Raw genomic sequence first — 57,671 nt, 5'->3', positions numbered from 1 at the left:
AGCCCAACAATTTCGATATCTTCCCGCTCTTTGGCATAGTCGACCCACGTATTCGCCATTCCTCCGCAGCCGGCAACGACTACAAGATGTTTAATTGCCATTTCATTCACTCCTTATCTATTGTTTTAAACTGGATTAGGGACAAAATCTCCGCCGCGGCACTGTTTCAAGTAGTTTAATGCGTGCACCTGACCTGTCATTTCCAACTCATCCTTATAAACAGGATCATGCCAGCCTTCAATATCTATCGTACCTTTGTAGCCGTTCTGTCTCAAAATAGTAATGATATCCTTCCAGTTGCTATCGCCGAAACCAGGTGTCCGATGCCATACAAACTGCTCCTTGCTATGTACGCCATGTTCCTTCACAATATCCCATGCAATCGTTGCATCTTTGCCGTGTACGTGGAACACCTTGCGCGCCCATTTGCGCAGCTGTGGAATGGGATCAATCAAGCTGACCATTTGGTGGCAAGGCTCCCATTCCAATCCGATATTATCTTCCGGCACCGCATTAAACATAAGCTCCCACGCCGTAGGGTTATGTGCAATATTCCAATCACCAGTTGCCCATGTACCGCCCATATCACAGTTTTCAAATGCAATTCGTACACCTTTATCTGCTGCTCTCCGAGTAAGCTCGCCGAACACTTCCTTAAATTTAGGAATCGACTCGTCAATCGGTTGATTCGTTATACGCCCAGTGAAGCCAGATACCACATCAGCTCCGAATAAATGAGCATGATCGATTAGCCTCTCCCAGCTAGCAAGCGTGTCCGCATTATTGCCTTCACCGGTCAACGGGTTTCCGAATACGCTTACAGCCGGAATGATAAAATCATGCTCATCTGCGAGCGCTCTTACCCGTTTAGCCATTTCTGCGAGATCCGTGCTGCCCGTCGTTTGCCAAAATGTTAAATTAAACGATTCAAATCCGTGCTTTACGATTTGCGGAATTATGTGGTCAGCATTGCCTCCGCCTACAAGTGTTCCAATTCTTAATTTATTATTGTCCATTGTATATCACTCCAATATTGGCTTATAGTATTGTTAACAACTCCATTATAGCTAGGCATTTCACATATTTCTCTATACAATCTTGTGCATTACTAGTCTAATCTTGTGTTGGAGGTACAGTATATGACCTATCCGAAGGAACTATGGGAAAACACTCGTCTTGAGCATAAATCTTATCCCATTCAGCTATTTCAGAATCGCTGTCATAACGTAGTCCCTCATGATAATATCCTCTATTTGCACTGGCATGAGCATTTCGAGATCATCGTCATGAGAGAGGGGAGAGCTCTCTTTCATATCGACAGCCGCCCATATATCGTCAATGTAGGAGATGTCATAATCATACCTGCAGGCGGACTCCATGTCGGCTATGCTCTCAGCTACGAGAATATTCATTATGATTGTGTTGTCTTAAACGCATCCTTCTTCAATGATTGGGTACACGACCCTGTGCACGCACAGTTTGTCGCCCCTTACTTGGAAGGACGTCTTCGATTTCCTGTTATGCCGTCTGAGCAGGATGAAGCTTGCCTTCACTATTACTCCTTGCTGGATGAAGTAATCGCCGAGCTTGCGACCAAGCCTCCTGCCTATCAGCTCATCGTTAAGTCGAAGCTGCATGCTCTATTTACGCTGCTCTCTCGCACCTTCATTGAGCGGCAGCTAGCTGGTAAGCCAGCAGAGCCGTATTTCGGCAATCGCGATCGCTTTAAGCTGCTCATTCAGCGGATTGAATCTGATTTCCGCGAAAAAATAACGATAGAGCAAGCTGCGAAACTTGTAAGCTTGAACCCCTATCATTTTTGCAAGCTGTTCAAAAAGTTGACAGGGCGCACCTTCGTCGAATACGTGAATGTCAGCCGCATGAATGAAGCCGAGCGACTGCTTCGTGCAAACCATGATACGATCACTGAAATTGCAGCGAAGGTCGGATGCGAGAATCCGAACTATTTTACGAAGCTGTACAAGCAGTACAAGGGAATGACTCCATCACAGGCACGAAAATGATAACTAATTAGCAAAAAGGGTCTGTCCTATAAGTAGATCATCTACTTTGGGGATAGACCCTTTTCGCTATTCCGCTGTAATTATAATTAACGTTCGACTTGATTAGCACTCCAAATCGGCTTCCGTTCTCCGAGCAGCGGGAACTCGCCTACTCGCAGCCTTGCGCTGCCATAAGGCACCAGCTCAAGCTCTGTCACCGGCTGGTCCTCCGTATCCGATTGATAAGGCGGTGTACCTGCATTATTGCCCTCCATCCGCCATTCTGCAACTAGCTTACCGCTTGCTTTCAAGCGAATCGGTGCGACAGCTGCATCGAACGGTTGATACGGTATCGCATGTTCACTCACCGAAACTTCAAAGCTCGTATCAGCGAGCAGTCCATACTTCCATGCTGAACCCGGGTAAATTTCCCAATCGTGGAACATCTCGCGCTTTCGGAGCAGCTGCCAATTTTCTACAAGCGGCAGCGCATAAACGAGCGGTCCTCTTTCTACGCTTACTGCATACAAATTGCGAGAAATAGTACGAACCTCCATTGGGAGATTAAGCCGCAGCTTATCACCGTTTCGCCATTCACGTTCAATTCGCGCATAACCGTTAATAGGCTTCAATTCTATTATTTCTCCGTTAATTAGCAAGCTTGGATTTACTGTCCACTCCGGCATACGTAGTGAAATTGCAAAACTAGCAGCGCGATCAAGCGTAAGTTCAATCGATACTTCATCTCGGAACGGATATTCACCGCTCACGCGCACCTCCACTGCTGCACCGTCCGCAACGGATGTTCTGATATGGCAAGGAGCATAAGAGACAGCTGCCAAACCGCCGCAAGCATCAGTCATCCATAGATGAGAAGCAAACTTTGGCCATCCTTGGTGCATATTTGCCGTACAGCAGCCAAAATTCGGCTGTAATCCGAACAGGTTGGCATCGGGACCATTGCTCCAATTTCTAGGCGCGACATTACAAATAATTTGATTCACCTGCTGGTCGTATTGATGCGAAGTCCAGTCCTTGGAGATGGTAGCTGGAAGCGCGTTAAATGCCACCTTCTCCAAAATGTCACCGAAACGCCCCTCACCAAAAATACGAGTAAGCTGCTCCATCGAATACATATATTCAACGACCGCGCAAAGCTCAACGCCTTGGCTTGGATGTGTACCCGACAACCATTCATCGCCGGAAAACATACCGTGCGCTTGTCCATGATGAGTCATTAAACTGTCGATGCCGCGATGAACCGCATCATGATGAATCTTCTCACCGTATAGCTCATATAAAATCCCGGGCATCTTAATGCCCATTGCCACATTCACGACATGCGTACGCCAATCCCATTGTTCTACCTTTCGCCAAAATGGGAAGTCATGAAATATATCCGTCCACTCCAATGTTTGAGCCGCAACGATGTCAGCCAGCTTCAACAGCGATTCATCTGCTGTCTTCTTATATAACCACAATATACTTAGCAGCATTTCGGAACCGCGTGACTTCGCCCAGCCGCGCAAAGGCTGTTCCTCAATCGTCGAGCTTACATAACTGAAAAACTTGCTTAGAAATGGAACAATTCGCTCGTCGCCTGTCGCTTCCTCATATTGCATCATAACCTTTAGCATGATCATGAAATGCCACCAGTCCTGCTTCTTATCCAGGTCATTATTGACCGTCGTAATACGTGCAGGGCCAAAAAATCCGTTCTCCTGTTGACTTGCGAGCGACCATTCCACCCACTTATTTGCCTTCGCAATGAGACTCTCATCACCTAGTAAATAAGCAAGCGGTAATAGTCCATCCAAATAATAAGGACCACGCTCCCAGCTCTCGCCATCTCCGCCGATCCAACCATTTTTCGGTCCTACATCCACCCAATGCTCCTCCAAATGTCCCGAAAGCCCATCTGCTTGTATCCGAAGCTGATTATATAGCCAACCTTCAGCCTTAATGCTGCCAAGCGGCAGCGCTCCAAATGCTTCATGTAATTGTCCCATGCTTCCTCTCACTCCTCATACCGTTGTGACTGCATTCCGAATATACCATGCAGGACAGGCCCGTTTGGATAGCTGATCCCAACTACTTTTTATCCAATCACAACATATAGTTTCCACAAAATATTTACTCGAACTACAATCATCGCGTATGATTATTCCATAGTGATAACGGAAGGAATGAACTCTGAATGTTCCAATTCATTTGTCCCCCTATGCCCCATTTTATTCATGGCGGTGAAGACACTTATCCCGTACTCGGCAGGCATGCTGATCGATCTAATATTGGAGTATTCGATCTTATATTTGTTACACGAGGTTGCTTGTACATGGAGGAAGAAGGACAGGCCATCAACATTTCAGCAGGACATTACGCTATTTTCCGTCCAGATTGCTCACATCGAACAACCAAGCCTTGCAGCGAGGAGACGCATTTTTATTGGCTGCACTTTCAAACGGTTGGTAAGTGGAGCATATCGAATGAAAGGCTTCCGTTTGCAATTACACAAGAGGGTTCTCCTTTTGTTCAAATCGAATATTTCCCTTTTCAAATTCCACAGCAGAAGGGGCTGCTTGTTCCCCATCTCATTGAAGAAAAAATACGAGTGCTGCTTCAGCTGCAGGAGCAGACCTCCGCTCATTCACGCTTTGAACAGCAGCAGCTCTTTCAAGTATTGCTCCAGCTGCTGCTAGAGCAAAATCATTCAGCGGCAGATAGCCCCTACTTGCAAATCGCAGAAGCGACTGCTCTGTTTTTGCGGCGAAATTATCAAGACCCGCTTAGCTACAAGAAGATGGCAGAAGAGCTTCATTTTCACCCAAATTATATTGCCATCTGTATGAAAAAGACTTTCGGGTGCACGCCGCTTGAATACATCACTCGCCACCGAATTGATCAAGCAAAGCGGCTTCTCATTCATACGAACGAGCCCATCGGCAAAATAGCCCAAGAAACAGGCTTCGGCTCCTTTCCTTATTTTGTCCGCTGCTTCACAAAGCACACGAGCACGAAGCCGAAAGCATTTCGCATGCAGTATCGTTCCAGGTAATCTAGTAAAAAACATGTTGCAACTTCCATAATTTTCTTTATACTTAATTGAAATTCACTAATGGAGGTGTTTGCAATGTCTGTATTACACACAGAAAGATTGTTTCTCAGACAGCTGGAACTAGGAGATGCCCAGGTATTGGAGTTATTGATTAACGATCATGACATTGCCAGCACCACCTTAAATATTCCATACCCTTACCCAGAAGGCGGAGCTGAAGCTTTTATTATTCGAAAGGCTGAGGAAGCTGCGCGAGGGGATTGTTACTCATTTGCCATTATCAACAAAGAAAACAATCTGTTTATGGGATGCATTGGCATAATGATTAACCATAATCATAAAAGAGCAGAGCTTGGTTATTGGTTAGGTAAACGTTACTGGAATCAGGGGTTTGTTACGGAAGGCGTCAAGCGAATTGTGCAATTCGGATTCGAAGAGCTCGCGCTTAATAAAATTCATGCAGCTGCAATGACAAAAAATCCTGCATCTTCGAATGTTATGAAAAAAGCAGGTATGCAGTACGAAGGCACGTTCCGACAGCATTTTCTAAAGTGGGATGTGTATGAGGATATCACTTATTACAGCTTTTTACGCGAGGATTATTTCAAATGATAGACTAGCAGTATGACTACAGAGAAAAAGAGGCCGCCTGCGGATTTTAACCGTGAAGGCGGCCTCAATATTATATGACAAACTATCCTTAAATAACGCCCTTTTTCAAAATCAGATTCGCGTAAAGCGCGCTTTCCCCAGTAGCAATTACCGCATAAGCCTTCTTCGCCCGCTCATAAAAGGTGAAACGCTCAACCTGCTCGAATGGATCTAAAAGACCAGTACGCTGCTCAATGATCTTGCCATACTGCTCCCAAATCGGGGTTTCCACGGTATCACCAGGCATAACCTGCATGAGCGCTGCCGGCTTGGCAACATATTGATCGAGCGGGAATAGCTGCAAAATCGCATCAAGCAGCGCGGGTACATCATGTCCATCTGCACGAATGAGACGCTGAGCGTGGCTAGCCGCGGGGAAGTTACCGTCCGCTAATACGATTTCGTCGCTATGCCCCATCTCACTGAGCACCTTTAGAAGCTCGGGAGAAATCAGTTTCGGTATACCAATTAGCATGCTTGCCTCTTCCTTTCATTATGAAAGCATTAACGAAAGCTACAGCTATATTACAGTCGTTAGAAGCTCATACGCCTTAAATGCTTTATTCCACTCCTCCGAATGCTCAGGTGCAAACGGTTCAATTGGAAACGATGCTGCTACAAGCTGGCGCGCTTCCTGAAGATTAGCACATTCGCCTAGCGAGACGAGCTGCATCAGCATGTTGCCAATCGCACTCGCTTCTACGGGTCCCGTCCAAACTGGGCGTCCGATCGCATTCGCTGTGAATTGGCACAACAGCCTATTCTGAATGCCTCCGCCAACCATATACAAGCCAGCGAAATTCTGCTCAGACAGAGTTTCCATTTGAGCAAGTGCTTGACGATACCTAAGCGCCAAGCTCTCCAGAATACAGCGTGTAATCTCGCCCATGGACTGCGGAACCGGTTGCGACGTTTGATGGCAATAGGCTTGAATACGTGCAATCATGCCAGTCGGCGCATAGAAAGCAGCATCATCGGGATGAATAAAACTGCGGAAAGGTTCCGCCTCTTCGGCTTGCGCGATGATTTCGGGAAACGATAACTCGTTGCCCTGCTCCTCCCATTCTCGCTTGCATTCTTGCAATATCCAAAGTCCCATTATATTTTTGAGCAGTTGATAGGTTCCGCCTACTCCGCCTTCGTTGGAGAAATCAAGCGCCTGCGCCTCTGGCGAAACAATTGGATTTGCAAGCTCCGTGCCGAGCAGCGACCAAGTACCGCACACGAGATAAGCAAAGCTTGAATTGCCGTTAGCAGGAATTGCCGCAACTGCGGATTCGGTATCATGTGTTCCTACTGCAACTGCAGTCATCGGCGGGACATCAAGCTCCGCGCATACTTCTGGTGTTAATGGACCAATCTGCGTACCCGGATGAATGGGATTAAGAAATAGCTTACTCGGAATACCAAGCTGTTCCATTAACTCCTTGTTCCACTGCTGTTCCTTTGGTCGATAAAGCTGCGTCGTCGTCGCCATCGTGAACTCGCACACCTTCTCGCCTGTCAGGAAATAAGTAAGCAAATCCGGTGTCAGCAGCAGCGTGCTTGCAACCGCAAGCTTCGGCGATGCCGCTTTCTTCATGGCGTAAAGCTGGTTGATCGTATTAAAGGGCATAAACTGTAAGCCGCCTTGCTCATATAAACGATCTTTGCCAATCCGTTCATTTAGCTCTTCTACTATTCCATCTGTTTGTGAATCACGGTAATGATAGGGATTGCCGAGCAGCTCGCCATTCTCATCGAGCAGGCCAAAGTCTACCCCCCATGTATCAATGCCGAACGTTTGTGGAGCGTAGCCTTCTTGGAAGGCTTTGCGAATGGCAACCTTCAGCTCCTGAAGCAGGCGTAAAATATCCCAGTGCAGATGTCCGCCAACGGCTATCGGCTGATTCGGAAAACGATGAATTTCTGTCACCCTCAGCTTCTTTTCTCCACCTGCCTCATCTGGCAGCAGTTCGCCGATCAACGCTCTGCCGCTGCTTGCGCCCAAATCAAACGCCAGCACAGTCGCGAGCTTCGTCATGCTTAGAGCCTCCTCTATTAAAAAGCTAACGTCTGCCTAAGTCGACAGTAATTACTTCATCTTTTGCAGCAATTCGATGCGGTACGCTTCGCTCTCCAGCGATGCGATTTCTTCAAATTCTTCTTTCGTGAGCACCTTGGGCTCGCGAATCGCTTTGGCAATCAAATAAATTTTTGTACTTTCCTCCACAACCTCGGTCCGGTAGTAAGCCTCTCGCAGATTGCGTCCAGATGTAACGAGACCATGGTTTCCTAGCAGTACTGAGCTGGCTTCATTCACCTTTGAAACATAGGCATCGGCAAGCTTATCCGTCGTCGGAAGCACATAAGGTACATATACCGTTTTGCCAACGAGAGCAGCTTGATCGGGGAACATGATCGGAAGCTCCTGCTCAACTAAGGTAAAGGCTATGCAATAAGGCGGATGCGTATGGACGATTGCTCCAATATCCGGGTTAGCACGGTAAGCATATAAATGCATCAACACCTCAGATGAAGGACGAAGCCCGATATCCGTAATTTCCCCGGACTCAATATCTACCTCAACCCATTGATGAGGCTCCACCTCATCAAGAGCGAAGCCGCTTGGAGAAAGATACATTTTACCTTCGAATCTTGCGCTAATGTTTCCGCCTGGTCCAACAACCAACTTGTTCGTTACTGTTTTGCGAGCGTATTTGCATAGCTCGTTGCGAATGTCCGTGCTGCTCATTGTAAAACCTCCGTTTTATTTATAAATAGGCCCGAAATTTTGACAAGCTTGATAGTCTGCGCTCTCTGGATTCGCCGTACCGAACAATCCCCATGCTCTTGGACGGAATACGCGCTCACTTGAAACGTTGTGCATATTAACTGGAATCCGCAGCATCGAAGCGAGTGTAATTAGATCTGCTCCAATATGTCCGTAGCTAATGGAGCCGTGGTTCGCACCCCAATTATCCATAACCTCGTATACTGAACGGAAAGCACCCTCGCCCGTCAATGTCGGAGCAAACCAAGTCGTTGGCCATGTCGAATCAGTACGTTTGTCGAGCGTATCATGTACATCCTCTGGCAGCTCAACCGAATAACCTTCTGCAATTTGAAGTACAGGACCAATTCCCTTTACCAAATTAATACGAGACATCGTCATCGGCATGCCCCCGCGTGTTAAGAAATCAGATGAATATCCGCCTCCGCGGAAATATTCGACAGAAGCCGGACGCCAAGAAGTCGCATCCAGACATTTCTGAGCCTCTTCTTCCGAAATATCCCAGAACGGCTTCATAACAGGCTGGCCATCCTTCGTCTGTTCACCTGTTCCATCCAGCGTAGCTGGACCTGAGTTAATTAAATGAAGCAGTCCGTTTTCTGCTGCACCTGTGAGCTTATGTCCCGTCACACGCTCTACTGATTCTGGGCTCCAGTACGTTCTTACATCGGCAAAAATTTGAGCTGTATTCGTAAGCAAATATCCGAAGAGCATGACCGCACCGTTCAAGCTGTCATTTTCTGTTGCTACGATATATGGCGCACGAATGCCATTCCAATCAAATGATGAGTTTAGCATCGATTCCATGAAATCGCCGTTTGGAAAATGATCCGTCCACTGCCGCTGCCCTTGAAAACCAGCTACAATTGCATTATGACCGCATGCTTCCTCACCGAAGCCAAGCTCAGCAAGCTTAGGATTTCCAACCATAAGGTCGCGAGCGATTTGTGTCATTTGAACGACTGTTTCCCAATCCTCATCCTTGCGCTCTCTTGATGTCTGAATAGCAGCTGGATTATTATCCGGTCCTTCTATACAGTTTTCCTTCACCCATGAAAGCGCTCTCTCGAATTCCGCGGTATCATAAATCTTCTCTTCCATACGACGCACAAATTCGGTCATGTCTATATATTCTGTACGCATGCCAAGATACTCTTGGAAGAAAGCATCATTTACGATTGAACCAGCGATACCCATCGAAACAGAGCCCATCGACAAGTAAGATTTTCCACGCATATAAGCAACTGCAAGCCCTGCTTTAGCAAATCCAATCAGCTTGTCTTTCACATCGAACGGAATTGAGGTGTCGCCTGAATCCTGAACGTGCTCGCCATAAATACCGAACGCTGGAAGCCCTTTTTGTGCATAACCGGATAGGACAGCCGCCAAATATACAGCGCCTGGACGTTCCGTACCGTTGAAGCCCCATACCGCCTTAGGAATGGATGCATCCATATCCATTGTCTCTGTACCGTAACACCAGCATGGCGTTACTGTTATCGATACCCCTACGCCGGACTTGGCAAATTTATCAGCGCAAGCAGCTGATTCAGCTACTCCTCCAATACAGCTGTCTGCGATTACACACTCTACAGGCTCGCCATTTGGATAACGCAAATGCTCCGATAACAGCTTGGCTGTAGCGATAGCCATGTTCATCGTTTGCTCTTCTAAAGATTCACGAACCCCTTTGCGTCTGCCGTCAATCGTAGGTCGAATTCCGATTTTTGGAAATCCAGTTTGAAAACGAAAACTTGTATCCATACTAATAAAACCTCCCATGAGATATAATAATGTTACCGATAACATTAAAATAACAAGATTAAGGCTTGATGTCAACGACTACTTTTTTGTATGATAGATTCTAGGATTTATCAATAAGGGGACTTTGATATGGTAACGATATATGATGTAGCGGCTAAAGCAAGTGTGTCCGCTATGACCGTCTCCAGAGTTATCAATAACACTGGTAAAATAAGTGAAAAAACAAGAGCGAAAGTAACACGTGTGATGGAAGAGCTGGGTTATGTGCCGAACCAAACGGCAAGAAGTCTTGTTCTCCAGCATACCAAGCTGCTATTTCTGCTTATAACTGATATTATGAACCCTTTCTATACGACGCTTGCTCGCGGCGCAGAGGATGCTGCGAAGCGCTCAGGGTATCGACTGCTGTTCGGAAACAGCGATGAAAACCTGGAAAAGGAAGCTGATTATGTTACGACCATCCTGACGACTCGTGTAGATGGCGTTCTAGTCGCACCTGCTGGCGATCCCTCACTTCCCCATTTGAATTCGTTGCGAAAGCATAACGTTCCCTTTGTACTACTGGATCGGGAGGTTCCGGGAATTGAATGCGATATCGTGCTTGGTGACAGTAGAGACGGTGCTAGAAAATTGGTTGAGCATCTTGCTGGGCAAGGACATCGCAACATTGCATTCGTAAATGGATCTCCATCCATATCTAGTGCCCGTTTGCGGCTGCTCGGCTATCAGGATGGCATGAAACTTAATGATCTTCCATATAACGAACGTTATGTATTCGAGACAAGCTTTGGTCCCTTAAGTGACTTGACGGAGATGGGACAATGGCTGGATAAGCTCTCCCCCCGGCCTACCGCAATTGTAGCGGGCAATAACGTGCTTGCCGTAGAAATTTTACGGCTGTTTCGCGAACGGGGAATAACCGTTCCAGAGGATATGTCTATCGTTTGCTTTGATGATCTGGGACCTTACTCCGAGGTAGAACCATTTCTAACCGTTGCAGCGCAGCAAGCCTACCAATTGGGCTACATGGGTATGCAAATGCTCGTAGAGCGTATTCAAGAACGAGAAACCATACTCCCTTGGAAAAAAATCGTTTTGCCAGCAGAGCTGGTCATCCGTAGATCGGTGAAGGATAACACTCGGCACTAGACGTTCCCGCTTCTTGTACTTATAGAAAAGGGGCTGTCCCAAAGGGGTAAACTTTTTAAGTTAATTACGATTGAGTCGCCTTGAACTATCATGAAAACGGCCCTGCAGGTCTAAGCCCGCATGGCCGTGTTTGGATTTTTATCGATCGCTAATTTCTTCAGCAGATTGTGGGCAAGGGAAAGTCACCCGACCTACAAGCTTACTTTTTGTAAGTATCGAAGCAGAAATCTGCGAAATCCTCGATTGTTCTTCACGTGACCAAGCACACTTTCCTGATCGTAATCCCAGTTGTTCATCTTACGTATGTCGGCTTTACACGCTTTCGATTTCTCTTTGTGGTGTAATACATTTGACCAGCGCTCTGCGTTCTTCCTCTTCCAGATAAGCGTAGTTTTCTTCGCTACCGTATCCTGCATCTGCGATGATCGTTCCGGGAAGTTGCCCTACTGTTGCTTTGACATTTTCCAGATGGGGTTTCAGGCATCGGGGTCGGTCTTACTTAAACTATTGTGAATGCCCAAAATTTCTTGTTACGTTTCATATTTCTGAAGGCGAGGAAACAGATCCTTTCGCACCTCGCGCACGGTTTGCAGGTCGAATGATTCTGGAGAAGCGCCAGCGGTCGCCTTTGTTCGCGGATTCCTTCCTCGGACAATTCAATCCAGGAATCCGCGAACAACAGCGATCGGATGAACATTCGACTGCGTAGTGAATTTGGGAGCCAAATTTGCTCTGAATAGAAAGGGGCTATCCCATCGTCATCTTTGATGACTTTTGGGACAACCCCATTTTCCTGAAAACGACCAATTCTACACAAATAGATCTAGAAACTAAATCTATTATGCAACATTCCGCCAATGTGCCTCTAAAGCGCCGGATTATCAGTAATAGGTCTAGAAACTAGACCTATTTCCCTGAAAACGCTCAATTCTATACAAATAGATCTAGAAACTAGATCTATTACGCTGCCCATTCCGCCAATGCGCCTCTAAAGCGCCGGATTATCGGAAATAGGTCTAGAAACTAGACCTATTTCCCAGAAAACGACCAATTCAACACAAATAGATCTAGAAACTAGATCTATCATGCTGCAAATTCCGCCAATGCGCCTCTAAAGCGCCGGATTATCAGTTACCATTACTTTTAGGGAAATCCTCTTTCTATTTTGCTTATAACAGAGAAGGCTATAGCTTTAAGTTACTCTAGATCCTTCAAATCGAGTAGCTAGTCCGCTTTGGATTTCAACATTTTTATCAAAGACTGTCGCAAACACCTGCACTCTATCAAGAGCTTGTAATTGTACGATACCACCAGCATCAATCATGCCGCTTGTATTTGTAAAATCTTCTTGGTCTAAAATTCTTGGTACACCATTTACTCTTATTTCTAAATCAAGCGTAAATGTTGTCACAGTTACCGTTTGAAAGAAGACACTCGCAAAGAGAGCGTATACACCTCTCTGTTTAGGGCGAAATGTCGAGTTTGCAGGATTATATTCATTGTTGAGATCTAATTCCTGCACTTGATAAAGAACTTGGGCAGTCGTACCATCAAGAAGATTTTGATCAATACCTGAAACCGCTCGGAATGCGGAATTACGTTTTCTTACCGGTCTGCAGATTGGCTTCTTACTGATCCGTTTCCTGCAAATTGATTTCTTTGTGACAGTTTTTTTGCATACTACCTCTTTGCAGACAAACTTCCTACCATCTGGCTTTACACTCTTTATTCTTGTAATTGTCATGCGTTACCTCCTTTTTTTTCACTTTTTTTTGCTATAAACAACTCTACTAGTTCTAGCAATACGTTATTATATGGATCGATTAGATTGATAGAGACGGTACATGCCTACAGAAGATTAAACAGGCTATGCATGTTATCCGCCTGTCACTTACGGCAAATAAGCTGCTTGCAAGCCTATCAGGTTCCAGCCTTTCTTTTGCTCAGATGCTTCTCTAGCAATTGTTTGTTTTCTAATATATTCTGATCAACTGGAGCATACGAAAGAGCGATCTCATTATGCTCATAGGCTTGTTCTAAGTGACCAAGCTTGCCGTAACATGCCACTAGCTGCAAATGGGGAAACCATGTCCAAGCCATATCATTGATGCCGAGCAACCGATTTTTCGGTTTCTCCAGCTTGAGTGCCAGTTGATACCAGTTAACCGCTTTCTGAAATTCGTTGTTCTCTTGAAAATAATAAGCGATTCGACATACGTAATCGGCACGCGGGATATCGTAGTTGAACGTCTTTAATAAGGCCTGCAGCTCTTGCTCTTTATTGCCAAGCTCGTGATTACAGTGCGCCATTCGATCACAAGATAACAATTTATCTTCAAAATAGATTGATGGTTTATCAATTATGGTTTGATAAATCTCGATTGCTCTTTCGTAATAACCGTTTGCAGATAGTTCCATTGCAAATTGTAATAATTGTCGATCCGAGAGAGCTCCCCCCTCAGCAAGCATCCCCTCATAAATTCGTAAATTTCGCTCCGAATCTGAATGAACTCGGCCGTGACTCACTGCAATATTAGAGAGGATTACATTGCCTTTAACCTCTAAATGCTCATGTACGGGCTCATACCATAGAAATTGACAGGAACGTTTTACTAATCTATTTCTTTTAATAACATTTGTTGGCTGTCCAATGGGATCGAACGCAACATAATAATCCATACAAACGGAGTAAACACTTGAATCTAAGTTTTGTTTGAGTGCTTTAAACTCTTCAACGTCCTTTTGCTGCAGCCAGTCGTCCGCGTCTAGCCATAAAATATAGTCTTGGGTCGCCTGACTGAAAGAATAGTTTCTCGCCGCAGAGAAATCATCGATCCAATCAAAATGAAAAATATGACTCGTATAGTTAGCTGCAATTTCCTTCGTTCTATCCGTTGATCCCGTATCTACGATAATGATTTCATCTACAAGATCATTAACAGAATCCAAGCATCTTCCTAGCACTTGCTCCTCGTTTCTTACAATCATGCATAAACTGATCGTAATCATTGCCTCACACCTCCATAACATGCTCACTAGACATTATATGGAGCCAAAACTTGCAGTGTTTGGACAAAAAAAAAGCTATTCGGCATGAAGTCCAATAGCTTTTTTTAAGAGAATCGATGTTGTTACAATGACTAATTAAACTAATAGTCCCCCCACAAAAACCACCAAACATTCAATCAAAAATAAAAGAATAGAACCCAGAATTGCAATGGTTGATCGTGTGGCTGATTTCCAATCTTTAACCCCTGCTAGACCCACAACACTTAATAAAAAAACAAGAACAGACGCAATCAAGATAATGTAATGCCGATTAACCGGATTTGCTGGCAGAGATAGCGGAATAAAAAACATTGCCCAGCAAAACAGCATAAAAAGGAACGACCATAAGTTTAGCTTTGCAATAAATTTCATATACCCTCCTTCATTTTCAGGGTTGAACTGGTAATTATTGATTACCTTGAATCGGATGACTAGGCAGGTTTACTTTAATTTCCTTTTTAACTTGATTTTCATTCCAAGTTACACTCACAGATGTTTGATTAATGAATGATCGAAGATCTTCCTCTTTAGCAAATGTGAACGTAAAGAAATATTCATAAGTGTTATCTTTATTTAGAACACCATTAGTAACGCCACCATAACCAGTTGAATTCTCATGTAAAAATGGCGTAGGCCCCATAAGTTTTATCTCAATTGATTCTGCGGACTGCTTACCTTTATTTATTGTCTCAACAAAAATTCGAATCATAATTGGCGTTTCCAATAGTTTATCCGGTTTATCAATATCGTTTATCACTTTTTTATCTCTTACAAAATCATAATTAACTGATGTGAATAGATTCACACCTTCATTTATATTGTCTTTAAAATTACGAATAAGATCATTGTCGGAAACGCTGCTGCATCCAGCTAAAAACCATAAAACAATGACAATTAATAATCCCTTCTTCATATGTGTCCACCTTTATCTTTTTTTGAAAACATTTTGAATTCTTGAAAACATTAAATTTACACTTTAACCCAATTATACCTCATTTAGGCTTGATCTTGCTCTCTATTTTATCGTGACAGCCTTAAGAAGCGAATTACACAAGTTGAAAAGACAAAAGGCAACCGAATATATAAATTCGGCTGCCTTTTCCTTCGCACTTATTTAGTTATCGTTTTTTTCGATTTTATATACATGTAACTTGGCCCTGCCGCCGATACCGGAGGCAAGATTATGTTTTCCATATATATTTTCAAGCGTATTAGCCACTTGCAGCTCGATTTTATTCATGCCCGGCACGAGCAAATCTGTAACATCCCATTTATAAGGAGGCCAAAGCCTTACTCCCGCATCTTTACCGTTGAGCCTTAGCCGCGCTGTCTCTTTGATGTCCTCGACATCCAATTCGACTGAAATCTCACTCCCGTCGCTCTCCCCAGCTCTCTTTACCTGGGTCCAGTCAAATGTTTGACTATATAGAGCTTTTCCGGATAGATAAGGGTATCCTGATTCTGTCCAGTAACCCGATAAACAAGATTCTGGAATCGTCAGCGATTCGGTCTCCGTTAATCCGAACTCTCCTATAAGGAAAGCAGGGTAGGCGAAGCCCGGCATGGGCTCGAGCAATGAGAAAGTTAGAATCTCAATCTCATTATCCCCTTCTCGAAGGAAAGATGAAATATCCACCCAATGATAAAACCGATCCTGCCACTCCGCTGGTTCCAGCGCCGGTAAACGCACACCATTCACGAAAATTTCCAAGCTTCGTCGACGTGATAAGAATCCTATATGCGATTGGATTGTTTGCTGTAAATCATCAAGCACTAAATGCAAGCCGTCTTTCCAGCGGTCCTTCGGATCAGAATCGGAGCTTCTCGTCGTCAACGCTTCTACTAGAGATCTTTCTACACGAATGTTCTTCCTGAACGTGTTTACCTGCCCCGGCATTTTTGCAACCATTCTGGCTTGACGATCATTCAACGTGACCTCCCAGCGATCCAGTATGAGCACGTTAGGATCTTCCAACTGGAAATTCCATTCCGGAGACAATTCTGTAGTATCCCATATCTCCGAGCTAGCCGGGAGGGCTGTATCACTCGGTGAATAGGCTCCCGCTGCACGAACTACAATTCGCATTTGCCCAGGCGCGATCTGGAAATGTTGTATTTCTTGCCCCGATAGCAGACGGATTTCACCCGTTTCTAGATTCCATTCCTCTAATCGTTCCCCCGGTGCAGCATCATATTGAAGCTCTACAGGGTATTCGGACCAGTTAAATATCCAGGTATACAATTGATTGGAGAGCCGTCTTCCCGACATCACGACATGCTCGCTGCTCTCCTGTGGGACAATCCAACGTTCACAGAGATCGAGCCCTACACCGATATTCCGTATTTGTTTGCACAAACCCGCTGCATCGTCGCTCTGAACCTGATCAGCCGTCATGAATAACGTTTTACCGCTGCCACATCCCTGCCAGTCGCCAACAGCATTTCGGTTTGGAAACAACTTATCCATATACACAGCCAGCTTGGGGTCATGTGCGATCAAGGTGCTGTGAACCGGAATTTCTTCGATCACGATCAACGCCCCGCCTGACATAACAAACTCCAGCAATCGCTCAGCTGTTTTGAGCCCCATTACCTTCATCGATGGCAAAATAACAGTAGAGAACCCATCCTCGCATTTTGGGAAAAATAATTCCCCTAGAGCGGGTACAGCTTCCGCAAGCTGACACTCGTCCACATAATCAAAATTGAGCCGATTGCGAATGATTCGATCCGAGAGGAAGGAAAACATTTCATCTACTGGCAGTTGCGTGTAATCTTTTCCATCGCGGAACATCTCTTGATACACGCTATGTATAGGCGACACAAGCAGAATATCCGATACCTGATTACCTAGGCTTCCCAGCATGCTCAAACGGGCGCTATAGTCGGAGAATTCTCTGTAATGCTCCCAATGCGGTGCATGGTAAAACTCTGTTTGCGGGAAATCGGTTTTGCGATAACCTTCAAACGAATAGTAAAAAGCATGAGGCATAAACAGATTCACGCCAAGGAACGCCATGAAATTCGTATCCGTACGACGGTCACGCATCGAATAACTATGGTCGCTCGCCCCGAAGGCTTCGCAAATCACTCTCGGCTTCCCTTCCAAGCGAGCGACTGACGATGCACATTTCACCGATAAGATTCGATATGGATTCTCCTTTGTCCCTATACCTTTGGTCAAATAGTCCACGCCAGGATAATGAAACTGCTGCAAAACCATAGTCTGGTTACCTTGCGAACGCGCCTGCCCCCAAAGCGGTTCTTCCAGTGTATGGCCGATGTAAGCCATTCCTCTAGTCCCGCACCACTCACTCAACGTACTGTGGTATGCGCTGACATACCATTTGGTCAATGCACTGTAATAATCTTCACGTACTTTATGACTAACATCCTCAAGCTCGTATAAAAGCGCGCCGAGCAAAGGCGTTAATGAATAACCCATTTCCGCTTCAAAACGTGTCAGTAAGTTTCTTGTCCACCCCAAAACATAACCCGACAAATTGCCTTTTAACGTCTGTACATTCGTACGTATCGCTGATGTCCCGAAGAATCCGTCGTGAATCATCAGTCCTGGCTCATCCGTGAATATCCCATGTATCGTTTTGCCGAATTCCTCCTGTAACTCGAGAAAAGGCTCGTATCCCGCCTGAACAAAAGCTTGCACCGCTTCTGGATTCATCGTATCCAGATAGTACCCTGCTCCAAAAGTTACCTTTTCGGCAATTTCACATTCCCAACAAGCAATCACAATGTACTCGCCCTTGCCGGGAGGTGTCCAATATTGTCCCAAAAGCTCTGTCACATCAGTTGGATTCTTATCAAGAACTACGGCCTCGCCCTCTTGACTTAGCACCCTATAGGCTAAGATGGAAATGAGTTCATTGTTTTCTTCCTGCTGAAAGTTTACTAGTACAGCCTCTTCTCCACCTACGTGCCGGCTTTCCTCCATGCGCAAGTAGCGCATTCGATATTCAGGATGCTGTCTTGTCAGTTTCCCGCCGAACGTGCCGCTTGGCCAGTTATCCTCATCGTAAAGCCATACCACCATATCCCTTTTCTTACACTCATCCACGCAAAATGCCAACATGTCCAAATATTCACGTGACATGTATTCGACCGTTTTGCCATGCCGTGAATGAAGAACAACGCCTCCAACGCCTTTCTCCTTCATTTCATCCAGCTGCCACACCAGTTCTTCATGCTTGTAATCATGATTTAGAAACCAAAAGGGCTGTGGACGATATGTCGCAGAAGGATCCACAAATTGATTTTTTAATCCGGCAAAGTCCATTGTTATTCTCCTTTTCTTCTATCCATATATAGTGATCGTTAATTGATTACATTTTTATCGAACCGCTCGCAATACCTTCTACGAAGTTACGCATCAACACAGAGAACAAGATTAAGAGCGGAATGGACGCTAAAACATAAGCCGCCATCATTCCTCCGTAATCGCTCAAGCCGTAATTGCTTGCGGAAGCTTCAAAGGATACGAGAGCTACGGTCAACGTCTGATGAACGCGATCGAGTAAGAGTGAAGGCAGCAAGTAATCGTTCCACAGGTTGACGATATTAATAATGCCTACAGTCGTGCAAATAGGAACGGATAACGGAAGTACAATAGTAGTATAGACTCTTATGTTACCCGCGCCGTCTATTCGTGCGGCCTCGAACAACTCACCTGGCAGCTGGTCGAAAAATGTTTTTAACACGAAGATGGTAAAAGCCTGACCACCCGCGATATAGGGCAAAATAAGCGCCCAGTAGCTGTCGGAGATCCCCAGCTTTTTAATCTGTAGATAAAGCGGAATCAACGTTAGAAAACCAGGTATCAGAAGCAAACTGAAAATCAATAAGAACAAGGCGTTTTTAAACGGAAATTTAAGCTTTGCAAAGGAATATGCGCTCATAGAAGAAAAAATAATAATAAACAGCACACTGACGACAATAATTATTACTGAATTCAGAATTGACGTGTTTATTTTATCCCAAGCAACTGCATAGTTGTTCCATTCAAAGTGTTTTGGAATATTTAAGGTGCTCGTTGCAAAATCGATAGGTGTTTTGACTGAATTTTCGAGAATGAAATAGATAGGCAGCATAGAGAAGAAGAGCAAGATAATTAAGACCCATTGTCCAACGGATGGCAGCCGGATACTTTTCAAATGTGAGTCCTCCTTTGGTTAGGATTCAGATTTAATCAATCGCATGTTGAGAATCGTAAACAACAAAATTACTACAAACATGACAAGGGCAACGGACATACCATAACCAAATTCACCGTTTACCGTAGAGACGTTATACATATGAAGAATCGGAACATAGGTAGAGTACCCCGGCCCCCCATTGGTCATAATGAGCGGTGGAATAATATTTTGCAAGCTTCCTATTAAGGATAAGATAATAATCAGCCTGAACTGAGGCAGTGATAGTGGAATATCCAGCTTAAATACCCGCTTCCATCCCGTGGCCCCCTCGAGCTTCGCTGCTTCAATGACTTCCTGCGATATTCCTTGCAGTCCCGAATAAAATATAAGCATATTAAAAGCGCTGATCCAAGGAAACCCCATGAAAATAATAGAATATAGGGCAATCTGGGGATCACCCAGCCATAGTTGCTGTAATGAACCTAATCCAACCATATCCAATATCTGGTTTATCGCGCCATCCCCTTGGTACAGGAAACGCCAGAGTAACACCGTGACAATACCAGGAATTATAATAGGTATTACGAATAAGGTTCGATAGATATATTGGATGCGAACTTTTTTGATGTGGAAAATAAGCTCCGCTACAACAAAAGGCGGTATAATAGCTAAAACGATCGATAACAGAGCCCATATTAAAGCATTAACGGTTGATTGACTTAGCACCTCATCGGTGAGCATCCGTTTAAAGTTATCGAGCCCGATAAATTGCGGAGCATTGAATCCGTCCCAGTTCGTAAAAGCACCGCTTAGAGCTTGATAAACCGGATAATACATGAACCAGATCAAGAATACGAAGGTCGGTAAAATAAAGCCATATCCGGTTAGCGCAAGCTTGTGTTTATCTTTTATTTTCATTAAGCAGCTATCCTTCCTTAAAGAAAAGACAAAAGGGAGCGATTTCAAGCAAGCTCCCTTTTACTTATCCAAAATTAATATTGACTGTAATCCGCGTTGTTTTTCGTTTCATATTCTTTGATTGCAGCATCCAGTTCCTTTTGTACCGAACCTTTAGCTTTGTCAAAATCAATATTGCCGCTTAAATATAAGCCGAATATTCTTTGCAGGTTTTTGTTCAGGCTTGGAGATGAGTCGCCGACACTGATAGCTTTAAGCTCTTTTGAAGCTTGGCTTGATAGCTCGGCCATGCTTTCGTCAGGCTTTGTATCTGGCCAAGTCGGAACGAATGTTCCATGCTCATTGACTACTTTTTCAACGTTTGCAGGCGTTCCTACGAATTGCAGCCAATTCAATACCGCTTCTTTCTTGCCTGCTTCCTTCATGCTTGCGTTTGCTTCCTTCGTTGCAATTGCGAATTGGAAAGCGGCATTCGGTCCGCCAACTGCTCCTGAAGCATCTTCTCCCGTGCTGAATGGAGTGTCCGCAGTAGTTAACACTGGGAAGTTAAAGGATGATAAATTAAAGCTGATATTAGCGTCTTTAGCGTTATTCGGCACCCAGCTTCCATCATAGAGAATCGCCGTCTTCCCTGCTAGAAAATCGTTTCTTGCACTACTGCTTACAATGCCGGGTTCAGCGGTCAAATAATCTTTTTTCCACAAATCAGTAAGCTCTTTGAATAAAGGCCACCAGCCCATAAAACGATCATCTTTAGTACTCAGGATGCCTTTTGAAATAGCTACAGATTGATCCAAGGAAGAAATACCGGGATTTTTGTCAAAATCAGAAATGGTTGCGAATTCCTCGGAATAAAAATCCGTCAGAAAATGTCTTTGAAACCAGCCATAATCTGGGGCCTGCGACATCGGAACAATGCCAGCTTCTTGCAGTTTCTTGCTCGTTTCAATTAAACCTGCCCAGCTTTTTGGAGCTTCTGTAATGCCCGCTTTATCGAATAGATCCTTATTATAGAAGAATGCCGTCGCAACATAATCTCCATTAATGTTATAATGCTTACCATCCGGCGCGACGGTCTCATTCACAACCGTTTGATTCATCGCATCCTGCCAAGTTGGTTTATCTGGAATATAAGGATTTGGCATGTTGAAGTATTCCGTTAAATCTTCTGCAATCCCTTTGGGGAAAGTATTGTTTAGCTCAGCCCATTGCCCCCAGAAAACATCATACAATTCGCCAGCCGCTGCTTTTACACGAACTGTTTGTGTGTAATCCTTAAACTCTTCGTCTATAAATTTAATTTTGATTCCAGGGTGAGCTTTCTCATATTCATCGGCTACTTCGCGCAGCATACGCTGATCCTTTAAGCCAGTTATGTTTTTGGCTTCAGGTGTGTATGACTGAGCATACATCGTAATGGTGCCTGTCCATGTGAGCTCATCAGAAGAAGCTGCTGGCGCCTTTTCGTTATCATCTGGTGTGTTATTGTTGGACGTGTTGCTGGAACAGCCGCCTAAAACCAAAGTAAGCGTCAGCAGCATTACCGGAAGTGTTTTTGCTTTCATAAGAATGTTCATTCAAATCCCCCTAAGTTCAGTTTAGAAAGCGCATTCATCTATCTGGTATTTATGTTACATGACCCGAGACGCGTCTTATAGAGGTGTAGATTTTACTTTAGGGTGAATTTCTTTACCCCATTATAGGATATGCTTTTTATATTCCGAAGGCGTATAGCCCGTACGCTCCTTAAATACACGGTAAAAGTGCTTCGCATCCGCATAGCCGATTAACGCGCTAATTTCCTGAAGATTGTAAGTTCCCTCCTGAATCAACGCTTTTGCTTTCTCAATACGGCATTCTTTAAGGAAATCTACAAAATTTCCGTTTGTTGAATATTTGAACCAGCGGCTGAAGTAGCTGGCATTCATCCCAAGATAATCCGCAACAGACTGCAGACTAACCCCTTCGGACAAATAATCTTTTACATATTGCTTCGCTTTCTCTACTAGCGGGAGATCCAAGTGACTGCGTTCCTGATTAATGATATTGCATAGTTCATGGATCATTGCTTTGATCTTATCCATTAAGGAAGAGCGCGTTATCGTAGATTCCAGCTCTGATAACCGGATTTGCAATGATTTACCGCTTATTTGATTGACGTCCAAATCCATTTGTTTGATTTGAACCGTTAACCGCAGCATATAATGGATGATGATTCTGTTTAGCTCGGTGGGCCCTATGAACTCTGAGGAAGTAATATCATTCAGAACATCATAGGAGGCTTGCTCATTCCCCTGCATCAGATGCTCCAAAGACACTTCTATTTGCTCGAGCAAATGGACAGGTATATTCCGCTTCGCGTGCAGTGTATTATACGACAGAACCTGATCCCCACCATAAACAATACGATAAGTAACTGCAAGAGAGGCTTCTTGATATGCCTTCGGGGTTTCATTAAAAGAGTGGATACCGCTGATTCCAATAGTCGCCGTTCGTTTGAAATATTCGCGTATTCCCTCTTTCAGCTCGTTTGCCTGCTGTGCCGCCTGCTCAGCAGCAAGCTCAGCAGTGTCCCCCGCATAGTTAAGAATGACAATAATTTGACCTGCATGATCTTGCAAAATAACCCCTTGCAGTTGAGTCGCGTACCATTCCTGTACAAATTTAGTAAGTCCATATAGGAACAGTTCGATGTCGAAATGGGAGAATGAATCCTTTTCTAGCCAATCCGGACTTACAGCAAGTAATATAATCTGATCGCTATCATTCTTAAAGGGTACGGATTTCCCTGTATTGACGATGAATTGCTCCAGATCATTGATGTCATTCCCGAATAGAAACTGCTGATAATATAATTGTTTAGCCAATGGAGCGGCTTGGTTAGCTATATGTTGAAGGGCGATCAGCTCGGTTTGTTCCTGCCGTTTCTCATCTACTAACGCTGCCACTTTAATTAACGTCTGGAGCAGCTCTTCGCGATCCAATGGCTTGTTTATGAACTCCAGCACCCCATGACGAATAGCTTGCTTGGCAAGTTGAAAGTCTTGATAAGCTGTCAAGATGATTCGATGAATGCGTGGGGATTGGGCATTAATTTGCTCACAACATTCAATCCCGGTAAGCCCTGGCATCCGGATATCCAGAATTGCGAGATCCGGATGTAAACGCAAGATCTGTTGCAATCCCGAGATCCCATCCTCTGCTTCACCAACGACCTCCCACTCCGGGGCAAAACGCTGAATAATTTTCTTAATGCCTTGTCGAATGACAGCTTCGTCATCAACGATTATTACGCGATACATAGACGTTCACCTCACTTTCACTTTGGATAAGTGGCAGCGTCAAAGTAATCTCCGTACCTGCCCCTTGTTCACTCTTTATCTCCATCCTATAATCGCTGCCGAAATACAATTGCATACGTGCATATACATTCGCAAGTCCAATACTTTTCTTGGACATAGCCGTGTAGGACATACTATTTTGGAATTGCAGCATCAGCTGTTCAAGCCGTTCCTTGGATATGCCGAGGCCATCGTCGATAACTTGAACCTTCACGTGATTCAGCTGTTTTTGTACAATTACGCTTAGTTTTCCTTTCCCCTGTTTCATCTCCAGACCGTGATAGAAGGCATTTTCGACGAGCGGTTGAATCATAATTTTGGGTAAGTACCAATCGAGAATAGCATCTTCCACTTCAACAATCATTTCAAATCGAGTGGCGTAGCGATTTTCCTGAATGTAAAAATAGTTTTTTAAATAGGCCATTTCTTCACGAAAGGTGATGAAATCGTTTCCAACAAAAACTGATGACTTCACCAATTTCCCTAAAGCAGTGATCATTTCGACGGTGGAATCAGCTTCATCGATTTCTGCCTTCATCTTGATCATTTCGAGCGTATTGAAGATGAAGTGCGGATTTATTTGCGACTTGAGAGCCTGTAGCTCACTCTCTTTCCGAACAATTTCAGCTTGATAAAGATTACGAATCGTTTCATCCAATCTACGACTCATCCGAATAATACTTTGGATTAAATGACCGATTTCATTACGTGGAGGATTAATATATTCGATTTGAAAATCTTCCATTTCCACTCGTTTTATCAATGCTATAAGGCGGTAAATCGGCTTCGTGATCTGATAGGAAATCCCTGTGGAAATAACGATTGCTATAATAACACAAACGAGGCCAAGTAAGATCATGGAATTGCGCACACTGACAATACCCTCTACGATTTCAGCAACTGGCACATAACCGACAACCGTCCAACCATATTGACCAACTTGGCTGTAAACCACAATATTCTTTTGCCCGCCGATTTTTATTATTTGCTGTCCTTGTTGCTCAGCCGTTATGACAGGGAGATTAGTCAAAATCTGTTCGTCTACGGAATCATGTGCATACACGATTTGTTGATCGTTGTCCATGATGATGAAAGAGCCGTTCTTCTCGAGATTCACCAAATCCATCATTTTATTAATATCATCGAGCTTGAAGTCAACCTCGAAATAACCGGCATATTCCAGCATCGTGGTTGACTTGTGAATTTTGCGTACTAAAGAAAAAACTTTTTCCTCATCATTAACCTCGTTGTAATAATTAGTTGTTATCGGTTTATGTAGACTGAGAAATGTAATGTTATCACTGGATTTACTGAATTCTTTATACCACGGCATCATTTCCACAGTGAAATCCGGTGGGAGATAGCCTTGATTATAAACTTGCTTATGATCCGTATCCGGAAAGGCGAAGTAATAAATTCGCTCTACGCTATCTCGCTGGGACTGCCACAAGCTGAAATTTTTCTCGATAATCTCTTTCTTATCCAGCTCGGACAAGGAGTTTGAGGTTTGCTCGATGGTCATCATATCCTGCAGATCGCGACTATAATAAGGCTGTAACGTGAATTTTTCCAGTTCCTGAATATACATTTTAACACTGGAAGCTGAGCTTAACGCCACCTGTTCTGCAAAATCACTGACCTTCTTTTCCATGGCCTGGCTAGAAAAATAATAGGCCCCAAAGCCAAGAATGGATAACGGCAGTACGATAAAAATCATATAAGTCATAATTAGTTTTTGTTTAAAACTCACGAAAGATCGCATATTATCACACCCTTTTTCATCTATTAACTCCATCCGCGTAATATAGACTAAGCTTCTTGCCTCCGTTCAATCTTCAGAATTCAGCATAATCCGTGTCTATTATTTAGTCTAGCATCAATATGGATTTTTGTTCTTTAGCAACCTCTTCCAACACAGGCTAACCTTAGGCGCACATAGAAAAGCCCGCGATTTTCGCGGGCTTTCATAGATCTCCGACATCAGTTAGTCAAAATGATGATGATTATGGCGGTATTGTCTAGGGGTCATACTCATATGCTTTCGAAAAATCCGATTGAAGAAGCTGACGTCTTGAAACCCGGAACTATAAGCGACATCAACGACTTTGATTCGATCGTTTTTCAATAAATCGCATGCATGCCTGATTTGCAAGGCGTGCTTGTAGTCCATGAAGCTCATGCCTGTCGCCTTTTTGAATTTTGAGGTGAAGGAGGATACGCTCATGCCGCATGTACGAGTTAATTGATCCAAAGTCAACGGCTGCAAATAATTTTGTTCTACAAAATGTAGAATAGAACTCATCCACTCCTCTTTATGCAGCTGGCTGCTATCCCTGCTTCCGTTATCTTCCTGATAGCGACTTAACAATACTAAACATTCGATCCAACTTGTCTTAATGACGAGCTGATAACCGATCGGTTTTTCGTGATATTCATAGTGAATTTTTTGAAGGAGTAACTCTAGCTGTCCCCGTTGATATTCGTTTAAAGAAATATAAGGTACGAAAGAAGCGTTCTTCCTTAGAAAAGGAGCGAGATAAAAGAAATTGATAAAGGCTGGTATTTGCAGCAGTATGCCAAGCTCTCTCTGCAGCAATTGTTTCTCAAATAAGAGATTGTATACAACAGTTTCTTCTGCAATGGAGTTAAAATAACTATGGTAGGTATTAGGCTCGATAACGAACACATCTCCAGTTGCAAGAGGATACCTTTGTTCTGCCATTTCGTGCATAGCTCCGCCTTTAACCACATACACAAACTCAACAAAGTCATGTGTATGCGGGGCAATAACCTCACCTTTTTTTATTTGGTAGCGTTGAATGAAGAAAGGGAATTCTCTATCCTCGAAATATTCATTACCTTTTAGTGTAGACAATTCCATTCCTGCCTCCTTAGCAGATCGTCTTACTTTTTTTGTAGATCATCCAAGAATTCGGACTGTTTCCTGTCTTAAAGTAGAGATAATAAATTAATAATAGATGGGAGAATTTATATGTTGAATGATAAGAGGGTTTTAACTGAAAAGCAAATCAATTTTTATAGAGAGAATGGGTTCGTTCAAGTGGATAATGTGCTTTCAGAAGATGAGCTTCAAGAACTAAGAACGTATCTTCAAGAAACCATGACCGATTCATCCGGACATTCCATTCAGACGGATCGCGAGGGAGGAGCCTACTTTAAAGTATTAAATCAGCGGGTAAACACATGGAGAGATCATGGCGGAATGGCACGGTTTGTACTAAGCAACCGTTTTGCAGATATGGGCAAACAGCTAACCGGCTTTGATGGTATCCGTTTATTTCACGATCATGCCCTCTTGAAAATGCCAAATGACTCCAAACCTACACCATGGCATCAGGACTGGCCTTACTGGCCTATGCAGGATTCAGGCGCTTTCTCGATCTGGATCGCACTGGATGATGTAGATGAAAATAATGGCTGTATGATGTTTGTTCCAAAATCTCAAAAAATTAAAAACTTAAAAAGTATCGACTTAGTTACGCCTAGTGATATTTTTGACGATGAAGGAGCACAGGATGTAGATCGAAACACAGCTGTGGTTGTGCGGATGAAAGCCGGAAGCTGTACTTTCCATGACGGTTTGACGTTCCACTACGCGAGTGCAAACCAAACAGATAAACCGCGGCGTGCGCTTGCGATTATTTTCATGCCGGATGGCACGATATTCAACGGAAAAGGACACACTTGTACAGAAGGATTGGGACTCACTGCTGGGGACCAAATTCAAGGCGGGCTGTTCCCTAAACTTGCTTAGTATGTAAAGCGCTTTCTAAAGAATAAATGAACATGATATTTTCTTTGTTCGCGGATTCCTTCTTCGGCCCATTCATTCCAGTAATCCGCGAACAACAGCGATCGGAAGAACATTCGACTGCCCAGTGAATCTGGGAACCATATTTGTTTTGAAAAGAAGGGGGCTATCCCTGCACAAGACTTACAAGTTCTTCACTTAACTCGATCAATCGCTCTACTTCGTTTACGCTTAAAGCCACAAACCCTAGTGACCGCAAATCATTTCGCAGTTGATCTGGTAGAGACTTCAAATACTCCTCCAGAGCCAATCCTTGAGACGAACATAAAAAAAGTCCAAATGCTTCACCGGAAAATTGCCATTTGAGGTTAGTAAACTGACTGACTCGGATTAATCGCTTAGCTTTATTGCTCATTAGAATATCCTGTATCGGTGATAAATCAAAGCTGCTCCAGTGTTCAGAAGTTACACTTCTGAGGTGCTCTCTATACTGTTCAACTGTTCTTATAATGAAAGATACATCATCTTTTGTATGATCAAGCCAGCAGCATATTGTTCTAAATTCAACAAAACTCAAACTGACATTTTCAAGAAAAGGTATTAATTCGCCAGTAGATAATGAGCCTCGTTTGAAGTATAGATACATAAAAGCGGCATCAATATAAGCAGCTCCGCCAAACACATTTGCTGAAAACATGTTTCCACTTAACAGGTTTTCTCTAGCCCAATCCTGACGCTGATGCACTAAGTTAACCCATTCCGTAAACACTCTCTGCTTCCCTAATGTAGAGTAAAAATACGAAAGTGTCGTTTCTTTTAAAGAAGCAAAAACATCGTTAGGATCATATATCGGTAATGACTCTAGTAAAAATCGATATTCTAAAGGATTCTGTTCAACTGCTTCCCACTCGTAAGGTTGGCTTCGCCAAATCCTCCATATTTATGCCTCCGAAACTCGGTAGGCGACTGACCGCTCCATTTATGAAATTGCTTCGTAAAAAAGAGAGGGTCATTATAGCCGACAGAGGTCGCAATCTGGGCTATAGTGAGCTCGCCCTCTAGCAACTCCTCTGCTTTCTTCATTCGCACCTTGAACAAGTATTGCATAGGCGGCAAGCCCGTCGCATCCTTGAACAGTCTCGTTAAATGTGCGCGATGGTAACCTAATGTACGAGCGATTCCTTCAATAGAGAGCTGCTGCCCGTACTGTAATGATATTAGGCGAATAGCTTGATCAATTTGTCGATAGGAATGTGACTTAGGAGCAATATCTTCGGCTATTCTCGTTTGCTGCATTCTACCAAGCTCGTGCAAAATTAGTCTTAGCCAGCCCGATGCCTCCATATTTCCGAGAGCTGGAGCATTCGTTTTCTCCATACTTTTTCTTAATTTCCTGAACATCCGTGGAAGTGCAGGAAACGAACAATCACGAATGACAGCAAAGTCTGGCGAAATGCCAATGGAGCTGAGAGAGCTCTCCACGATATCTCCAGAGAAGCCGACCCATGTATATTTCCAAGGGTTCGTCATACTCGCTTCGTATTTGACCAGAATGTCAGGAAAAATAACGAATGCATCGCCCGCTTTACAAGAGTAAGACTTTCCGAGCGTTTCGAAAACACCCTCGCCATCTAACACGATGTGTATCAAATAATAATCATGAACTGCCGGCCCTATAAAATGACCCGCTACCGGCTCACCGTTTCCGCTGAACAATACCGACATTTCTCCTTTAAGCGGGGCTGTATTAATACTCATAGAAAAACGATGATGTGTTACCACGTTCACACCTCCAACAAGCTCATTCTTCTAAGCATACTAAATGATGCAACATTTCTCCATATAATACTTCGTTCCTTCCATATTCAGATCTCTACTTCATCCTTATACTAAAGGAGTCAGAAATTACCGAATAGGAGGCTATTACTTAATGTCCAAAATTACATTTATCGGTGCCGGAAGCTCCGTTTTTGCCAAAAATATTCTTGGCGATGTCATGCAGACGCCTGCTCTTCAAGGCTTTGAAATCGCATTATTTGATATTGATGCGGAGCGTCTACTTGATTCTGAGCAAATGCTGCTTAACATTAAAAAAACAAGTGAAAGCACCTGTCAGATTAAAGCCTATACTGACCGAAAAGAAGCTCTTCGCGGAGCCAAATATATCGTAAACGCTATTCAAGTAGGCGGCTATGACCCATGTACGATCACTGATTTCGAAATTCCAAAAAAATACGGTTTACGCCAAACGATCGCGGATACCGTTGGTATTGGCGGCCTCTTCCGAAATCTTCGTACGATTCCGGTTATGCTTGATTTCGCTAGAGACATTAACGAGGTTTGTCCTGACGCCTTGTTCCTAAACTACACGAATCCGATGGCCGTATTAACCAACGTGATGAATACTTACGGCGGCGTCAAAACAGTAGGCTTATGCCACAGTGTACAAGTTTGCTTACCGCATCTATTTGATCATTTGGGTATGGACCAAACAGGCGTTAAATACAAAATCGCAGGCATTAACCATATGGCTTGGCTGCTTGAAGCAAGCAAAGATGGTGTTGACCTCTATCCAGAAATCAAACGCCGTGCCGCAGAGAAGCAGCTAGAAAAACATAATGATATGGTTCGCTACGAGATGATGCTGAAATTCGGCTACTATATAACAGAATCATCTGAGCACAATGCGGAATACCATCCATACTTCATCAAGCGCAACTACCCAGAGCTGATCGAACGTTTCAACATTCCGCTCGATGAGTATCCACGCCGCTGTGTCAGTCAGATCGAAGGCTGGAAATCGATGCGCGAATCGCTTATTAACGATAAAAACCTTGAGCACTGCCGCAGCCATGAATACGCTTCTTATATTCTTGAAGCCGTTGAAACAAATAATCCATTCAAAATTGGCGGAAACGTCATGAACACAGGACTTATTACAAACCTGCCTAAGGAAGCTTGCGTTGAAGTACCTTGTTTGGTTGATGCGAATGGCGTTACACCAACGTATGTCGGTGACCTTCCGCCACAGCTTGCAGCTTTAAACCGCACAAACATTAACACACAACTACTGACAATCGAAGCAGCTATTACAGGGAAACGCGATCATATCTATCACGCTGCCATGCTCGATCCGCATACATCCGCTGAGCTTTCAATGGATGACATTGTATCGCTTTGTGATGAACTCATCGAAGCACATGGCGATTGGCTTCCAAGCTATAAATAAACCAACACGGCTGGCAAATGCATCGTTTAGATGCGTTTGCCAGCCGTGTTTTTAAATATCAATCACATTCATATAGGCAAACACATATTCTAACCCAGTAACATACAACTACCTTATGGAAAAGGGGCAGGATTTTCGCATGACTTCATATATGGACTATACATCTCCAAATGCACAATTTGCCTACGATATGAATAATAATTCTTTTTTCAAAAAAGATCCTAATAACTTCATTAACTTGTTATCCGTCAAGCAATTGAATACGTTAACGAATACATCACTGCTAGACATCTATCTCAGCAAAGGGAACGTCGTTGAGCCACATTACCATCAGAATGCAGCTGAGCTTGTCTTTGGTATCTCGGGTGCTGCCGAAATTGCCCTTATGAATCCTTTTACTAACGAATTTCTTCATTATCTCTTGCAACCAGGTCAAGTCGTTAACATTCCGCAGGGCTGGTGGCATTATGAAATGGCAACCGTCGATAACACGCATCTGCTTGCTATCTTTGACGCGCCAACTCCCGAGGTCATCTTCGGCTCAGATATATTACGTTTAACTCCAACAAACATACTTGCGTACACCTACTGCTTGGATGAAGCTAAGCTGGAAAGCACTTTAGCTCCTTTAACTGATACTGTCATCTTAGGTCCTCCAAGAAATTGCAGCTATAATCCAAGCCAAGGTAAAAAAGATAATATGCAAAAGCCGAATCAAGCTCCTATCCAGCAGCAATCGGCTAATCAGACGAATCAAGGCTACTCCCATAATGGGTACGGGCAGCAGTATTATCAGCATCCATATTATTAAGTTGAAGAACAAGGACAAAAATAAGAGGGTGCAAGGGCCGTTCATTCGCTCTTGATACCCTCTTTATTGTTTAACACTAAACACGTTTCAAGCATACTTCGTCCAGCGACTATCCCCTGGATTAGGGCAAGCACGATCTTTATATTTGGCGGCAATACGTACGAAGCACCCGCACACGACACATGTTGTGCCATATTGAAACTTTGGACAACCCCTGCATTCCTGCAAACGTTGTTCGTATACATCGTCAGGCACACTGATTTCGGATTGAAACATCGGCGCCGCCAATATACGATCGATTTGTTCGTCTGTCACTTTATATTCATCGTGGCAACCTTTACACTGACTTTTACTGCTCATCAATAATCGTTGCCTATTCCGAAATCAACTCAAGCACGGTGACAGACATGGGTGAAAGCTTCGCGCTGATTTTCGTTCCGTCCACAGTGAAAGCTTGATAAGCGGTAGGTACTACAGCTTCTGGCTGATCAAAAGTATTGTGAGCATCTTTAATCTCTGCAGTAAGCTCCGAACCAGAAACCTGGAGACCCGCTCCTGCCAAGCCTCGAAGATCAATTTCTACGTCCGCACCGGATTGATTGTCTAGATTACACAAGCTTACATGTATGCGGCCATTCTCATCCTTTGATGCTGACACGGAAATCTGTGGGATCTTCTGGTCTTTATGCAAGTATTCCTGACTTTCAATCGATGTAGTCAGCAGCGTTGCATCCTGATGCACCTTATACATATCAAATATATGATAGGTTGGAGTAAGCACCATCTTCTCACCCTCGGTCAAAATAACCGATTGCAGCACATTGATCACTTGCGCGATGTTAGCCATTTGAACACGATCACAATGATCATGGAATATATTTAGCGTAACGCCTGCTACAAGCGCATCACGAATCGTGTTCTGTTGATAAAGGAATCCTGGGTTGGTTCCCGGCTCAACATCGAACCAAGTGCCCCATTCATCTACGATAAGACCGATGCGCTTGTTCGGATCATAACGATCCATAATGGTAGAATGACGTTTAATCAACTCGTCCATCCAAAGACTTTTCTTGAGCGTCGAATACCATTCATCCTCAGAGAAGCCCGTTGCTGTACCTTTTGCATGCCATGATTCACCCGGAATCGTGTAGTAGTGCAAAGAAATCGAATCCATCATCCAATGCGCTTCCCGCATCAGCACTTCCATCCAGCGGTAATCATCAACATTAGGTCCGCAAGCGATTTTGTGGATTTTGTTCTCGCCGTAGTTCCTTACATAGGTCTGATATCTACGATAAAGATCAGCATAATATTCAGGACGCATGTTCCCGCCGCAGCCCCAGTTCTCGTTGCCAATGCCAAAATATTTCACATTCCACGGCTTTTCTCTGCCGTTCGTTTGACGTAATTCCGCCATCGGCGATACGCCGTCAAAGGTCATGTATTCCACCCATTCTGACATTTCCTGAACGGTGCCGCTGCCCACATTGCCTGAGATATACGGCTCACACTCCAGCATTTCACAAAGCATCAAAAACTCATGCGTCCCAAAATGATTGTTCTCAACAACGCCGCCCCAGTGTGTGTTGATCATCCGCTTGCGAGATTCACGTGGTCCGATGCCATCTTTCCAGTGGTATTCATCTGCGAAACAGCCGCCAGGCCAACGAAGAACAGGAATTTTCAACTGCTTAAGCGCTGCGACAACATCGTTACGAATGCCGTTCGTGTTCGGAATTGAAGAATCCTCTCCCACCCAGATCCCTTCATAAATGCAACGACCCAAATGCTCAGAGAAATGTCCATAAATGTTGCGGTTAATCGTACCTGCCGTCAGATCAGCGTTAATAGTTATGCGGTTTGCCACTTTAATCGACCTCACTTCTTTATATTAGTGTTGAATGATTTCGAAATACACTTGGATTTATGTAATTATTAATCCACAAACAATAATATTAATCCTAATCAAATAATAATGGCAGCGCATTCATTTTGCAATCCTTAAATGAGTAATTAATCAAAAAAAAGCCGCCAGCCTCTCGGCTTAGCAGCTTCTATCCTTACTCTACATAAAAATCAAATTATCACTTATTGCTCGGCAGCATATTCAGAAACTGCTGAATGTGCGTATCCCAGTAGCTCCATTCATGATCGCCTGGACCTTCGACATAAGTCAAAGGATAACCAGCTTTCTCGCAAGCATCACGAAAAGCAAGATTGTCTTGATATAGAAAATCCTCAGTTCCGCAGCACTGAAAGAGCAACGGTTTAACTGAATCCAGCTGTGCCTGCTCAGCAACAAGATGCAGCAAATCATTATCCGAACCTTTTATTTCTTTATCTCCATATATACGGTAGAAAAGCTGCTTCTGTTGAAGATCATCCCGCTTCACTAGTTCAGCCATATTTAGCGCACCAGACAAGCTACCAGCAGCTGCAAAACGATCAGGATGTCTTAGCGCCCATTTGAACGCGCCATATCCGCCCATCGATAAGCCTGCAACATAATTATCCTCGCGAGCACCGGATAAAGGAAAGAAGGAACGGGCTATTGCCGGAAGCTCTTCCGATAGAAATGTCCAATATTTATTGCCATATTCCATATCCGTATAGAAGCTTTGATGCACATTCGGCATTACAACTGCTAGACCTAGTTCTGCTACATAACGTTCGATAGATGTTCTGCGCATCCAGATTGTATCGTCATCGGACAAACCATGCAGTAAATATAACGTTTTATGCAGCTTCTGACTGCTGCTATTATTCATACCGATTTGCGAGGTAGTCTGCTGCGGTAAAATAACAGTCATCGACGTGCTGAGACCTAATGCTTCAGAGAAAAAGTTGCAAGTAATGAGTGCCAATCTATATTCCTCCCTTTTAGTAGAAATGATTTCTTATCGCTTTAACTAGCCACTAGTAATGTAGCATCAATTAAAAGCGCTTGCAAATAAAGCAATAAATAGCCTCTTTCCAATCCCATAAACATCTTAAGGTTAGTTAGTGAACTTTTTTTCAGTGCTTATATGAAAATCATTCGCAAGGTATAATAGTATTCATCTCAGATTGAAACCATTTTACGGAGGTTGATTTCATATGAAAATAATGCCTTTAGAGCGTCGCGGAGTATCAGATAGTCGGTTAGTACTTGGCTGTATGGGCCTTGGCGGCAGCTGGGATCTTGCTGACCCGATTACAGCAGAACATATCCAACAGGCGGAGGCAGCAGTTGAGGCTGCTCTGTCAATTGGTATCACGATGTATGATCATGCGGACATTTATGCAAGGGGCAAAGCTGAATCTGTATTTGGACAGGTGCTAAAGCAGCAGACTAAGCTTCGTGAGCAGCTCGTCATCCAATCCAAAGTTGGCATTCAACTCTCTGATGGCATTTTGCCAGGTCGTTTCAACTTTTCGCAAGAACATATTTTATCGTCAGTAGATGGCATTTTAGAAAGACTAGGCACAGAATACTTGGACATTTTGCTGCTTCATCGTCCCGATCCGCTCATGGAGCCTGATGAAATTGCAGAAGCTTTTACTAAGCTCAAGCTATCAGGCAAGGTTCGCAACTTTGGTGTTTCTAATATGAGTCCTGGACAAATTCGGTTCCTCCAACGTACGCTGCCTGATCCAATCGTCGTTAACCAGCTAGAGCTAAGCCTCCTTCGTCATGACTTTATTGATCAAGGCGTACATGTCAACCAAAAAGCAGGCTTAAAAGATAACTTTGCTGAAGGTCTTATGGAATTTATGCAAATGGAAAATATACAAATTCAAGCATGGGGACCGTTGGCGCAGGGGAAATATTCAGGGAGGGTGTCGGAAACCGCATCTGAAGCAGAACTAAAAACAGCCGCACTCGTTAAGCAATTGGCCAACGAGAATGAAACAACACCAGAGTCGATCGTGCTTGCTTGGTTAATGAAGCATCCCGCTCGTATCCAACCAGTTATCGGCACCGTGAATCCTAAGCGAATTATTGCTTGCAAAGATGCGGTAAAACAAGCAAATCTCATGACAAGGGAGCAATGGTACACTCTTCTAGTCAGTGCGAGAGGAGTAAATATGCCTTAATTCGTTAATGCGAACCGATTATTAATATTTTTTCATTTAATTCTCATAATCGCTCATAATCCTTATTGTACCTATCATTTAGTTCTCATGAGCGAAAATAGCCCTCTTTCGGATGTGTTATAGTCATAATACATAAAACGAAACGCGGAGGGACAACCTGACAGCATGAGAAAATTAAACTTATTGAAATCGATTGCCAAAGCAGGCATTTGCAGCGCTATCGTCATGTCGGCATTCACTATCGGAAATTTCGCGCCAAAAGCGCATGCAGCAACACCCGAGACTATTGGCCTTATATCTGCAGGCAAACAATACATCGGTACACCATATAAATTTGGCGCACCAGCTGGCGCTACATACGCTTTTGATTGCTCTTCATTTACACAATTTTTGTTCAAAGGACTTGACGTTTCTCTTCCGCGTACCTCTGTAGCTCAGGCTACGGTTGGTGAGAAAGTTCCGAAAGGTTCACTTAGCATGGGCGATCTTGTTTTCTTCAAAACAAATGGCAAATCAATTAGCCATGTCGCTATTTACGCAGGCAGTAACAAAATTATTCACAGCGCTACAAGTACAGGCGTAACCGTATCAGACATGAAGTCCAACTATTGGTCCAAGAGTTATGTTACGGCAAGACGCGTTACCAAATAAATTACCTAATACGTTCTACAGATAAAGCTGCTATCGCCCCTTGCGATAGCAGCTTTTTTTATTATTTATCGTAATCAAGCTATGAAGCTTCAATTCGCTTTGCAGGACATACTTCCAGCAGTATCGGACGGCAGCGATCGATAATTACCATTCTTAACCTTAAGCCAACTATCCTTGCGGCCTTCGGAGTAAGTGCTATCCTTTCGCTTGCAGGCTACTCCTTCAAGATCTGATCTTTTTACAAGATCGAATATGGCCGAGCCCGCTCTCTCCACATACAGCATCTTTTTGAAATAAGCGTTATCCTCCAAAATATATTCCAGCAGCTTCTTACGCTCAAGCAGCGGTCTCTGCCTCAAATCAAGACCATTATAATAAAGAATATCAAACACAAAAAATTGAACTGGCTTCGTTCTTTTTGCTTCAAGAATGCTCGGTCCCTTCTTCAACCTGTAACGCTCCTGCAACGATTCGAATTCCATCGCTCCCGTAATTGGATTTACATAAGTGACCTCTCCGTCTAACAGCACATCCGCTGGCTCCCTCAAAGGGACATTATGTAGTTCAGGATATTGCCGAGTCACTTCATTAAAATGACGAGTATATAATGTCGCCTTGCTTCTCATAAAGGATAGCTGCAGCCGTTGTCCGTCTATTAGGGGTTCGAAAATAAAGTTTTCATCATCAAAAGCTTCCTCATGTTCCAACAAAAGCATTGGTTTCACAAACATTACGACGCCCCCTTCCGAGTATCCATTTTAGCATGAATTCACTCTAAAAATCGGCGGTAAATTTAGGTCGATCCAACGAATAATATTTCCCTCATATTCACATAATAGGGTCAAGAAGGAGGATGAGAAAACATGGCAAATCGTACGAATCAACTTCTTGTACCCCAAGCACGCGCAGCGCTGGAGCAGCTTAAATATGAAGTAGCTCAGGAGCTTGGTATTCAACTTCCGCAAGACGGTTACTACGGTAATATGACTACTCGCGATATGGGCTCCATCGGCGGATCAATTACACGCCGGCTTGTTCAAATTGCTGAACAGCAGCTCACAGGCCGTCGTTAATGTCTACATAAATAAGCGCCAAGACAGCAGTTATGCTCTCTTGGCGCTTATTTGTTTGTACAAAAATACGATTTTGAGTAAATAAATGCTTTAGACACGAATCGAGAACTTCCCTTCTGCATCAAAAATCGGTAAAATAAGATAGAGTTGTCCTGTTACATAACACTTACAAACAAATTCCATTATGGAAAGGAATATTCTAATATGATTATTCAACCGAAAACACGTGGTTTTATTTGTACGACAGCACATCCAGATGGCTGCGCACAACAAGTACAACGCCAGATCGATTATGTAAACGCACAGCCAAACATCGAGGGCCCTCGTAATGTATTGGTCATTGGCGCTTCAACAGGCTATGGTCTTGCATCTCGAATCGTTTCTTCTTTCGCTGCAGGCGCTAATACTATTGGTGTTTACTTTGACAAAGCAGCTGAAGGCGCTCGTACAGCATCCGCTGGCTGGTACAATTCCGCTGCATTCGAAGCAGCAGCCGCTGCTGCTGGACGTAAATCCTACAGCATCGTCGGAGATGCTTTCTCAGATGAAATTAAAGCGAAAACAATCGATCTCATTCGTACTGAACTTGGACAAATTGATCTTGTAGTTTACAGTGTCGCTTCTCCGCGTCGCACGCATCCAAAAACAGGTGAAACTTTCGCTTCTGTTATCAAGCCGCTGGGCGGCACCTATTCCAACAAAACCGTTAACTTTCATAACGGCGATGTAACGCAAGCTACGATCGAACCTGCAACAGAAGACGAGCTGCGTCAGACGATCGCGGTCATGGGCGGCGAGGACTGGCAAATGTGGATTGACGAGCTTGGACAAGCAGGTGCGCTAGCTGAAGGCGCAACGACTGTTGCTTATTCGTATATCGGACCTGAAATTACACACGCGGTATACCGTGAAGGTACGATCGGCGCTGCCAAAAACGATCTGGAAGCTACAGCTCACCGCCTAAATGAGCAGCTAAGCACAACTGGCGGCCGCGCTTTCGTATCCGTCAATAAAGCACTGGTAACGCAATCAAGCTCCGCTATTCCTGTCGTTCCACTTTATATCTCTGCTCTTTATAAAGTAATGAAAGAAAAAGGCATTCACGAGGGCTGCATTGAGCAAATGTACCGCCTGTTCTCTGAGCGTCTTTATGCCAATGGTGACACGCTTGTAGATGAGAGAGGCCTTATCCGCGTTGACGATTGGGAGATGAGACCTGAAATTCAGGCAGAGGTTGCTGACGTTTGGGCTAAGCTTTCCACAGAAAACGTCTATGACCTTTCAGATCTTGAAGGCTACCGTCGCGAATTTTTCCAGCTGTTCGGCTTCGAAACCGACGGCATTGATTATGAAGCGGACGTTAATCCAGAAGTAAACATTCCAAATCTTCGTTAAGACCTTCACAAAAATAAAAACCAATTCGAGCGATACTTCACTCGAATTGGTTTTTTTGTATGCTATGCATGCTAATCCAATAAAAAAAACCCCTTAACCAAGGTTAAGGGGTTTTGATTTAATACTACAGTTTTACAACGTTTTCTGCTTGTGGTCCACGGTTGCCTTGAGTTACGTTGAACTCAACGCGTTGACCTTCGTCAAGGGATTTGAAGCCTTCGCCTTGAATTGCGGAGAAATGTACGAATACGTCATTTCCGCCTTCTACCTCGATAAAGCCGAAGCCTTTCTCTGCGTTAAACCATTTTACTGTACCTTGTTCCATAATTGATTACCTCCAAAAGTATATTAACATGTTTTTTCCAGAAAAACTAAAAATCACACATTGAAAAAGATATCATCATACAAATGACAACCTTTTCAACGAGTGAATTCAAGGTTAAATTTGTTGTTTGTATTGATAATATACCATAGGCATTTGTAATAAGCAAGTCCTCTTCTAAAAAAGATCTAATACCTTTATTAACCGGGATAACAACAGCTCGGTCAGGTAATTATAAATCGGGTAGCAAGCACACCATTCTAACATTAAGGGGTATGTGGATGAAGAAATTATTCGTTTTAGCTTTACTTATTTTAGCTGTAGGCTGTTCTGCCAATCCAAGGATGAATACCAACAAGCACTCAGCACTTGGTTACACGTCAACTAAAACACCTATTATCACTTCAACTCCACACACAACCCAGGCTTCTTCAATCTCAACACAGTCATTGAAGAATCCTACCGTTTCAATGAAGGGCTCACAGTATAACCTTCCAGATTGGTTGTTTGGCGAAAACGGAATTGGACAGGTTACTCAGTATCCGTATCCGACACAATATCCTATTCAAAACCCTGCTCAAAAACCAACTCAGAATCCGACTCAGAAACCAACTGAGACTCCAGCTGAGAAAGCTCCAACTTCCTCCGGTCAATTTGACCAGCAGGTGCTGCAAATCGTCAATGCTGAACGTGCAAAATCCGGATTGCAGGCTCTGAGCATGGATGCGCCTTTATCCAAAATGGCTTTGGTCAAAGCACAGGACATGATTAACAACAACTACTTTGATCACAATTCACCAACCTATGGTTCTCCCTTCGATATGATGAAAAAATACAACATCACCTACAATTACGCTGGTGAAAACATTGCTAAAGGCCAGCCTACTCCTGAGCGAGTAATGAAGGACTGGATGAACAGCCCCGGACACCGCGCTAATATTATGAAAAGCAATTTCACTAAAATTGGAATTGGTTATTATCAGGGCGCATGGGTTCAAGAATTTACTGGATAACGATTTCGATTTACTAATTTGAAGTTTTACAGTCCAAATGTAATCAGAAAAGAGCAGTCCAACAAAGAATTTTCCCGTTGGCTGCTCTTTTTATAATGACCGCATGATTCTTTTAACTAAGCAGACACGAGAATCTCACTCAAAGCGGTAATAAACATGTCATTTTCTTCTGGCATGCCTATCGAGATTCGCAAATGAAATGGCAGACCCCACGTTTTACCATGTCGTACTATGATTCCTTTGGCCATCAATTGCATGTAGATTGATTCCGATTCTGGACCAAACTCCGCGAGTACGAAGTTGGTCATACTCTCTGTGTAATTGATTCCTAACTGCCGAAATGAAGCATATAGACGCTCACGCTCTTTAGCGACAAGCGATTGTGAACTTGTTACATGATCCAAATCACCGATTGCCGCTGCGGCTGCTGCCTGAGCCAGTGCATTTACGTTAAAAGGCTCCTTCACTTGATAAATGCTTTTAATAATTTCTTCTGGCGCTGCGCCGAATCCAACCCGTATGCCTGCAAGCCCATATATTTTCGAGAATGTTCTTAACACTAACAGCGGATAACCTGCTCTTACTAATTCCATACCATCCGAATAAGAATCTTCCGATACGTAGTGACTGTACGCGGTATCGAGCATAACGAGAACGCGCTTAGGAATCGAATCAAGAATGTTCTTTAAGTCTTTTCGGGATAAATACGTGCCGGTTGGATTATTCGGTGAGCATAAATACAAAATTTTGGTACGTTCAGTCACTGCTGCAACAATAGCCTCCGGATCATATTGGAATGCCGTCTTCAGCGGCACAACGACGACTTTAGCACCCATCAGCTGCGCTCCAAATTCATATTCACTGAAGGTTGGACCAGGTACAATAATCTCATCATTCTCATCCAAAAAAGCTTCGGCGACTAACGTAATGAGCTCATCTCCACCGTTAGTAACGATCACTTGCTCGGCACGAAGATCAAAATGTCCTGCTATCGTTTTTTTCAGAATTTGAGATTGGGCATCTGGATATCGATGGAGGTCAGTCAATGTCTCCTGAATAGCCGCCAGCGCCTTCGGTGATGGTCCCAATGGGTTTTCATTCGACGCCAGCTTGATTACTCGCTGCAAACCAAATTCGCTTTGCACTTCCCAGATTGGTTTACCCGGCGAGTAGGGCTTCATTACTTCCAAAGCCTTCCGTGCTTGAACTTCAATTTTCTCATTCATAAATGAAATCACCCTTGTTTGTATAATCAAAAACCTTTAATACGATAATACATTAACCCTTTGTCGCAGTAAAGAGTTAATGTGTGATAATTTAGTGAATTGAAACAGAAAAGGAGGCACCTGCCGCAGGTGCCTCCTTCGTTTAATTCTGTATATATGATTTCCCGTATGCTTACTTAAAACCTATTTTGATTCCAGCAAGCCGTATTTTCTCTTGAAGCGCTGCATAATAGCGATCCAGCTCGTACCAAACACAGCGAGGAAAAACACATTGGACAGCGCATGCGCGAGATCAAAATAAAAGCTTTGAATATATGCGATAAAGATAAAATTCCAGCTCAAGGCATCAGGCATACCGATGATATACCAAATATTCATGATCCAGCCGAACAAAAATCCCCATACAAAACCAAATAGGAGCAAGCCCGTCTTCGTTTTTATGAGCCAAGTATGACGCAACCATCCTGCACTAGCCCCGATCATGCCCCAGCAAAACATTTGCCATGGTGTCCATGGACCCTGCCCAAGAAATATATTTGACACTAAAGCAGCTATTGCGCCAATAATAAAGCCAGATTCCGCGCCAAACACAATTGCAGCTATAATGATGACGAAGGACGTCGGCTGTACGCTTGGCAAGGGTGCAAACGGCACACGGCTGACTGCTGCGATTGCTGCAAGCACCGCAAGAATAACGATCTCACGAGCTTCGATCGTTCGTCTCTCGAAACGGGCGAAGAATGGGATCATCGTGACAAAGAGAAGGATGATGCTTAGCAAGAGATAATGCTCATCCGTAATTGCAGAGGACAACGCCATAGCTATAATGAACAGCCCAATGCTGGCTAGAAACCAGAGCTTTATTTTGCCCATTGTGCAATCACATCCTCTGTCGTCAACGCTTCTGGCAGCCACTCCCGCACCGTACGGTTAATAGCCGTTGTATAAAAATAATTGGTTCCAAAAAATTGCGCCGGCGCCCCTTCTGCGGATACTGCCCCATCAAACAGCATGGCGCAGCGTGTTGCATGTTCTGCAGCAAATTCGATATCATGAGTGACCATAACGATTGTTTTGCCTAATTGACGCAGCTGTTGCAGCAGCTCCGCAGTTCGTTGCTTAGCAATAGGATCAAGGCCTTTTGTCGGCTCATCCAAGCAAAGTACATCCGGCTCTCCAAGCAGTACGATTGCAAGCGCTGCCCTCTGTTGCTCCCCTCCGCTCAAATCATAAGGATGTTTTGGCAAAATTGAAGCAATCTGTAATGCATCCACTAACTTGTTTATTTTACGATCTCTATCCTCAAGCTTCGTGTAATCTGCCATTCGCTGCAATTCTTCCTCAACCGTATCATAGCTAAAGTATAGCAGCGGGTTTTGGGCCAAATAACCGACTTTAATATTTTTATCCTTCTTCAGTTTGCCGCGCTGCGGCGTTAACAAGCCAGCCATCATCTGCAGCATCGTCGTTTTCCCTGCGCCATTACCGCCGAGCACAGCCAGAAATTCATGTTTGTACACATGAAGAGACAGCTTCTTCAACACCTCTGAGCCGGCTTTCTCATACTTAAACGTGAGCTCATCACAGGCTAGCAGAAACTCCTTTTTACCCTGCGAATGACTGTTATTACTGCTCGCTAGAACGGTGTCTTTCCTATCAATACCTGCTTTGCCCGCGAGCCACTGTTTTCCTTCTCTAACGGTAATCGGAATTTGACTCGCTTCAGGCATTTCTCCAGCTAGCTGAGCAGATAAAAACAGCTTGGTTACAGAAGGCAGGTAAGGCATATCGTTCTGTGCTGCATCTGAGCCTACCAATCGGCACAACTCTCTCGGTGATGCGTCATATTTCACCTTGCCCCCATCCATCATAACGATTCGATCTGCTAGCGGAATAACATCCTCCAGCCGATGCTCACTTATAATAACCGTCATAGACATTTCTTGATTAAGACGATAAATGAATTGCAAGAATTCACGCGCCGCGACAGGATCAAGCTGTGAGGTAGGTTCATCGAGCAGGAGCAGTTTAGGCTGCAGCAGCAATACAGACGCAAGATTAATAAGCTGCTTCTGACCTCCCGATATTTCATGTACTGATTTATTTAGCAGCTCATCCAGCCCGAAGAAATGGCTCATTTCGGCAAGTCGTTTACGCATAACCGATTGATCATAACCGACATTTTCCATTGAAAAAGCGAGCTCATGCCATACCTGATCCATCACAATTTGATTTTCTGGATTTTGGAATACCATCCCAATCTGCTCTGCCGCAGCAATGGGGGATAGCTCTTCCAGCCTGATCCCATTAAAGAAAACAGAACCGGAACGTTTGCCCGTTGGCTGTGACTCTTGCTTTAAATGTCGAAGCAGCGTCGTTTTCCCGCTGCCGGATGACCCGCATAACACAACGAAATCGCCTTGATTCACGTTTAACGTAATGTTGTCGAGCGCTGCAGCCGTTGAATCCGGATAATGGAATGACAATTCATCCACATGTATTATTTCCATGATCTTCTCTCCATTTCTTCAAGTGCGACTGGCGTCAGCAGAAAAGCACAATAACTTGCATATGCAATACCTTCACCTCTATGAAACTGCATCGTTTCTAGACGCGGATAAATAGTAAGTACTCCAAACCCTTGAAACCAGCCCCAAATGCACACAATTGCCATTGCCGCCAAGAACGCTAGGACATACCAGTCTCTTCGGTCCATATGATAAATAACGTAGGAGCTTCGCTTAGCAGCGCCATATCCTCTTGCCTTCATCGAATCCGCTGTCTGCAACGCTTCCTCCAATGACCATGTCAGCAACACCCGAACGAGCAGCATACCGTCCTTACTCCGCTTCCTTAAACTGCCCTCAAGTATCGTGACACCTTTTGTCCGTTGAATAGTCGTAATTTGGCTCAACCTCCGCAAGAAGAGCGGCACGAAGCGAATCGACATTGAGGTCAACAGCGATATTCTCGGTGCGATCCTTGAAAATAAATACATCCATTTTTCCGTCGTAACTATTTTTTGAAACGATACAAATGCAAACAAAATACATAATAAAGAAAGCATCATCGTAACGCCGTACAAAATCGCTTCCAGCGTGATCGGTTGGTCCATGAAATAAAATAAAATATGTCGTCCTCGATGAGAAAATAAAGGGTTAAGAATAGCAACAGAGCCGCCCATTAGAGCATAATAGGGAAGCAGCTTCAGCAGCCGCTTCCCTTCGCCATGAATGACAATAATAACGACAATTACCGCAAGTGAAGTCACTAAGAAAGCAGGATGAAATAATAGCATGCTGAATAAAATAACACCTGCATAATAGCTGAAGCTTGTAACCGGATGTACGGAACTAAAGGCGCTATTCATCGAATTTAGCTCCTATATCCTCGCCTAGATCTATCGTATAAATCCATTCAATGACGTCGCCTTCCTTAAGCTCGTAAGCCCCCGCACTTTTGTTCGGAAACTCGCCGTTCACTTTATACATCCATCCGCTCTTAGCGCCAAAATCGAATTCATATATATTATCGATTCCTTCAATATAAGCGCCAGCCTTTGCCCCTTTATACTCCATCTGTATTTTGTTTTTTCGTGTAATTTTCTTCAATACCTCAAGGACGGTATCATCCTTCTTGATCTCAACTGCTGTTGGTGCGAGAACGGTGCCTGTCTCCTTGTCTGCGACAATAGAAATCGTGACCGTCTGTGCAGGCTGCGGCGTTTCAGCAGGCGCTGAAGGCTTCGGTGAAGCAGACTCTTCCACCTTGCTCGGCTTAACCGTCGGCTTCGAAATCGGATCATCCAACTTCGGCACATTCGTAGGCTTTGGCTTCGGTGAAGATGCTGCTTGTTTATCAGCTGGTGGCTGTGTTGCCTTGTCTTTATCCTTATCTTGATTTTCACCACCGCTAATCGGCTCCGACCCGACAGGCGCTGCCGATGGAGTCACAACCGAGGACTGCTCCGCACTTTCATCAGTCGTTTCATTTCCCTCTAGCACTTGATGGCCAGATTGCTTATTATTGGCTTGATTATTAACGTTTTGACCCGGACTAGAACAGCCTGATATTATACCGATAACCATTAGTAAAGTTAATAAGCTAAGCAGCCATCTTTTTGCGTTCATTTCCATCGTCCCTTTTCTACTCCTTTTCGTCCTAATCACAAAACTTAATAAATAAAAAAAGACCCCCTTAATGTAAGGGGATCTGCAAGTCGAATGAAAGAATAGCTGCGGCACATAAATAAAATATATGATGCGTTCTGCAAAACGATTACGCCTCCACATTCTTACCCCCCGAAGAATGAGAAACAAAATAAAAAAGGCAGGTTTCCTGGCTCGTGCGTCAACGCGCTTCCCCAGCCTTCCCATCCTACGAGCGGACAGTGGCATTTGGAGAGAAGCACTCTTCACATACAGTGGCGGGACCGCGCCGGAATAGTACCGGACTTCCCTATTAAGCAAACGAAAGCATGGTTTGTTTGCACCTTTTTTACACTTGTATTCGATTATTTAATCAATCATATCGAGATAACAGGGGTTTGTCTATACGGGATTTGAATGATTCGATCGCTAATGGCAGCGGCGAGACGACTCGTATTTGGAATAATGTCAGTTTCCACTTAATCGGAATACGGGAAAACCATACGCGCAGCTTGCTCATTTCTTCATCACATACCCAATGCCTCGAAGCGTCTGAATACAGCTCGTTTCTTCTGGGGCATCAATCTTGTTGCGTAAATATCTCACATAAACATCAACTACGTTGGTATCAACTGCTGCATCGTACCCCCACACTTTATCAAGCAGCATTTCCCGAGAAAGTACTCGGTTAGGGTTTTCCATAAAAGCGAGCAGCAGGCCATATTCCCGCTTCGTCAGCTCGATAATGTGCTCGCCTTTGCTTACGACTCTAGCATCTAAATCAACACTTAACTCGCCAAATGCCAAAACCGATCGCTGCTCCAAGGTAATTTTCTCCTGACGCCTAAATACAACGCGAAGCCGAGCGAGCAGCTCTTCAATCGCAAATGGCTTTGGAATATAGTCATCTGCACCGCTATCTAGGCCCGTTACTCGATCAGTCACACTATCTCTTGCAGTTAGCATAATAATCGGCGTAGCTTTCGTTTCACGGATGCGACGACAAACCTCAAGACCGTCCATGCCCGGCAGCATAAGATCCAACAAAATGACATCCCATTCTTCTCGCAGTGCAAGCTCCAGACCGCTATTTCCATCAAAAGCGACAGCTGTCGCAAACGATTCGTGACGCAGTTCAAGCTCGATAAATCGCGCTAAATTTTTCTCATCTTCAATTAGTAACACCTTTTTCATGGATTGATCCGCCTTTGATATCGCTATGCTTGTCTATAGCATGATTTCAACCATTGTAATTGATAATATTTCTCATCGTCAATCGTTAATTTTAAAAAAGACAGCCTCATCAATCAAGAGGCTGTCTCATTTATTTATTTCAATTAGTGCTGCTTGCTCACATGAACCCGTTTAATGAAGAAAGCAACGATCAAGCCAATAATCGCAACGACCATCGCGAAAATAAATGCATTCTGAATGCCGGCTGTCAATGCAAGCGGTGCATTGGCAGGATCAGATGGATCGGCTGCATCCTTCATAAAGCTGGTCATGCCTGAGGTCATTATGCTTACAGCAACCGCTGTGCCGATAGCGCCGGCAACCTGCTGCAACGTATTCATAATCGCAGTACCATCCGGGTACAGCTCGCGAGGCAGCTGGTTAAGACCATTTGTCTGCGAGGGCATCCATACCATAGAAATACCAATCATCAAGCAAGAGTGAAGTACAATAATCAATGTAATAGTCGATGCTGTCGTTATACCTGAGAAGAACCAGAGTGTAGCAGCAACGATGACAAGTCCTGGAATTACAAGCCATTTAGGACCAAATTTATCAAACAGGCTTCCCATGATCGGAGACATGATTCCGTTAATAAGTCCACCCGGCAGCATAATGAGACCTGCTGTCAGCGCGCTAAGTCCAAGACCGCTAATCAAATACATTGGAAGAACGAGCATGGATGATAAAATGACCATCATACAAATAAATACCATCAGTGTTCCTACAACAAACATAGGATGCTTAAATGCCCGTAAATTCATCATAGGCTGTTTCATCGTCAATTGACGAATTGCAAAAATAACGAGTGATACAATACCGACAACCATTGTAGCAATTACTTTTGTACTGCCCCATCCACCTTCACCTTCACCTGCGCTGCTGAAGGCAAACACAATGCCGCCAAAGCCGAGTGTAGAGAAGAGAAGTGATAAGATATCAATTTTCGGCTTCGTTATCGTTGATACATTTTGCATAAACATAATACCGAACAAAAGTGCAATAATAAGAAACGGAAGTGACAACCAGAAAATCCAGTTCCATGTCATATTCTCTATTAAGAGTCCTGCAATCGTTGGGCCTACAGCAGGCGCTACCATAATAACGAGACCGATAACACCCATCGCTGCTCCCCGCTTCTCAGCAGGGAAAATAATAAGGATCGTATTAAACATAAGGGGTAGCAAAAGCGCTGTACCTATAGCTTGTATAACACGCGCGGTCATAAGCACTTCAAAGTTTGGAGCGAGTGCTGCTACCAGTGTACCCAATATAGAGAAGCTTACTGCCGCAATAAATAGCTGTCTTGTCGAGAACCACTGCAGCAACAACCCTGATACCGGAACTAAAATACCGAGCGTCAACAGGTATCCCGTTGTTAACCATTGCACGGTTGGCGCCGTTATGTCGAAGACGCGAATTAAATCACTAAGTGCTACATTTAACGCCGTTTCACTAAACATACCTATAAATCCACTTAGTAATAATGAAATCATGATGGGGATTACTTTATATTGCTGACCCGTATCTTGCTTTGATGCTGTCATAGTTGCTTGCAAGCTTTCCACTCTCCTATTTTCTGTCTAACCTATATTCATGACTTCTCAAAGAGAAGGACACTTATGAATGATGTAAGGTATACATTTTGCTGAGGTTAATAGCGGTTGCGTGTCTCGGTGAGTTAGAGCCAATATGAGTGCTCCTTCCAATAGGGAAACGATAACGATTGCAACCTCACCTGCTCGCGTTTCTTCCATAACCGACTGTATGAGTTTCTCTGAAAGGAGATTTTGCCATGCAGAGAATACCCCTTGTCCCGCAGCTTTCAGCTTAACGCTAATCGTCGAGGTCTCCACAGTCTTCCAGAAGCTAAATGGCATATAACCTGCATAATCGTATTTCTCGGCGTCCGCAGCCATATCTAGAACGAAAGCCTGTATCACTTCAGAGGGCTCATCAAACTCTGCAAACTTTTTTCTCCACTTGTCAATAACAAGCTCCTTGGTACCGTACATGCATTCCAGTGCAAGCTCCTCTTTCCCATTCGGAAAATAATAATAAAGAGAGCCCTTTGGACAGTCGCTTTCCTTTATAATTTGGCTTAATCCCGTTGCATGATACCCTTTCGTAAAAAAAAAGTCTCGCTGCAGTTTCAAGTATCGCACTGCGTGTATTTGATTTTTCTGACATCCACCCTCACCTCTATTATACCAATCGGTCTATATAACAACTATAAGATTAAAACATTAATCCCTTTATCAAGTCAACCTTTTTTTATACCCAATAAGCTGAAAATCATAATAAAAACAGCCGAACGAATGTCCGGCTGCCTTCGCTATTATATAGGTTAGTTTAGAAATTAACAGCTGCTGCTGCTGCTTCCTCAAGACCTTTTGCAACAATTGCTTCCGCTTGTGCTGGAAGTTGGTTATGACCTTCAATGATAATGCTCTCAAGGTCAGTAACACCGTAGAAGCCCATTACTGTACGGATAAAGTTGTGTGCCATTTCTACAGATGCTGCAGGACCTTCGGAATAGATGCCGCCGCGTGCAGTAAGCAATACAACTTTTTTGTCCGTTACAAGGCCAACTGGACCTTCAGCTGTATATTTGAACGTTTTGCCAGCTTGTGATAGGTAGTCGATATAAGTGTGCAAAACAGCAGGAACGGTGAAGTTCCAAAGCGGGAATGCGAAAACGACTTTATCAGCAGCAAGGAATTGATCCATATATTTGCTGGATACTGCTACAGCAGCTTGCTCTTCTGGTGTTAGCTCATAACCGTTAGCTGCTTTGTAGTTACCGTTAATCATATCAGCGTTCATGTAAGGAAGCTCTTCGTTAAACAAATCAAGCTCAACTACAGTGTCTTCTGGGTGACTAGCTTTGAAGCTGTCTAGAAAAGATTGATATAGCTTAACGCTAACTGCCTGTTCAATTCCGCGGTCATTTGCTTTAATAAATAATACTGTACTCATTGTATGTTTCCCTCCAAGTTGTTTGTGTTTACTTTTTGTAAGTAGCTTTATTGTATAAAGTTTTCGCTCAACAATCATCGGTACATAGGCCGAAAAATCGACATAAAAAAACCGCCAAAGGCGGAGGTCTAGTCCTACGACTATAGTCTTAGATTGTAAAATCATTCGTTTTCCCGCATTAACTGCACAGCGTACAAAGCAGCTTGTGTCCGGTCTGTTAAATCTAATTTACTTAAAATGCTGCTCACATGTGTTTTGACGGTTTTCTCAGCCACAGTCAGTGTATTAGCAATATCTTTGTTACTCATTCCTTTGGTGAGCAGCTGCAGCACCTCTAGCTCCCTCGGAGTCAAAATTTCGTTTAATTCCGTTATCGTATGTTCTTTCATCGCATTAGACTGCGGCGCCACTTGAGCTAAAAGCGCATTTGAAATGTCCGGATGCAGCTGAATATTGCCTTTGTAAGCGCTGCGGATAGCTTCAGCAAGCTGATCAGGTTCCACATCCTTGAGCATGTAGCCAATGGCTCCCGACTGCAGCGCCGGAACGATATGGCTGCGATCCGAGAAGCTTGTCAGCACAAGCACTTTAATTTCCGGGTGCTGCTGCGCAATAAGATTACTCGCCTCAATACCGTCCATTACCGGCATGTTCAAGTCCATCAATATAATATCAGGCAATAATTCCGCAGCTTTATCCACCGCTTCCCTGCCGTTATTCGCTTCTCCAACCAGTTCAAAATCCGGCTGCATGCTTAGAAAAAAAGAAATACCTTTTAAAACAATTTGATGATCATCAACCAATAATATTTTTATCGTCAAAGCGTTTCCTCATTCCTCTTCCCACATTTCCATCTCTGTCGCAATCGGTATTGTAGCTGTCACTGTTGTGGGCAGTCCCTTTTCACTCTTAATGGATAAATCACCGCCGAGCGTCTCTGCTCGTTCCCTCATCGTTAGCATTCCCATTGTAAGCTTCCCTTTGCGTTTCCCTGGCGAAAATCCGCGGCCTTTATCCATAATTTCCAAGCTTGCGAACAGCTCCGATTTCACTAACCGAACATATACTGTATTCGTATCCGCATGCTTCTTCACATTATTCAAAGCTTCTTGCCCGATTCGCCATAGCGCCTCTTCAATTGCCCGAGGAAGCTCGCGCACACCCTCAACCTGCTCATGTACCGTTAAGCCCATGCTTTTACCATATTGTTTGAGTGCGGTAAGTAATCCATGCTCGAGGCCAGCTGGTCGCAGCTGCCAAATGAGCGTTCTCATCTCCTTCAATGCTTCCTGCGACAGTTGTCTGATCTCTTGAAGTGATCGCTCAACGACTGGCTCTTTGCCTGCCAGCACCGTTTCGGCACCTTTCGCAAGAAAGGACAAAGAGAACACCTTCTGAATAACCGAATCATGTAGATCTCTAGCCATCCGATTTCTCTCTTCCATACGAGTGAGCTCCCTTCGCTGCTCGTATATCCGCAAGTTTTCGACGCATAACGTAAAATGATCACCTAGAGAATACATAAAGTCCTCCAAGTAATCGTCGAATTGATTGCTGAACTGACTGCTAATAAGCAGCACTCCAATTGGACGGCTTCTAATGCGAAGCGGTATTGCAACCGCTGACGAGAATGGAGGAATACCAATCGACGGCAAAGATGAGCAGGATACTTCATTACAATTCGATTGGATGACCAGACGATTCTCATGAAACGCTGTACTAACAGCACCGCCTTGATCGATTGCAAGCGATAGCCACTCTTTTCTAACCTGATTATCGGTATAGTGTGCTCGAAGCGATAATTGGTCCTGTTCATACATAAATAGCGAGACATGCTGCCAATCGAAAGTATCACCGATATGTCTAACCGCTTGAATCGGCAAATGATTAATATCCTGAATGGCGTTTATTTTCTGAATGACATCGCCGAGCTTGGCGTAATGAACCGTATGCTGCTCCTGTACTTGATAAAGCCTAATCCGCTTTATTGCAGTTCCAATCTGATAAGCAACGGCTTGCAGCAGTGCCAACTCATCCTCTGAGAACCGCACTTTTCCCGACTCTGCGACATTTAAAATACCAAATTTATCTGTCCCTGCTTTGAGCGGCACTGTCGCATGATGTGAGACACCCTCTGTATCTCCAAGTCCATGCGTTATGGCGTATGTAATTCTAGAGCACTCGATAATATTAATCGCTTGATCCAGCTTGTTTTGCTTAAATCTCTCTACGCACCAGCACACTTCACCGCACATGACCGCTTGATTATTCGCACCTAGACCCTCGGGCAAATTATGCGAGGCTGCGCATATCCGCTCACTTCGGTTATCCATTATAAAGATCCAACCCGTTGTAAAACCAGTAACCTGAAGCAGCTTGGCAAGTACATCCGTCAGCATTTGATCCATATCGTTTGTGCTATTCAGCGTCTCTGCTATTTCCTTCAACGCGACCAGTTCATAGGCTCTTTTCTCTCTGGACATGCTACCACTTCCTTCTAAACACACATTATACACCTATGCTCAAAATAAAAAAAAGAGCCGTTTTCCATAAGCAGCTTTCGCTGCTTATGGAAAACGGCTGCTTCATTAAATAGGTCAGCGAATGAGGACTAACGCTTATGAAATGGATTTTTGATCAACAAAATATAACATGCCACCGCGCCTAATTCTGCAATCGCTATCCATATCCCCATAGGAAGAGCATTCGCACTTCCGCCTAGACCAACCAGCGGTGCCATAATTCCGCCGAAGGTAAAGGACATCAGCCCAAGCAACGCAGACGCGCTGCCCGCAGCGTGGCCATTCTTTTGCATGGCTAGCGAGAAGCCCGTAGTCGTAATCACACCAACACTTGAAACGACGAAGAACAGCGGAACAAGGATCGCTGCGAGCGCGGCTTCAAGTAATATCATAACGAGCAGCATTACGCCAGCCGTCGCTGCCATAGTTAAACCAAAGACAAATAATTTATTCTCTCCAACCTTAGCCGCCAAACGACCTGAAAGCTGACCAAATAATATTATGCCTAAACCATTAATGGCGAAAAACATACTGAAGCCTTGCGGAGTAACGCCGTAAATATTTTGCAGCACAAAGGGCGATCCTGCTATGTAAGCGAACATCGCAGCCATAACAAGTCCCTGTGCCAGCGCGTAACCCATGAACGATCGATCCCGCAGCAGGATACCAAAGGTAGATAACGTCTGACGATAGCCGCCCGTCATTCGTTTCTCTTTGGCTAGTGTTTCCGGCATACCAAACAGCACCGCAATAAACATCAAAACGCCATAGACGCCTAGTACGATAAACACACCTTCCCATGACGTTAATTTAAGCAGCTGCCCGCCAGCAAGAGGAGCAAATATTGGCGCAGCGCCATTAACTAGCATGAGCATTGCAAAAAAACGAGTTAGTTCAGGCCCCTCATACATATCCCGCACGATTGCGCGAGATATAACGATCCCCGCCGACCCGGCAAAACCTTGAATAAATCGTAATACAATAAGAATAGCTATCGATGGAGCAAATGCGCACAAAACGGATGAGAGCCCGTATACAGTCAAAAAAATGAGCAGCGGCCGTCTCCGACCAACAATATCACTCCATGTTCCAGAGAACAGCTGACCAACAGATAGTCCGATCATACATGCTGTTAAGCTCAATTGGACAAGTGATGAGCTTGTCATGTAATCGTTCGTGAGCTGCGGCAGCGCCGGTAAATACATATCAAGTGATAAAGGGCCAAATGCCGAGAGAGAACCAAGTAGTATGATGAGCCACAGTCGCTTTGCGCCTGTTGATTGATTAGCTTTCTCATTTCGAATTTTATGCTGGGCAAGCACGTGGTGCATCTCCTTTTCTAGTCATTTTCCATGATCTACTTTATCATTTTTCATTATTTGTTCCAATAGTAAAGACTTTTCATCAAATATTTGTTCTCCTTTGTTTTGTTTGTTATGATTGAGCACAGAATGTCGTATATCGCAACAATTTGTTGCTTACGAAGAGGGTTTGCTTCGCAAACCTTAAGGAGGATTCACATGCAAAAGATTAAAATTTTTTCCGGCACATCGAATCAGAAGCTTGCCGAGGAGCTATGTAAAGAACTTGAACTGCCGCTAGGGAATGTCGCTATTTCCAGACATCAAAGCGGAGAAATTCATGTATCGTACGGTGAGCCTATTCGTACCTGTGACGTATTCATCGTCCAATCTCTATCCCATCCCGTTAATGAGCATCTCATTGAGACGCTTGTCATGATAGACGCTGCTAAGCGTGCATCAGCCAAAACCATCAACATCGTTATGCCATATTATGGCTATGCGCGTCAGGAAAGAAAATCGGCGCCTCGTGAACCAATCTCTGCTAAGCTGGTCGCAGATGTATTGACTACTGTAGGTGCAAATCGAATTATTACTGTCGATTTACACGCTGATCCGATTCAAGGCTTTTTCGATATTCCAGTCGATCACTTAACAGCGCTTGACTTGATCATTGAATATTTGCGAAGCAAAAACATCAAAAACCCTGTTGTTGTATCACCAGATGCGGGGCGAGCTACAACTGCCGAGAAGCTTGCTGGTTTACTCGACTGTCCATTTGCGATAATGATTAAGAATCGTCCAGCACATAATCAGTCTGAAATTACACATATTATCGGTGACGTAGAAGATATGACACCGATCATAATTGAGGACTTAATTGATACAGGCAGCACGATTGTAAACGTCGTTGAAGCGTTAAAGAAAAAAGGCGCACATGATTCTTTCATCTGTGCAACGCACGGGCTTTTCTCTGCCAATGCGCTGGAGAAGCTTGATCATCCGAACATTCGCGAAGTCGTGATTACGGATACGATCTCAATCGGTGAAGAGCATTCCAATAAATTTGTCGTTCTGCCGATGTCTCCATTGCTTGCAACGGCGATTAAAATTATTACCGAGGGCGGCTCAATAGCTACATTGTTTAAATCAGGCTCATAAACCATCCACCCTAAATGCTCTTATTCCAGAGCATGCACAAATCCCCCCCTTGCTCTCGAGCAAGGGGGGGATTTAGTTTTCCTGCTTGACGTATAAAAAAAAGGATACCTCAACCACTGGACGGTATCCTTTCTATCACGTCATACTTAATCCGATTGTTTTTGTCGGAAACAAATTTTATGCTCCCTCATCTCTGACCGCTGATATGCTTCTGATATACCGTGTGCATATATATCTGCTTTACTTACCTCTTTGTATGAAAGCGTCGTCTCCACCTCTTGAGTGAATGGAAATGGACTCAGTTCGATTGTCGTTTGATCTTTCCACTCTGCAATCAAATTGGTTTGGCCCGTACGATCGAACCAATATGGGAAACCGTTCGCAAACCACTCGTATTGATGACGCGGCGTTCCCGGTTGCTCCATACATACAAATAGTGAGAGCTCATCACATAGCAGCAGTGCCTTCGCGTGAAGCTGAAGCAGACTGACGTCCAGCTGCAGCCGCTCGATGATGGCACTTTGCCGAGCAAACTCACGTTCTACAAACGTAATCGTATCCTCGTTTCTAAATCTTTCGGCAAGCGTCGTATACAAGATACTGCCAAGCAACGCGGCATATTCACTCGTTTTCTGAACGTGATCCAAACCTTTTGAATAAAAGAAAAACCGAATATTTCCCGGAAAATCACGGAATGAGAATGGGATATTCGCTGCATCATTCCACAGTGGAATTCGGTCCAAATCAATCCAACTGCTGTCATGCTCATAAGCAGCATACGCAAGTTCATCTCTTCGGTCTTCACTATGAAATAACTGTCCTTGCCAAGCAGAAACAAGATCTCCGGATATTCTCGCATGATCATGCTGTGCGATTAATATGAATGCATCTTCCTTCTCATACAAAATCATCGTTTATATCCCTTCCTTCATGTCATGTTTGACTGGCATGCTTTTATCGGTTCTTACTACTTATTCTCTGAATGGGAATTTGCAATTTCTTTATGCCGAGCTATGACAACATCCATCACGCTTCTATAAATGGAAACCGCGTATTTCGGGTCTAATCTTTGACTCTGTGCAAGCTTTTCTATTTTTTCAAATTGATTAGCCTCACGACCTGTGTCTTGAGCATCCAGCTTATTTGCTGCTTTATACTTACCTACTTCTTCGGTGAGTTGAAACCTTTTTGCAAGCAAAGAAATCATTTCGCGATCGATTTGATCGATCGCTTGTCTTAATTCATCTAGTCTAGAAACCGCCATAAGTCTCTCCCTTATATGTTACTTTTCCTATAATTGTACCATCTCCATCACACAATCGGCTATGAGTAAAAGGAACATTGATAACAAAAAAACTGCCGCAACCACAATGTGGCTTTGGCAGTTAATATCTTATTCTACTCTACTGCTGCGTTAGTATAAGCATCACACTTCGCAATCCTATGCTAATTTTAAAATAAATATCCATAAAAGATGTTATAGGCTGCTCTTCTTACTTAACTCTCTACGAACAACTGGCGCAACCTTCGTAGCAAGCAGTTCAATTGAAGTCGCTACCTTGGAGAACGGAATACCTCCAATATCAAATTGAGCCATGAAGCGGTTATGTCCAAATAGCTCATGCTGCGCCAAAATTTTCTCTATAATCAATTCCGGACTGCCGACAGCCAGCGCATTGATCGGGCTTGCTAATTGTTCGAATTGCTCGCGTGACATCTTCTCTCCTCTCGCATTGCCACCCATAAACTCGCTCACATAATTAGCATAATAAGGATAATATTCATCCTTCGCCTTCTCAGTGGAATGAGCAATATAACCATGACTCGTAATCGCTACTTTAAGCTCTTCTTGCGGATAATTGGCGCCAATACCTGCAGCCCGGTATACGTCAACAAGTTGCTTAAAATGTGCAGGATCACCGCCAAGAATGGCAAGAGCCATCCCTAAGCCATGATTTCCTGCTAGCTCCGCACTCTGCGGCGTTCCGCCAACACCTACCCAAATCGGCAGACGAGCCTGAAGTGGACGTGGAGCGATTTCAGCATTTTGCAGAGGTGTCCTATATTTACCATTCCAAGATATACGTTCCTCTTCGTTCAACTCCATCAGCAGGTTTAGCTTTTCATGAAAGAGCTCCTTATAATCTCCGAGCTCAAAGCCAAACAATGGAAAAGATTCTATATACGCACCGCGTCCCGCAATAATTTCCGCACGTCCATCCGATAACAAGTCTAAGGTTGAGAAATCCTCGAATACTCTAACCGGATCAGAGGTTCCAAGCACTGTCGTAGCACTCGTTAATCGAATACGCTTCGTTGCTTGAGCAATTGCTGCTAACAGAACCGGAGGAGAAGTTACTGCAAAATCTAAGCGATGATGCTCACCCACGCCGAACACATCAATCCCCGCTTCATCAGCAAGCTTAGCTGCTGCGACGATTTCCTTTACTCGATCTCTTGCATTCAACTTCTGACAATTGATAGGATCAGTGCTTATATCACCTAATGTATATATGCCAAATTCGAACTCTGCATTGCTCTCCTTCGCAGTGAGCGCTTCTTGTCCTATATTCTCTTTGATGTCAAACACCGCTTTCCTATCATTATATCAACCGACTTATCTATTAAGTGTTTGCAATATCTAGTTACTTTACGTAAGTAATGATACATAAGTTATTTAGTGACGTCAAGTTATTAACCGCTTACTTTAAGCCTTCCAACTAAACCTACATCTATTGAAATAAAGCTGAAATTGATTCACACCTCATATGATTGTCTCATTTGCAATAATGATGAAGCCCCAAGATGCAAAATCCAGCCCCGTTTCAACTTGTCCAGCTTCAAGGATGCCCAATGGTTTCCCCTTCAAAACTACATGAATTGGCGTTGCGAACATGCTATAGGAT

The 57,671-nt window shown here is 43.9% G+C and carries 53 protein-coding genes, 1 pseudogene and 1 riboswitch (1 of these 55 only partly in view); of the genes and pseudogenes, 13 read left to right on the top strand and 41 right to left on the bottom strand.

Annotated elements, in window-relative coordinates:
- A protein-coding gene (locus tag AC0YN6_RS11535; protein ID WP_475746994.1) for a Gfo/Idh/MocA family protein crosses the window boundary here: on the bottom strand, nucleotides 1-101 show its start. The gene continues 949 nt to the left of window position 1, outside the view; the window shows 101 of its 1,050 coding nt (coding positions 1-101); the start codon lies at nucleotides 99-101; its stop codon lies beyond the left edge, outside the window.
- Nucleotides 102-125: 24 nt separating this feature from the next.
- Nucleotides 126-1,016 (bottom strand): sugar phosphate isomerase/epimerase family protein, encoded by an 891-nt coding sequence (locus AC0YN6_RS11530; RefSeq protein WP_475746993.1) that lies wholly within the window; start codon nucleotides 1,014-1,016, stop codon nucleotides 126-128.
- Nucleotides 1,017-1,139: 123 nt separating this feature from the next.
- Here AC0YN6_RS11530 and AC0YN6_RS11525 point away from each other — a divergent pair, with 123 nt between their 5' ends.
- Nucleotides 1,140-2,024 (top strand): helix-turn-helix transcriptional regulator, encoded by an 885-nt coding sequence (locus AC0YN6_RS11525; protein WP_475746992.1) that lies wholly within the window; start codon nucleotides 1,140-1,142, stop codon nucleotides 2,022-2,024.
- Nucleotides 2,025-2,110: 86 nt separating this feature from the next.
- On the opposite strand, the gene AC0YN6_RS11520 is transcribed toward AC0YN6_RS11525, so the two are convergent.
- Nucleotides 2,111-4,012 (bottom strand): beta-L-arabinofuranosidase domain-containing protein, encoded by a 1,902-nt coding sequence (locus tag AC0YN6_RS11520; RefSeq protein ID WP_475746991.1) that lies wholly within the window; start codon nucleotides 4,010-4,012, stop codon nucleotides 2,111-2,113.
- Between the two features lie 188 nt (nucleotides 4,013-4,200).
- Here AC0YN6_RS11520 and AC0YN6_RS11515 point away from each other — a divergent pair, with 188 nt between their 5' ends.
- Both AC0YN6_RS11515 and AC0YN6_RS11510 read left to right on the top strand, forming a co-directional pair.
- Complete coding sequence (locus tag AC0YN6_RS11515) at nucleotides 4,201-5,058, top strand: helix-turn-helix transcriptional regulator (protein ID WP_475746990.1); 858 nt, start codon at nucleotides 4,201-4,203, stop codon at nucleotides 5,056-5,058.
- A 75-nt stretch (nucleotides 5,059-5,133) separates the two neighbouring features.
- Nucleotides 5,134-5,670, top strand: a complete 537-nt coding sequence (locus tag AC0YN6_RS11510; protein WP_475746989.1) for a GNAT family N-acetyltransferase — start codon at nucleotides 5,134-5,136, stop codon at nucleotides 5,668-5,670.
- A gap of 88 nt (nucleotides 5,671-5,758) precedes the next feature.
- Here AC0YN6_RS11510 and AC0YN6_RS11505 read toward each other — a convergent pair whose 3' ends face one another.
- Genes AC0YN6_RS11505 through AC0YN6_RS11490 form a run of 4 tightly spaced genes read right to left on the bottom strand, consistent with a single transcriptional unit; the run spans nucleotide 5,759 to nucleotide 10,246 of the window.
- The gene (locus AC0YN6_RS11505) at nucleotides 5,759-6,184 is read right to left on the bottom strand and encodes an RbsD/FucU family protein (RefSeq protein WP_475746988.1); all 426 of its coding nucleotides are present in this window, start codon (nucleotides 6,182-6,184) and stop codon (nucleotides 5,759-5,761) included.
- A gap of 45 nt (nucleotides 6,185-6,229) precedes the next feature.
- Nucleotides 6,230-7,732 carry a rhamnulokinase gene (locus tag AC0YN6_RS11500; protein ID WP_475746987.1) on the bottom strand — a complete coding sequence of 501 codons (1,503 nt, stop codon included), beginning with the start codon at nucleotides 7,730-7,732 and terminating at the stop codon, nucleotides 6,230-6,232.
- A 51-nt stretch (nucleotides 7,733-7,783) separates the two neighbouring features.
- Entirely contained in the window at nucleotides 7,784-8,443 is a 660-nt protein-coding gene (locus tag AC0YN6_RS11495) for a class II aldolase/adducin family protein (protein ID WP_475746986.1), read from the bottom strand.
- Between the two features lie 15 nt (nucleotides 8,444-8,458).
- Nucleotides 8,459-10,246: an L-fucose isomerase gene (locus AC0YN6_RS11490; protein ID WP_475746985.1), complete on the bottom strand. Its 1,788-nt coding sequence runs from the start codon at nucleotides 10,244-10,246 to the stop codon at nucleotides 8,459-8,461.
- Between the two features lie 129 nt (nucleotides 10,247-10,375).
- On the opposite strand from AC0YN6_RS11490, the gene AC0YN6_RS11485 reads away from it, so the two are divergent.
- Nucleotides 10,376-11,395 carry a LacI family DNA-binding transcriptional regulator gene (locus AC0YN6_RS11485; RefSeq protein ID WP_475746984.1) on the top strand — a complete coding sequence of 340 codons (1,020 nt, stop codon included), beginning with the start codon at nucleotides 10,376-10,378 and terminating at the stop codon, nucleotides 11,393-11,395.
- Between the two features lie 110 nt (nucleotides 11,396-11,505).
- Here the strand turns inward: AC0YN6_RS11485 and AC0YN6_RS11480 are convergent.
- From AC0YN6_RS11480 to AC0YN6_RS11425, 12 genes and pseudogenes are all read right to left on the bottom strand, one after another.
- Nucleotides 11,506-11,985, bottom strand: a pseudogene (locus AC0YN6_RS11480) (hypothetical protein); the annotation flags it as partial.
- A 602-nt stretch (nucleotides 11,986-12,587) separates the two neighbouring features.
- The gene (locus AC0YN6_RS11475; RefSeq protein WP_475746983.1) at nucleotides 12,588-13,139 is read right to left on the bottom strand and encodes a hypothetical protein; all 552 of its coding nucleotides are present in this window, start codon (nucleotides 13,137-13,139) and stop codon (nucleotides 12,588-12,590) included.
- Between the two features lie 176 nt (nucleotides 13,140-13,315).
- Nucleotides 13,316-14,404: a tetratricopeptide repeat-containing glycosyltransferase family 2 protein gene (locus tag AC0YN6_RS11470; RefSeq protein WP_475746982.1), complete on the bottom strand. Its 1,089-nt coding sequence runs from the start codon at nucleotides 14,402-14,404 to the stop codon at nucleotides 13,316-13,318.
- A 135-nt stretch (nucleotides 14,405-14,539) separates the two neighbouring features.
- Complete coding sequence (locus AC0YN6_RS11465; RefSeq protein ID WP_475746980.1) at nucleotides 14,540-14,815, bottom strand: hypothetical protein; 276 nt, start codon at nucleotides 14,813-14,815, stop codon at nucleotides 14,540-14,542.
- Nucleotides 14,816-14,849: 34 nt separating this feature from the next.
- Nucleotides 14,850-15,356, bottom strand: a complete 507-nt coding sequence (locus AC0YN6_RS11460; RefSeq protein ID WP_475746979.1) for a hypothetical protein — start codon at nucleotides 15,354-15,356, stop codon at nucleotides 14,850-14,852.
- 201 nt (nucleotides 15,357-15,557) lie between these two features.
- On the bottom strand, nucleotides 15,558-18,737 hold the full coding sequence (locus tag AC0YN6_RS11455; RefSeq protein WP_475746977.1) for a glycosyl hydrolase: 3,180 nt from the start codon (nucleotides 18,735-18,737) through the stop codon (nucleotides 15,558-15,560).
- Between the two features lie 46 nt (nucleotides 18,738-18,783).
- On the bottom strand, nucleotides 18,784-19,611 hold the full coding sequence (locus AC0YN6_RS11450) for a carbohydrate ABC transporter permease (RefSeq protein ID WP_475746976.1): 828 nt from the start codon (nucleotides 19,609-19,611) through the stop codon (nucleotides 18,784-18,786).
- Nucleotides 19,612-19,629: 18 nt separating this feature from the next.
- Nucleotides 19,630-20,511, bottom strand: a complete 882-nt coding sequence (locus AC0YN6_RS11445; RefSeq protein ID WP_475746974.1) for a carbohydrate ABC transporter permease — start codon at nucleotides 20,509-20,511, stop codon at nucleotides 19,630-19,632.
- Between the two features lie 74 nt (nucleotides 20,512-20,585).
- The gene (locus AC0YN6_RS11440; RefSeq protein WP_475746973.1) at nucleotides 20,586-22,088 is read right to left on the bottom strand and encodes an ABC transporter substrate-binding protein; all 1,503 of its coding nucleotides are present in this window, start codon (nucleotides 22,086-22,088) and stop codon (nucleotides 20,586-20,588) included.
- A 120-nt stretch (nucleotides 22,089-22,208) separates the two neighbouring features.
- Nucleotides 22,209-23,813 carry a response regulator transcription factor gene (locus AC0YN6_RS11435; protein WP_475746972.1) on the bottom strand — a complete coding sequence of 535 codons (1,605 nt, stop codon included), beginning with the start codon at nucleotides 23,811-23,813 and terminating at the stop codon, nucleotides 22,209-22,211.
- Nucleotides 23,791-25,614 (bottom strand): sensor histidine kinase, encoded by a 1,824-nt coding sequence (locus AC0YN6_RS11430; protein ID WP_475746971.1) that lies wholly within the window; start codon nucleotides 25,612-25,614, stop codon nucleotides 23,791-23,793. Before AC0YN6_RS11430 ends, AC0YN6_RS11435 begins: the two co-directional genes overlap by 23 nt.
- A 222-nt stretch (nucleotides 25,615-25,836) precedes the next feature.
- A complete protein-coding gene (locus AC0YN6_RS11425) occupies nucleotides 25,837-26,733 on the bottom strand; it encodes an AraC family transcriptional regulator (protein WP_475746970.1) in 897 nt (298 codons plus the stop codon).
- 111 nt (nucleotides 26,734-26,844) lie between these two features.
- On the opposite strand from AC0YN6_RS11425, the gene AC0YN6_RS11420 reads away from it, so the two are divergent.
- Nucleotides 26,845-27,627, top strand: coding sequence for a phytanoyl-CoA dioxygenase family protein (locus tag AC0YN6_RS11420; RefSeq protein WP_475746969.1), 783 nt, complete (start codon nucleotides 26,845-26,847; stop codon nucleotides 27,625-27,627).
- A gap of 163 nt (nucleotides 27,628-27,790) precedes the next feature.
- On the opposite strand, the gene AC0YN6_RS11415 is transcribed toward AC0YN6_RS11420, so the two are convergent.
- Nucleotides 27,791-28,393: a hypothetical protein gene (locus tag AC0YN6_RS11415; RefSeq protein ID WP_475746968.1), complete on the bottom strand. Its 603-nt coding sequence runs from the start codon at nucleotides 28,391-28,393 to the stop codon at nucleotides 27,791-27,793.
- A gap of 110 nt (nucleotides 28,394-28,503) precedes the next feature.
- A complete protein-coding gene (locus AC0YN6_RS11410; protein ID WP_475746967.1) occupies nucleotides 28,504-29,406 on the bottom strand; it encodes an AraC family transcriptional regulator in 903 nt (300 codons plus the stop codon).
- 148 nt (nucleotides 29,407-29,554) lie between these two features.
- On the opposite strand from AC0YN6_RS11410, the gene melA reads away from it, so the two are divergent.
- Both melA and AC0YN6_RS11400 read left to right on the top strand, forming a co-directional pair.
- Nucleotides 29,555-30,853 carry an alpha-galactosidase gene (gene melA, locus AC0YN6_RS11405; RefSeq protein WP_475746965.1) on the top strand — a complete coding sequence of 433 codons (1,299 nt, stop codon included), beginning with the start codon at nucleotides 29,555-29,557 and terminating at the stop codon, nucleotides 30,851-30,853.
- A gap of 139 nt (nucleotides 30,854-30,992) precedes the next feature.
- Nucleotides 30,993-31,664, top strand: a complete 672-nt coding sequence (locus AC0YN6_RS11400; protein ID WP_475746964.1) for a cupin domain-containing protein — start codon at nucleotides 30,993-30,995, stop codon at nucleotides 31,662-31,664.
- A gap of 87 nt (nucleotides 31,665-31,751) precedes the next feature.
- Here the strand turns inward: AC0YN6_RS11400 and AC0YN6_RS11395 are convergent, their stop codons facing one another.
- From AC0YN6_RS11395 to AC0YN6_RS11385, 3 genes are all read right to left on the bottom strand, one after another.
- Nucleotides 31,752-32,024, bottom strand: coding sequence for a DUF6171 family protein (locus tag AC0YN6_RS11395; RefSeq protein WP_475746962.1), 273 nt, complete (start codon nucleotides 32,022-32,024; stop codon nucleotides 31,752-31,754).
- A gap of 13 nt (nucleotides 32,025-32,037) precedes the next feature.
- Complete coding sequence (locus AC0YN6_RS11390; protein WP_475746960.1) at nucleotides 32,038-33,531, bottom strand: alpha-N-arabinofuranosidase; 1,494 nt, start codon at nucleotides 33,529-33,531, stop codon at nucleotides 32,038-32,040.
- A 217-nt stretch (nucleotides 33,532-33,748) separates the two neighbouring features.
- A complete protein-coding gene (locus AC0YN6_RS11385) occupies nucleotides 33,749-34,528 on the bottom strand; it encodes an alpha/beta hydrolase (protein ID WP_475746958.1) in 780 nt (259 codons plus the stop codon).
- Nucleotides 34,529-34,760: 232 nt separating this feature from the next.
- Here AC0YN6_RS11385 and AC0YN6_RS11380 point away from each other — a divergent pair, with 232 nt between their 5' ends.
- Nucleotides 34,761-35,741, top strand: a complete 981-nt coding sequence (locus AC0YN6_RS11380) for an aldo/keto reductase (RefSeq protein ID WP_475746956.1) — start codon at nucleotides 34,761-34,763, stop codon at nucleotides 35,739-35,741.
- 165 nt (nucleotides 35,742-35,906) lie between these two features.
- Nucleotides 35,907-36,392 (top strand): C40 family peptidase, encoded by a 486-nt coding sequence (locus AC0YN6_RS11375; protein ID WP_475746954.1) that lies wholly within the window; start codon nucleotides 35,907-35,909, stop codon nucleotides 36,390-36,392.
- 89 nt (nucleotides 36,393-36,481) lie between these two features.
- Here the strand turns inward: AC0YN6_RS11375 and AC0YN6_RS11370 are convergent, their stop codons facing one another.
- A complete protein-coding gene (locus tag AC0YN6_RS11370; protein ID WP_475746952.1) occupies nucleotides 36,482-37,123 on the bottom strand; it encodes an ATP-dependent DNA ligase in 642 nt (213 codons plus the stop codon).
- A 132-nt stretch (nucleotides 37,124-37,255) separates the two neighbouring features.
- Here AC0YN6_RS11370 and AC0YN6_RS11365 point away from each other — a divergent pair, with 132 nt between their 5' ends.
- Both AC0YN6_RS11365 and fabV read left to right on the top strand, forming a co-directional pair.
- Nucleotides 37,256-37,465 carry a small, acid-soluble spore protein, alpha/beta type gene (locus tag AC0YN6_RS11365; RefSeq protein ID WP_475746950.1) on the top strand — a complete coding sequence of 70 codons (210 nt, stop codon included), beginning with the start codon at nucleotides 37,256-37,258 and terminating at the stop codon, nucleotides 37,463-37,465.
- Nucleotides 37,466-37,669: 204 nt separating this feature from the next.
- Complete coding sequence (gene fabV / locus AC0YN6_RS11360) at nucleotides 37,670-38,860, top strand: enoyl-ACP reductase FabV (protein WP_475746948.1); 1,191 nt, start codon at nucleotides 37,670-37,672, stop codon at nucleotides 38,858-38,860.
- A 124-nt stretch (nucleotides 38,861-38,984) separates the two neighbouring features.
- On the opposite strand, the gene AC0YN6_RS11355 is transcribed toward fabV, so the two are convergent.
- Nucleotides 38,985-39,185 carry a cold-shock protein gene (locus AC0YN6_RS11355; RefSeq protein ID WP_053377054.1) on the bottom strand — a complete coding sequence of 67 codons (201 nt, stop codon included), beginning with the start codon at nucleotides 39,183-39,185 and terminating at the stop codon, nucleotides 38,985-38,987.
- A gap of 278 nt (nucleotides 39,186-39,463) precedes the next feature.
- Between AC0YN6_RS11355 and AC0YN6_RS11350 the strand changes: the two genes are divergently transcribed.
- The gene (locus AC0YN6_RS11350; RefSeq protein ID WP_475746945.1) at nucleotides 39,464-40,195 is read left to right on the top strand and encodes a CAP domain-containing protein; all 732 of its coding nucleotides are present in this window, start codon (nucleotides 39,464-39,466) and stop codon (nucleotides 40,193-40,195) included.
- Between the two features lie 116 nt (nucleotides 40,196-40,311).
- On the opposite strand, the gene hisC is transcribed toward AC0YN6_RS11350, so the two are convergent.
- The 12 genes from hisC to AC0YN6_RS11290 all read right to left on the bottom strand — a co-directional run bounded on the left by hisC (nucleotide 40,312) and on the right by AC0YN6_RS11290 (nucleotide 53,625).
- Nucleotides 40,312-41,421, bottom strand: a complete 1,110-nt coding sequence (gene hisC, locus AC0YN6_RS11345) for a histidinol-phosphate transaminase (RefSeq protein ID WP_475746943.1) — start codon at nucleotides 41,419-41,421, stop codon at nucleotides 40,312-40,314.
- Nucleotides 41,422-41,604: 183 nt separating this feature from the next.
- Nucleotides 41,605-42,294, bottom strand: a complete 690-nt coding sequence (locus tag AC0YN6_RS11340; RefSeq protein WP_475746941.1) for an ECF transporter S component — start codon at nucleotides 42,292-42,294, stop codon at nucleotides 41,605-41,607.
- Nucleotides 42,282-43,931, bottom strand: coding sequence for an ABC transporter ATP-binding protein (locus AC0YN6_RS11335; protein WP_475746940.1), 1,650 nt, complete (start codon nucleotides 43,929-43,931; stop codon nucleotides 42,282-42,284). Before AC0YN6_RS11335 ends, AC0YN6_RS11340 begins: the two co-directional genes overlap by 13 nt.
- Nucleotides 43,922-44,791: an energy-coupling factor transporter transmembrane component T gene (locus AC0YN6_RS11330; protein WP_475746939.1), complete on the bottom strand. Its 870-nt coding sequence runs from the start codon at nucleotides 44,789-44,791 to the stop codon at nucleotides 43,922-43,924. Before AC0YN6_RS11330 ends, AC0YN6_RS11335 begins: the two co-directional genes overlap by 10 nt.
- Nucleotides 44,784-45,557 carry a DUF4430 domain-containing protein gene (locus tag AC0YN6_RS11325; protein ID WP_475746938.1) on the bottom strand — a complete coding sequence of 258 codons (774 nt, stop codon included), beginning with the start codon at nucleotides 45,555-45,557 and terminating at the stop codon, nucleotides 44,784-44,786. Before AC0YN6_RS11325 ends, AC0YN6_RS11330 begins: the two co-directional genes overlap by 8 nt.
- 175 nt (nucleotides 45,558-45,732) lie before the next feature.
- Nucleotides 45,733-45,932: riboswitch (cobalamin riboswitch) on the bottom strand.
- A 153-nt stretch (nucleotides 45,933-46,085) separates the two neighbouring features.
- Nucleotides 46,086-46,763 (bottom strand): response regulator transcription factor, encoded by a 678-nt coding sequence (locus tag AC0YN6_RS11320; RefSeq protein WP_475746937.1) that lies wholly within the window; start codon nucleotides 46,761-46,763, stop codon nucleotides 46,086-46,088.
- 143 nt (nucleotides 46,764-46,906) lie between these two features.
- Nucleotides 46,907-48,349 (bottom strand): DHA2 family efflux MFS transporter permease subunit, encoded by a 1,443-nt coding sequence (locus AC0YN6_RS11315; protein ID WP_475747464.1) that lies wholly within the window; start codon nucleotides 48,347-48,349, stop codon nucleotides 46,907-46,909.
- A gap of 57 nt (nucleotides 48,350-48,406) precedes the next feature.
- Nucleotides 48,407-48,958: a TetR/AcrR family transcriptional regulator gene (locus tag AC0YN6_RS11310; RefSeq protein ID WP_475746936.1), complete on the bottom strand. Its 552-nt coding sequence runs from the start codon at nucleotides 48,956-48,958 to the stop codon at nucleotides 48,407-48,409.
- A gap of 196 nt (nucleotides 48,959-49,154) precedes the next feature.
- Nucleotides 49,155-49,781, bottom strand: coding sequence for an FMN-dependent NADH-azoreductase (locus AC0YN6_RS11305; protein ID WP_475746935.1), 627 nt, complete (start codon nucleotides 49,779-49,781; stop codon nucleotides 49,155-49,157).
- A 161-nt stretch (nucleotides 49,782-49,942) separates the two neighbouring features.
- Nucleotides 49,943-50,602: a response regulator gene (locus AC0YN6_RS11300; protein ID WP_475746934.1), complete on the bottom strand. Its 660-nt coding sequence runs from the start codon at nucleotides 50,600-50,602 to the stop codon at nucleotides 49,943-49,945.
- A 9-nt stretch (nucleotides 50,603-50,611) separates the two neighbouring features.
- Nucleotides 50,612-52,264 (bottom strand): GAF domain-containing sensor histidine kinase, encoded by a 1,653-nt coding sequence (locus tag AC0YN6_RS11295; RefSeq protein ID WP_475746933.1) that lies wholly within the window; start codon nucleotides 52,262-52,264, stop codon nucleotides 50,612-50,614.
- A 128-nt stretch (nucleotides 52,265-52,392) separates the two neighbouring features.
- Entirely contained in the window at nucleotides 52,393-53,625 is a 1,233-nt protein-coding gene (locus AC0YN6_RS11290; protein WP_475746932.1) for a multidrug effflux MFS transporter, read from the bottom strand.
- A 198-nt stretch (nucleotides 53,626-53,823) separates the two neighbouring features.
- On the opposite strand from AC0YN6_RS11290, the gene AC0YN6_RS11285 reads away from it, so the two are divergent.
- Complete coding sequence (locus AC0YN6_RS11285) at nucleotides 53,824-54,765, top strand: ribose-phosphate diphosphokinase (protein WP_475746931.1); 942 nt, start codon at nucleotides 53,824-53,826, stop codon at nucleotides 54,763-54,765.
- A 146-nt stretch (nucleotides 54,766-54,911) separates the two neighbouring features.
- Here the strand turns inward: AC0YN6_RS11285 and AC0YN6_RS11280 are convergent, their stop codons facing one another.
- The 3 genes from AC0YN6_RS11280 to AC0YN6_RS11270 all read right to left on the bottom strand — a co-directional run bounded on the left by AC0YN6_RS11280 (nucleotide 54,912) and on the right by AC0YN6_RS11270 (nucleotide 57,346).
- Nucleotides 54,912-55,676, bottom strand: a complete 765-nt coding sequence (locus tag AC0YN6_RS11280) for a DUF3891 family protein (protein ID WP_475746930.1) — start codon at nucleotides 55,674-55,676, stop codon at nucleotides 54,912-54,914.
- A gap of 56 nt (nucleotides 55,677-55,732) precedes the next feature.
- Nucleotides 55,733-56,029, bottom strand: a complete 297-nt coding sequence (locus AC0YN6_RS11275) for a chorismate mutase (protein WP_475746929.1) — start codon at nucleotides 56,027-56,029, stop codon at nucleotides 55,733-55,735.
- 213 nt (nucleotides 56,030-56,242) lie between these two features.
- Nucleotides 56,243-57,346: an LLM class flavin-dependent oxidoreductase gene (locus AC0YN6_RS11270; protein WP_475747463.1), complete on the bottom strand. Its 1,104-nt coding sequence runs from the start codon at nucleotides 57,344-57,346 to the stop codon at nucleotides 56,243-56,245.
- Nucleotides 57,347-57,671 lie beyond the last annotated feature (325 nt).

This window comes from Paenibacillus sp. J22P15 (genome assembly GCF_056269345.1).
The sequence above is the reverse complement of the archived record's forward strand: the minus strand, read 5'-3'. Positions and strand labels throughout refer to the sequence as shown.

Excerpts from the sequence above, each read along its gene's own strand:
- AC0YN6_RS11275 (WP_475746929.1), bottom strand. The coding sequence starts at position 56,029 with ATGGCGGTTTCTAGACTAGATGAATTAAGACAAGCGATCGATCAAATC.
- AC0YN6_RS11440 (WP_475746973.1), bottom strand. The coding sequence starts at position 22,088 with ATGAACATTCTTATGAAAGCAAAAACACTTCCGGTAATGCTGCTGACG.
- AC0YN6_RS11505 (WP_475746988.1), bottom strand. The coding sequence starts at position 6,184 with ATGCTAATTGGTATACCGAAACTGATTTCTCCCGAGCTTCTAAAGGTG.
- AC0YN6_RS11490 (WP_475746985.1), bottom strand. The coding sequence starts at position 10,246 with ATGGATACAAGTTTTCGTTTTCAAACTGGATTTCCAAAAATCGGAATT.
- AC0YN6_RS11355 (WP_053377054.1), bottom strand. The coding sequence starts at position 39,185 with ATGGAACAAGGTACAGTAAAATGGTTTAACGCAGAGAAAGGCTTCGGC.
- AC0YN6_RS11520 (WP_475746991.1), bottom strand. The coding sequence starts at position 4,012 with ATGGGACAATTACATGAAGCATTTGGAGCGCTGCCGCTTGGCAGCATT.
- AC0YN6_RS11330 (WP_475746939.1), bottom strand. The coding sequence starts at position 44,791 with ATGAATAGCGCCTTTAGTTCCGTACATCCGGTTACAAGCTTCAGCTAT.
- AC0YN6_RS11475 (WP_475746983.1), bottom strand. The coding sequence starts at position 13,139 with ATGACAATTACAAGAATAAAGAGTGTAAAGCCAGATGGTAGGAAGTTT.
- melA (WP_475746965.1), top strand. The coding sequence starts at position 29,555 with ATGTCCAAAATTACATTTATCGGTGCCGGAAGCTCCGTTTTTGCCAAA.
- AC0YN6_RS11340 (WP_475746941.1), bottom strand. The coding sequence starts at position 42,294 with ATGGGCAAAATAAAGCTCTGGTTTCTAGCCAGCATTGGGCTGTTCATT.
- AC0YN6_RS11295 (WP_475746933.1), bottom strand. The coding sequence starts at position 52,264 with ATGTCCAGAGAGAAAAGAGCCTATGAACTGGTCGCGTTGAAGGAAATA.
- AC0YN6_RS11455 (WP_475746977.1), bottom strand. The coding sequence starts at position 18,737 with ATGGACTTTGCCGGATTAAAAAATCAATTTGTGGATCCTTCTGCGACA.
- fabV (WP_475746948.1), top strand. The coding sequence starts at position 37,670 with ATGATTATTCAACCGAAAACACGTGGTTTTATTTGTACGACAGCACAT.
- AC0YN6_RS11375 (WP_475746954.1), top strand. The coding sequence starts at position 35,907 with ATGAGAAAATTAAACTTATTGAAATCGATTGCCAAAGCAGGCATTTGC.
- AC0YN6_RS11530 (WP_475746993.1), bottom strand. The coding sequence starts at position 1,016 with ATGGACAATAATAAATTAAGAATTGGAACACTTGTAGGCGGAGGCAAT.
- AC0YN6_RS11500 (WP_475746987.1), bottom strand. The coding sequence starts at position 7,732 with ATGACGAAGCTCGCGACTGTGCTGGCGTTTGATTTGGGCGCAAGCAGC.
- AC0YN6_RS11435 (WP_475746972.1), bottom strand. The coding sequence starts at position 23,813 with ATGTATCGCGTAATAATCGTTGATGACGAAGCTGTCATTCGACAAGGC.
- AC0YN6_RS11315 (WP_475747464.1), bottom strand. The coding sequence starts at position 48,349 with ATGACAGCATCAAAGCAAGATACGGGTCAGCAATATAAAGTAATCCCC.
- AC0YN6_RS11495 (WP_475746986.1), bottom strand. The coding sequence starts at position 8,443 with ATGAGCAGCACGGACATTCGCAACGAGCTATGCAAATACGCTCGCAAA.
- AC0YN6_RS11465 (WP_475746980.1), bottom strand. The coding sequence starts at position 14,815 with ATGAAATTTATTGCAAAGCTAAACTTATGGTCGTTCCTTTTTATGCTG.
- AC0YN6_RS11420 (WP_475746969.1), top strand. The coding sequence starts at position 26,845 with ATGTTGAATGATAAGAGGGTTTTAACTGAAAAGCAAATCAATTTTTAT.
- AC0YN6_RS11380 (WP_475746956.1), top strand. The coding sequence starts at position 34,761 with ATGAAAATAATGCCTTTAGAGCGTCGCGGAGTATCAGATAGTCGGTTA.
- AC0YN6_RS11325 (WP_475746938.1), bottom strand. The coding sequence starts at position 45,557 with ATGGAAATGAACGCAAAAAGATGGCTGCTTAGCTTATTAACTTTACTA.
- AC0YN6_RS11525 (WP_475746992.1), top strand. The coding sequence starts at position 1,140 with ATGACCTATCCGAAGGAACTATGGGAAAACACTCGTCTTGAGCATAAA.
- AC0YN6_RS11305 (WP_475746935.1), bottom strand. The coding sequence starts at position 49,781 with ATGAGTACAGTATTATTTATTAAAGCAAATGACCGCGGAATTGAACAG.
- AC0YN6_RS11425 (WP_475746970.1), bottom strand. The coding sequence starts at position 26,733 with ATGGAATTGTCTACACTAAAAGGTAATGAATATTTCGAGGATAGAGAA.
- AC0YN6_RS11285 (WP_475746931.1), top strand. The coding sequence starts at position 53,824 with ATGCAAAAGATTAAAATTTTTTCCGGCACATCGAATCAGAAGCTTGCC.
- AC0YN6_RS11515 (WP_475746990.1), top strand. The coding sequence starts at position 4,201 with ATGTTCCAATTCATTTGTCCCCCTATGCCCCATTTTATTCATGGCGGT.
- AC0YN6_RS11365 (WP_475746950.1), top strand. The coding sequence starts at position 37,256 with ATGGCAAATCGTACGAATCAACTTCTTGTACCCCAAGCACGCGCAGCG.
- hisC (WP_475746943.1), bottom strand. The coding sequence starts at position 41,421 with ATGAATGAGAAAATTGAAGTTCAAGCACGGAAGGCTTTGGAAGTAATG.
- AC0YN6_RS11430 (WP_475746971.1), bottom strand. The coding sequence starts at position 25,614 with ATGCGATCTTTCGTGAGTTTTAAACAAAAACTAATTATGACTTATATG.
- AC0YN6_RS11320 (WP_475746937.1), bottom strand. The coding sequence starts at position 46,763 with ATGAAAAAGGTGTTACTAATTGAAGATGAGAAAAATTTAGCGCGATTT.
- AC0YN6_RS11350 (WP_475746945.1), top strand. The coding sequence starts at position 39,464 with ATGAAGAAATTATTCGTTTTAGCTTTACTTATTTTAGCTGTAGGCTGT.
- AC0YN6_RS11335 (WP_475746940.1), bottom strand. The coding sequence starts at position 43,931 with ATGGAAATAATACATGTGGATGAATTGTCATTCCATTATCCGGATTCA.
- AC0YN6_RS11470 (WP_475746982.1), bottom strand. The coding sequence starts at position 14,404 with ATGATTACGATCAGTTTATGCATGATTGTAAGAAACGAGGAGCAAGTG.
- AC0YN6_RS11400 (WP_475746964.1), top strand. The coding sequence starts at position 30,993 with ATGACTTCATATATGGACTATACATCTCCAAATGCACAATTTGCCTAC.
- AC0YN6_RS11280 (WP_475746930.1), bottom strand. The coding sequence starts at position 55,676 with ATGATTTTGTATGAGAAGGAAGATGCATTCATATTAATCGCACAGCAT.
- AC0YN6_RS11485 (WP_475746984.1), top strand. The coding sequence starts at position 10,376 with ATGGTAACGATATATGATGTAGCGGCTAAAGCAAGTGTGTCCGCTATG.
- AC0YN6_RS11370 (WP_475746952.1), bottom strand. The coding sequence starts at position 37,123 with ATGTTTGTGAAACCAATGCTTTTGTTGGAACATGAGGAAGCTTTTGAT.
- AC0YN6_RS11460 (WP_475746979.1), bottom strand. The coding sequence starts at position 15,356 with ATGAAGAAGGGATTATTAATTGTCATTGTTTTATGGTTTTTAGCTGGA.
- AC0YN6_RS11510 (WP_475746989.1), top strand. The coding sequence starts at position 5,134 with ATGTCTGTATTACACACAGAAAGATTGTTTCTCAGACAGCTGGAACTA.
- AC0YN6_RS11395 (WP_475746962.1), bottom strand. The coding sequence starts at position 32,024 with ATGAGCAGTAAAAGTCAGTGTAAAGGTTGCCACGATGAATATAAAGTG.
- AC0YN6_RS11445 (WP_475746974.1), bottom strand. The coding sequence starts at position 20,511 with ATGAAAATAAAAGATAAACACAAGCTTGCGCTAACCGGATATGGCTTT.